48 protein-coding genes and 1 pseudogene (2 of these 49 cut by a window edge) are annotated in these 57,202 nt (G+C 71.3%); 24 read left to right on the top strand and 25 right to left on the bottom strand.

The genetic code is table 11. From position 1 onward, the window contains the following. From ACIQI8_RS05930 to ACIQI8_RS05915, 4 genes are all read left to right on the top strand, one after another. Nucleotides 1–850 carry the 3' portion of a carbohydrate ABC transporter permease gene (locus ACIQI8_RS05930; protein ID WP_402345333.1) on the top strand. Its footprint begins 143 nt before the window's first position, so only the last 850 of its 993 coding nucleotides appear in the window; its start codon lies off the left edge, out of view; its stop codon occupies nt 848–850. A gap of 13 nt (nt 851–863) precedes the next feature. Then, nucleotides 864–1,703 carry a carbohydrate ABC transporter permease gene (locus tag ACIQI8_RS05925; RefSeq protein WP_402346713.1) on the top strand — a complete coding sequence of 280 codons (840 nt, stop codon included), beginning with the start codon at nt 864–866 and terminating at the stop codon, nt 1,701–1,703. 29 nt (nt 1,704–1,732) lie between these two features. Next, the gene (locus tag ACIQI8_RS05920) at nt 1,733–3,091 is read left to right on the top strand and encodes a GH1 family beta-glucosidase (protein WP_402345331.1); all 1,359 of its coding nucleotides are present in this window, start codon (nt 1,733–1,735) and stop codon (nt 3,089–3,091) included. 188 nt (nt 3,092–3,279) lie between these two features. Further along, nucleotides 3,280–5,148 (top strand): discoidin domain-containing protein, encoded by a 1,869-nt coding sequence (locus ACIQI8_RS05915; RefSeq protein WP_402345329.1) that lies wholly within the window; start codon nt 3,280–3,282, stop codon nt 5,146–5,148. A gap of 26 nt (nt 5,149–5,174) precedes the next feature. Here the strand turns inward: ACIQI8_RS05915 and ACIQI8_RS05910 are convergent, their stop codons facing one another. Both ACIQI8_RS05910 and ACIQI8_RS05905 read right to left on the bottom strand, forming a co-directional pair. Further along, a complete protein-coding gene (locus ACIQI8_RS05910; protein ID WP_402345327.1) occupies nt 5,175–5,567 on the bottom strand; it encodes an SCO5389 family protein in 393 nt (130 codons plus the stop codon). An 86-nt stretch (nt 5,568–5,653) separates the two neighbouring features. After that, nucleotides 5,654–6,601, bottom strand: a complete 948-nt coding sequence (locus ACIQI8_RS05905) for an ATP-binding protein (RefSeq protein WP_402345325.1) — start codon at nt 6,599–6,601, stop codon at nt 5,654–5,656. Nucleotides 6,602–6,727: 126 nt separating this feature from the next. Here ACIQI8_RS05905 and ACIQI8_RS05900 point away from each other — a divergent pair, with 126 nt between their 5' ends. Genes ACIQI8_RS05900 through ACIQI8_RS05880 form a run of 5 tightly spaced genes read left to right on the top strand, consistent with a single transcriptional unit; the run spans nt 6,728 to nt 12,247 of the window. Continuing rightward, entirely contained in the window at nt 6,728–7,264 is a 537-nt protein-coding gene (locus ACIQI8_RS05900) for a GNAT family N-acetyltransferase (protein ID WP_402345323.1), read from the top strand. A 7-nt stretch (nt 7,265–7,271) separates the two neighbouring features. Beyond that, a complete protein-coding gene (locus ACIQI8_RS05895) occupies nt 7,272–8,762 on the top strand; it encodes an ABC transporter substrate-binding protein (RefSeq protein ID WP_402345321.1) in 1,491 nt (496 codons plus the stop codon). A gap of 3 nt (nt 8,763–8,765) precedes the next feature. Next, nucleotides 8,766–10,538 carry an ABC transporter permease subunit gene (locus ACIQI8_RS05890; protein WP_402345319.1) on the top strand — a complete coding sequence of 591 codons (1,773 nt, stop codon included), beginning with the start codon at nt 8,766–8,768 and terminating at the stop codon, nt 10,536–10,538. Continuing rightward, a complete protein-coding gene (locus ACIQI8_RS05885; RefSeq protein ID WP_402345317.1) occupies nt 10,535–11,773 on the top strand; it encodes an MFS transporter in 1,239 nt (412 codons plus the stop codon). Before ACIQI8_RS05890 ends, ACIQI8_RS05885 begins: the two co-directional genes overlap by 4 nt. A gap of 36 nt (nt 11,774–11,809) precedes the next feature. After that, nucleotides 11,810–12,247: a GNAT family N-acetyltransferase gene (locus ACIQI8_RS05880; protein ID WP_402345315.1), complete on the top strand. Its 438-nt coding sequence runs from the start codon at nt 11,810–11,812 to the stop codon at nt 12,245–12,247. Nucleotides 12,248–12,395: 148 nt separating this feature from the next. Here the strand turns inward: ACIQI8_RS05880 and ACIQI8_RS05875 are convergent, their stop codons facing one another. Beyond that, on the bottom strand, nt 12,396–13,190 hold the full coding sequence (locus ACIQI8_RS05875) for a CDP-alcohol phosphatidyltransferase family protein (protein ID WP_402346711.1): 795 nt from the start codon (nt 13,188–13,190) through the stop codon (nt 12,396–12,398). Nucleotides 13,191–13,297: 107 nt separating this feature from the next. Here ACIQI8_RS05875 and ACIQI8_RS05870 point away from each other — a divergent pair, with 107 nt between their 5' ends. From ACIQI8_RS05870 to ACIQI8_RS05850, 5 genes and pseudogenes are all read left to right on the top strand, one after another. Further along, nucleotides 13,298–14,269, top strand: a complete 972-nt coding sequence (locus ACIQI8_RS05870; protein WP_402345313.1) for a zinc-binding alcohol dehydrogenase — start codon at nt 13,298–13,300, stop codon at nt 14,267–14,269. Between the two features lie 117 nt (nt 14,270–14,386). Continuing rightward, nucleotides 14,387–14,785, top strand: a complete 399-nt coding sequence (locus ACIQI8_RS05865) for a 6-carboxytetrahydropterin synthase (RefSeq protein WP_124001871.1) — start codon at nt 14,387–14,389, stop codon at nt 14,783–14,785. Continuing rightward, the gene (locus tag ACIQI8_RS05860) at nt 14,782–15,966 is read left to right on the top strand and encodes a glycosyltransferase family 4 protein (RefSeq protein WP_402345312.1); all 1,185 of its coding nucleotides are present in this window, start codon (nt 14,782–14,784) and stop codon (nt 15,964–15,966) included. The genes ACIQI8_RS05865 and ACIQI8_RS05860 overlap by 4 nt, the downstream gene beginning before the upstream one ends. A gap of 104 nt (nt 15,967–16,070) precedes the next feature. Then, entirely contained in the window at nt 16,071–17,060 is a 990-nt protein-coding gene (locus ACIQI8_RS05855; protein ID WP_402345311.1) for a trans-aconitate methyltransferase, read from the top strand. Further along, nucleotides 17,057–18,169, top strand: a pseudogene (locus tag ACIQI8_RS05850) (YbhN family protein); the annotation flags it as partial. The gene ACIQI8_RS05855 and the pseudogene ACIQI8_RS05850, both read left to right, overlap by 4 nt. Nucleotides 18,170–18,312: 143 nt before the next feature. On the opposite strand, the gene ACIQI8_RS05845 reads toward ACIQI8_RS05850, so the two are convergent. Then, entirely contained in the window at nt 18,313–19,077 is a 765-nt protein-coding gene (locus ACIQI8_RS05845) for a creatininase family protein (RefSeq protein WP_402345310.1), read from the bottom strand. 39 nt (nt 19,078–19,116) lie between these two features. Here ACIQI8_RS05845 and ribA point away from each other — a divergent pair, with 39 nt between their 5' ends. The 4 genes from ribA to ACIQI8_RS05825 all read left to right on the top strand — a co-directional run bounded on the left by ribA (nt 19,117) and on the right by ACIQI8_RS05825 (nt 23,213). After that, a complete protein-coding gene (ribA, locus tag ACIQI8_RS05840) occupies nt 19,117–19,776 on the top strand; it encodes a GTP cyclohydrolase II (RefSeq protein ID WP_402345309.1) in 660 nt (219 codons plus the stop codon). Nucleotides 19,777–19,844: 68 nt separating this feature from the next. Beyond that, the gene (locus ACIQI8_RS05835; RefSeq protein WP_402345308.1) at nt 19,845–20,990 is read left to right on the top strand and encodes an NAD(P)/FAD-dependent oxidoreductase; all 1,146 of its coding nucleotides are present in this window, start codon (nt 19,845–19,847) and stop codon (nt 20,988–20,990) included. Continuing rightward, nucleotides 20,987–22,048 (top strand): saccharopine dehydrogenase, encoded by a 1,062-nt coding sequence (locus ACIQI8_RS05830; protein ID WP_402345306.1) that lies wholly within the window; start codon nt 20,987–20,989, stop codon nt 22,046–22,048. The genes ACIQI8_RS05835 and ACIQI8_RS05830 overlap by 4 nt, the downstream gene beginning before the upstream one ends. Further along, nucleotides 22,041–23,213, top strand: coding sequence for a saccharopine dehydrogenase family protein (locus ACIQI8_RS05825; RefSeq protein ID WP_402345304.1), 1,173 nt, complete (start codon nt 22,041–22,043; stop codon nt 23,211–23,213). Before ACIQI8_RS05830 ends, ACIQI8_RS05825 begins: the two co-directional genes overlap by 8 nt. A 76-nt stretch (nt 23,214–23,289) precedes the next feature. On the opposite strand, the gene ACIQI8_RS05820 is transcribed toward ACIQI8_RS05825, so the two are convergent. From ACIQI8_RS05820 to ACIQI8_RS05810, 3 genes are all read right to left on the bottom strand, one after another. After that, a complete protein-coding gene (locus ACIQI8_RS05820; protein WP_402345303.1) occupies nt 23,290–24,522 on the bottom strand; it encodes a serine hydrolase domain-containing protein in 1,233 nt (410 codons plus the stop codon). A gap of 65 nt (nt 24,523–24,587) precedes the next feature. Beyond that, a complete protein-coding gene (locus ACIQI8_RS05815; RefSeq protein ID WP_402345301.1) occupies nt 24,588–26,000 on the bottom strand; it encodes an MFS transporter in 1,413 nt (470 codons plus the stop codon). Beyond that, a complete protein-coding gene (locus tag ACIQI8_RS05810; RefSeq protein ID WP_402345299.1) occupies nt 25,997–26,611 on the bottom strand; it encodes a TetR/AcrR family transcriptional regulator in 615 nt (204 codons plus the stop codon). The genes ACIQI8_RS05815 and ACIQI8_RS05810 overlap by 4 nt, the downstream gene beginning before the upstream one ends. A gap of 100 nt (nt 26,612–26,711) precedes the next feature. Here ACIQI8_RS05810 and ACIQI8_RS05805 point away from each other — a divergent pair, with 100 nt between their 5' ends. Next, nucleotides 26,712–27,164 carry a PPOX class F420-dependent oxidoreductase gene (locus ACIQI8_RS05805; protein ID WP_402345297.1) on the top strand — a complete coding sequence of 151 codons (453 nt, stop codon included), beginning with the start codon at nt 26,712–26,714 and terminating at the stop codon, nt 27,162–27,164. An 11-nt stretch (nt 27,165–27,175) separates the two neighbouring features. Here the strand turns inward: ACIQI8_RS05805 and ACIQI8_RS05800 are convergent, their stop codons facing one another. Beyond that, nucleotides 27,176–28,159 carry an NAD(P)-dependent oxidoreductase gene (locus ACIQI8_RS05800; RefSeq protein ID WP_402345295.1) on the bottom strand — a complete coding sequence of 328 codons (984 nt, stop codon included), beginning with the start codon at nt 28,157–28,159 and terminating at the stop codon, nt 27,176–27,178. Between the two features lie 100 nt (nt 28,160–28,259). Between ACIQI8_RS05800 and ACIQI8_RS05795 the strand changes: the two genes are divergently transcribed. Continuing rightward, a complete protein-coding gene (locus tag ACIQI8_RS05795; RefSeq protein WP_402345293.1) occupies nt 28,260–28,868 on the top strand; it encodes a TetR/AcrR family transcriptional regulator in 609 nt (202 codons plus the stop codon). A 116-nt stretch (nt 28,869–28,984) separates the two neighbouring features. On the opposite strand, the gene ACIQI8_RS05790 is transcribed toward ACIQI8_RS05795, so the two are convergent. Both ACIQI8_RS05790 and ACIQI8_RS05785 read right to left on the bottom strand, forming a co-directional pair. Beyond that, nucleotides 28,985–30,325: an MFS transporter gene (locus tag ACIQI8_RS05790; RefSeq protein ID WP_402345292.1), complete on the bottom strand. Its 1,341-nt coding sequence runs from the start codon at nt 30,323–30,325 to the stop codon at nt 28,985–28,987. A gap of 170 nt (nt 30,326–30,495) precedes the next feature. Then, nucleotides 30,496–31,161, bottom strand: a complete 666-nt coding sequence (locus ACIQI8_RS05785) for a TetR family transcriptional regulator (protein WP_402345290.1) — start codon at nt 31,159–31,161, stop codon at nt 30,496–30,498. A gap of 165 nt (nt 31,162–31,326) precedes the next feature. Between ACIQI8_RS05785 and ACIQI8_RS05780 the strand changes: the two genes are divergently transcribed. Beyond that, the gene (locus ACIQI8_RS05780; protein WP_402345288.1) at nt 31,327–32,199 is read left to right on the top strand and encodes a shikimate dehydrogenase; all 873 of its coding nucleotides are present in this window, start codon (nt 31,327–31,329) and stop codon (nt 32,197–32,199) included. 67 nt (nt 32,200–32,266) lie between these two features. Next, complete coding sequence (locus tag ACIQI8_RS05775; protein WP_402345286.1) at nt 32,267–34,063, top strand: bifunctional sugar phosphate isomerase/epimerase/4-hydroxyphenylpyruvate dioxygenase family protein; 1,797 nt, start codon at nt 32,267–32,269, stop codon at nt 34,061–34,063. On the opposite strand, the gene ACIQI8_RS05770 is transcribed toward ACIQI8_RS05775, so the two are convergent. From ACIQI8_RS05770 to tkt, 8 genes are all read right to left on the bottom strand, one after another. Next, the gene (locus ACIQI8_RS05770; protein WP_402345284.1) at nt 34,050–35,513 is read right to left on the bottom strand and encodes a membrane-associated oxidoreductase; all 1,464 of its coding nucleotides are present in this window, start codon (nt 35,511–35,513) and stop codon (nt 34,050–34,052) included. The two genes, ACIQI8_RS05775 and ACIQI8_RS05770, sit on opposite strands and share 14 nt — an antisense overlap. A 122-nt stretch (nt 35,514–35,635) precedes the next feature. After that, complete coding sequence (locus tag ACIQI8_RS05765; RefSeq protein ID WP_402345282.1) at nt 35,636–36,223, bottom strand: histidine phosphatase family protein; 588 nt, start codon at nt 36,221–36,223, stop codon at nt 35,636–35,638. 7 nt (nt 36,224–36,230) lie between these two features. Then, nucleotides 36,231–37,106 (bottom strand): phosphogluconate dehydrogenase (NAD(+)-dependent, decarboxylating), encoded by an 876-nt coding sequence (gene gnd / locus ACIQI8_RS05760; protein ID WP_402345280.1) that lies wholly within the window; start codon nt 37,104–37,106, stop codon nt 36,231–36,233. 1 nt (nt 37,107) lies between these two features. After that, on the bottom strand, nt 37,108–38,754 hold the full coding sequence (gene pgi / locus ACIQI8_RS05755) for a glucose-6-phosphate isomerase (RefSeq protein WP_402345278.1): 1,647 nt from the start codon (nt 38,752–38,754) through the stop codon (nt 37,108–37,110). Next, nucleotides 38,747–39,682 carry a glucose-6-phosphate dehydrogenase assembly protein OpcA gene (gene opcA, locus ACIQI8_RS05750; RefSeq protein ID WP_402345276.1) on the bottom strand — a complete coding sequence of 312 codons (936 nt, stop codon included), beginning with the start codon at nt 39,680–39,682 and terminating at the stop codon, nt 38,747–38,749. The genes pgi and opcA overlap by 8 nt, the downstream gene beginning before the upstream one ends. Next, a complete protein-coding gene (zwf, locus tag ACIQI8_RS05745) occupies nt 39,679–41,220 on the bottom strand; it encodes a glucose-6-phosphate dehydrogenase (protein WP_402345274.1) in 1,542 nt (513 codons plus the stop codon). The genes opcA and zwf overlap by 4 nt, the downstream gene beginning before the upstream one ends. After that, on the bottom strand, nt 41,217–42,362 hold the full coding sequence (gene tal, locus ACIQI8_RS05740) for a transaldolase (protein WP_402345272.1): 1,146 nt from the start codon (nt 42,360–42,362) through the stop codon (nt 41,217–41,219). The genes zwf and tal overlap by 4 nt, the downstream gene beginning before the upstream one ends. A 19-nt stretch (nt 42,363–42,381) precedes the next feature. Then, a complete protein-coding gene (gene tkt, locus ACIQI8_RS05735; protein ID WP_402346709.1) occupies nt 42,382–44,475 on the bottom strand; it encodes a transketolase in 2,094 nt (697 codons plus the stop codon). 155 nt (nt 44,476–44,630) lie between these two features. Between tkt and ACIQI8_RS05730 the strand changes: the two genes are divergently transcribed. Further along, complete coding sequence (locus tag ACIQI8_RS05730) at nt 44,631–45,536, top strand: helix-turn-helix domain-containing protein (protein WP_402345270.1); 906 nt, start codon at nt 44,631–44,633, stop codon at nt 45,534–45,536. An 81-nt stretch (nt 45,537–45,617) separates the two neighbouring features. On the opposite strand, the gene ACIQI8_RS05725 is transcribed toward ACIQI8_RS05730, so the two are convergent. The 3 genes from ACIQI8_RS05725 to ACIQI8_RS05715 all read right to left on the bottom strand — a co-directional run bounded on the left by ACIQI8_RS05725 (nt 45,618) and on the right by ACIQI8_RS05715 (nt 48,984). Then, nucleotides 45,618–47,003 (bottom strand): glycoside hydrolase family 16 protein, encoded by a 1,386-nt coding sequence (locus ACIQI8_RS05725; RefSeq protein ID WP_402345268.1) that lies wholly within the window; start codon nt 47,001–47,003, stop codon nt 45,618–45,620. A 217-nt stretch (nt 47,004–47,220) separates the two neighbouring features. After that, nucleotides 47,221–47,595, bottom strand: a complete 375-nt coding sequence (locus ACIQI8_RS05720) for a twin-arginine translocation signal domain-containing protein (RefSeq protein WP_402345266.1) — start codon at nt 47,593–47,595, stop codon at nt 47,221–47,223. Nucleotides 47,596–47,739: 144 nt separating this feature from the next. Then, on the bottom strand, nt 47,740–48,984 hold the full coding sequence (locus tag ACIQI8_RS05715) for an Ig-like domain-containing protein (RefSeq protein WP_402345264.1): 1,245 nt from the start codon (nt 48,982–48,984) through the stop codon (nt 47,740–47,742). 316 nt (nt 48,985–49,300) lie between these two features. Between ACIQI8_RS05715 and ACIQI8_RS05710 the strand changes: the two genes are divergently transcribed. Next, nucleotides 49,301–52,375, top strand: coding sequence for an FAD/NAD(P)-binding protein (locus tag ACIQI8_RS05710; RefSeq protein ID WP_402345262.1), 3,075 nt, complete (start codon nt 49,301–49,303; stop codon nt 52,373–52,375). A 137-nt stretch (nt 52,376–52,512) separates the two neighbouring features. Here ACIQI8_RS05710 and ACIQI8_RS05705 read toward each other — a convergent pair whose 3' ends face one another. The 4 genes from ACIQI8_RS05705 to ACIQI8_RS05690 form a co-directional block, all read right to left on the bottom strand. After that, entirely contained in the window at nt 52,513–54,612 is a 2,100-nt protein-coding gene (locus ACIQI8_RS05705; RefSeq protein WP_402346707.1) for an MMPL family transporter, read from the bottom strand. A 131-nt stretch (nt 54,613–54,743) separates the two neighbouring features. Next, nucleotides 54,744–55,445: a response regulator gene (locus ACIQI8_RS05700; protein ID WP_402345260.1), complete on the bottom strand. Its 702-nt coding sequence runs from the start codon at nt 55,443–55,445 to the stop codon at nt 54,744–54,746. Continuing rightward, on the bottom strand, nt 55,442–56,668 hold the full coding sequence (locus ACIQI8_RS05695; RefSeq protein WP_402345258.1) for a sensor histidine kinase: 1,227 nt from the start codon (nt 56,666–56,668) through the stop codon (nt 55,442–55,444). Before ACIQI8_RS05695 ends, ACIQI8_RS05700 begins: the two co-directional genes overlap by 4 nt. A 141-nt stretch (nt 56,669–56,809) precedes the next feature. Continuing rightward, nucleotides 56,810–57,202, bottom strand: the 3' portion of a protein-coding gene (locus ACIQI8_RS05690; protein ID WP_402345257.1) for an IclR family transcriptional regulator. It continues 369 nt past the right edge of the window; only the last 393 of its 762 coding nucleotides appear in the window; its start codon lies off the right edge, out of view; it ends in the stop codon at nt 56,810–56,812.

Below are 57,202 nucleotides of genomic sequence, written 5' to 3'. Positions count from 1 at the left end.
CCTGGTCCACCTCATCCCGATGGTCATCGGCATCGTGATGAGCTTCAAGGAGCTCACCCAGTTCTACATCCGGGACTGGGGGACCGCGCCCTGGTCCGGCTTCGACAACTACAAGGTGTCGGTCGACTTCGACGCCCCCGTCGGCCAGGACCTGCTGCACTCCTTCTTCGTCACCGTCGTCTTCACCATCCTGTCGGTCAGCCTGTGCTGGCTGATCGGCACGGCGGCGGCGGTCTACATGCAGGACAACTTCCGCGGCCGTGGCTTCCTGCGCGCCCTGTTCCTGGTCCCGTACGCCCTGCCGGTCTACGCGGCCGTCATCACCTGGGTGTTCATGTTCCAGCACGACAACGGCCTGGTGAACCACGTCCTGCACGACCAGCTGCACATCACCGACAAGCCGTCGTTCTGGCTGATCGGCGACAACAGCTTCTACGCGCTGCTGATCGTGCACGTGTGGAAGGGCTGGCCGTTCGCCTTCCTCATCGTGATGGCCGGCCTGCAGAACATCCCCAAGGAGCTGTACGAGGCCGCCGCGCTGGACGGCGCCGGGATGGTGCAGCAACTGCGCCGTATCACCCTGCCGTCCCTGCGCCCGGTCAACCAGGTCCTCGTCCTGGTGCTGTTCCTGTGGACGTTCAACGACTTCAACACGCCCTACGTCCTGTTCGGCAAGGCCGCTCCCGAGGCCGCGGACCTCATCTCGGTCCACATCTACCAGGCCTCGTTCGTCACCTGGAACTTCGGCACCGGCTCCGCCATGTCCGTACTCCTGCTGCTGTTCCTGCTGGTCGTGACGGGCGTCTACCTCGCGCTCACCTCGCGCGGACGGAGGACCGCCGATGTCTAGCCCCAGCTCGCCGATGGCGCCGCCGCGCTCCTTCATCTGGTCCCGGCGGATCTTCCTGACGCTGCTCACCGGCTTCGTGCTGATCCCGGTGTACGTGATGGTCTCCAGCTCGCTGAAGCCGCTGGCCGACGTCACGGGCAAGTTCCGCTGGCTGCCCAGCGGGCTGACCATCCGCCCGTACATCGACATCTGGTCGACCGTGCCGCTCGCCCGGTACTTCGTGAACTCGCTGGTCGTGGCGGGCGCGGCGACCGTCCTGTCGGTGGTGATCGCGGTCTTCTCGGCGTACGCCGTCAGCCGCTACAGCTTCCGCGGCAAGCGGGTGTTCACGGTCACCGTGCTGTCCACGCAGATGTTCCCGGGCATCCTCTTCCTGCTCCCGCTGTTCCTCATCTACGTCAACATCGGCAACGCCACCGGCATCGCCCTGTTCGGCTCGCGCGGCGGGCTGATCCTGACGTATCTGACCTTCTCCCTGCCGTTCTCGATCTGGATGCTGATCGGGTACTTCGACTCGGTGCCGCGCGACCTGGACGAGGCCGCCCTGGTGGACGGCTGCGGGCCGCTCGGCGCGCTGTTCCGGGTCGTGGTGCCGGCCGCGATCCCCGGCATCGTCGCGGTCGCCGTCTACGCGTTCATGACCGCGTGGGGCGAGGTGCTGTTCGCGTCGGTGATGACCAACGACACCACCCGGACCCTCGCCGTCGGCCTCCAGGGCTACTCCACGCTCAACGACGTGTACTGGAACCAGATCATGGCCGCCTCGCTGGTCGTCAGCGTGCCCGTGGTCGCCGGATTCCTGCTCCTCCAGCGCTACTTGGTCGCCGGGCTGACGGCGGGCGCCGTCAAGTGAGCGACTCCCCCCACTCCGAAGGGACATCTGTGACCATCGACTTCGCCGCACTCCCGCACGACTTCCTGTGGGGCACGGCCACCGCGGCGTACCAGATCGAGGGAGCCGTCGCCGAGGACGGACGCGCGCCGTCGATCTGGGACACGTTCTCGCACACGCCCGGCAAGATCGCGAACAACGACAACGGCGACGTCGCCTGCGACCACTACCACCGCTGGCGCGAGGACATCGGCCTGATGCGCCAACTGGGCACCAACGCCTACCGGTTGTCGATCGCGTGGCCGCGCGTGGTGCCCGGCGGCGACGGCCCGGTCAACGCCAAGGGCCTCGCTTTCTACGACGAGTTGGTCGACGCCCTGCTGGAAGCGGGCATCGCCCCCTCCGTCACCCTCTACCACTGGGACCTCCCGCAGGCGTTGCAGGACCGGGGCGGCTGGCCCGAGCGGGCGACCGCCGAGCACTTCGCCTCGTACGCCTCCGTCGTGGCCGAACGCCTCGGCGACCGCGTCTCCCACTGGGCGACCCTGAACGAGCCCTCCTGCTCGTCCTGGATCGGCCACCTGGAAGGCAAGATGGCGCCGGGCTGGACGGACCTGACGGCCGCCGTCCGTACCTCCTACCACCTGCTGCTGGGCCACGGCCTCGCGGTCCAGGCGATCCGCGCCGCCGCCCCGGACGCCCAGATCGGCATCGTCAACAACCTGTCCACCGTGTACGCGGCCACCGACCGCGAGGAGGACATCCAGGCCGCCCGGCGGCACGACGGCCACGTCAACCGCTGGTGGCTGGACCCGATCCACGGCCGCGGCTTCCCGGCCGACATGCAGGAGGTCTACGGCGTCGAACTCCCCGAGCAGCCGGGCGACTTGGAGACCATCGCCGCGCCGCTGGACTGGCTCGGCCTGAACTACTACTTCCCGGCCACCGTCGCCGACGACCCGCGTGGGCAGGCGCCCCGCGTCCGCTCGGTCCGCCGCCTCGGCGTGCCGCGCACGGGGATGGACTGGGAGGTCGACGCGAGCGGCATCGAGACCCTGCTGCTCCGGCTCACCGAGGAGTACGGCGCCCGCAAGCTGTACGTCACCGAGAACGGCTCCGCCTACCCGGACGTCGTGCGGCCCGACGGCACCGTCGACGACCCGGAGCGCCAGGACTACCTGGAGAAGCACCTGGCGGCCTGCGCCTCGGCCGCCCGCAAGGGCGCCCCGCTGGCGGGATACTTCGCCTGGTCGCTGCTGGACAACTTCGAGTGGGCCTACGGCTACGAGAAGCGGTTCGGTCTGATCCACGTCGACTACCAGACGCAGGTCCGCACGATCAAGGGCACCGGACACCGGTACGCCGACATTGTGCGGACGCATCGCAGTCAGGCGCAGCGGGCGGCCTGACGGTCTCGGCTGCGGGCACGGTGGATGTGGGTGCGGGAGCCCACGTTCACCGTGCCGGGTCGGCGGACCTCTTCGGGTGGCCGGAAAGCTCGATCCTCACGGATGTACAGACCCCTAAATCTGTCATGAGCACGTCATCAAGATCCCCGCCTCAACCCCGTCTCATCCCCAGCTCAAAGGAGAGCCGCATGAGATCCCGCACCCTGTGGGCCGCTCTGGCCGCCGTGTCCCTGCTGTCCGCGACCCCGGCCTTCGCCGCCCCCGCCCCGGAGGCCGCCGCGGCCGCCGCCACCTGGGACACCGACCGCGCCGGCACCGCGTACACCGCGAACCCGGCCGCCGTCACCGCCTCCGGCAGCGAGAACGCCGGCACCGCCCCCGGCCTGGCCTTCGACGGCAACGGCGCCACCCGCTGGTCCAGCAACTTCGCCGACGACGCCTGGATCCGCGTCGACCTCGGCGCCACGATCCGCGTCGACCGCGTGACCCTGGACTGGGAGGCCGCCTACGGCAAGCGCTATGTCCTGGAGGTGTCGAAGAACGGCACCGACTGGACCCCCTTCTACACGGAGACGGCCGGCACCGGCGGCTCGATCACCGCGAACACGTATCCGCAGGAGGCGACGGGCCGCTACGTCCGCATGCGCGGCCTCGAACGCGCCACGCCTTATGGCTACTCGCTCTACTCCTTCAGGGTCTACGGCGGCGAACCGGCCCCCGCGTCCACGACCCGCAGCAACCTCGCCCTGAACCACCCGGCGTACTCGAACTACTACCAACACTCCGGCAACTCACCGGCGTTCCTCACCGACGGCGGCTGGCCCGCCAACCTCAAGGACGACGCGACCCGTTGGTCCAGCGACTGGAACGCCGACCGCTGGGTCTCGGTCGACCTGGGCGCCACCTCGACGATCTCCTCCGTCGACTTCTACTGGGAGGCGGCCTACGCCGTCGACTACCAGCTCCAGGTCTCCGACGACAACCGCACCTGGCGCACGGTCTACCAGCCCTCGGCCGCGGACGTGGCCGCCCGCCGGGCCGACATCAAGTCACCGGCGGAGGCCACGGGCCGCCACGACACGGTCACCCTCTCCACCCCGGCCACCGGCCGCTACGTCCGCATGCTCGGCAAGGAGCGCCGCAGCTTCTACAACCAGGCCCCCGCCACCGCCCAATTCGGCTACTCCCTCTACGAGTTCCAGGTCTGGGGCACGGGGGGCAGCGCGGCGGCCGCCTACCCGGCGCTGCCCGGCGAGCAGTCGGGGACGTACCAGACGACGTTCTTCGACGACTTCACCGGCACGAGCCTGGACCGCTCCAAGTGGCGGGTGGTCAGGACCGGTTACGAGATGGGTCCGGTCAACGGCGAGTCCCAGGCGTACGTCGACTCGACGAACAACATCGTCACGCAGAACGGCAGCCTGCTGCTGAAGTCGAAGTACTGCAACGACTGCACCCAGACACCGGCCGGGACCTACGACTTCACCTCCGGGCGCATCGACACCAACACCAAGTTCGACTTCACCTACGGCCGGGTCAGCGCGCGTATGAAGCTTCCGGTCGGGGACGGCTTCTGGCCCGCCTTCTGGCTGCTGGGCAGCAACGTCGACGACACCTCGGTCTCCTGGCCGGCCTCCGGCGAGACCGACATCATGGAGAACATCGGCTACCCGGACTGGACGAGCACCGCCCTGCACGGCCCCGGTTACTCGGCCGACGGCAACATCGGCGCCCGCCAGACCTTCCCGAACGGCGGCAGGGTCGACCAGTGGCACACGTACGCGGTGGAGTGGACCCCGACCGGGATGCGCTTCTACGTCGACGATCGCCTGGTCCAGGAGACGACCCGCAACAAGCTGGAGTCGACGCGCGGGCAGTGGGTCTACGACCACAACCAGTACGTCATTCTCAACCTGGCGCTGGGCGGGGCATACCCGGCCGGCTGGAACCAGGTGACGACTCCCTACTGGGGCCTGCCGCAGTCCAGCGTGGACAAGGTCGCGGCCGGGGGAGTGCAGGCGGAGGTGGACTGGGTGCGGGTGGAGCAGAAGCGGTAGCCCACCGGTCCGCCTGGCATGTGGGGTCAGCAGTCCCTGAACTCCGGTGACTGGTTCAGGATCTGCGAGCGCACCGACGTGAACTTCGCGTACGACTGTCCGTCCAGTGACTCGGGTCGGAACGCCGCCACCCGGTGGCAGTTCTGGAAGGCCAGGGCCACCCCGAAGTGGCGTTCCAGGCTGCCGCGGATGGCGTCGCTGGCGAGGGCCCGCAGCAGTTGGCCGCGCTCCCGTTCGGACGGGGGCGCGGTCCTGTTGTCGGCGAACTCGGCGGTGCCGCCCCGCAGTTCGGCCGTGAGGCCGGCGATCAGGTCGTAGGCGTAGGGGAGGGACGTGCGGACCGTGTCCACGAAGTCCGCCTCGCGGATGTCACCGCTCTCGGCTTCGGCGAGGAGCTTCGGGGAGACGTCGAGAGACATGAAAAGGGGTGTCCTGTCGGGTAGTTGGTGAGTGGGGTGAGTGGGGTGAGTGGGGTGAGTGGGTTAGGTGGTGGGCTGGGTGGTGGTTACGCCGGCGCCGTCAGGCCCGGAACGAAGTCCGGGTCCACCTGGTCGGCCAGGTCCAGGCCCGTCGCCCGGTCCGCCCACGCCCGGGCGTTGCGCAGGTGGAAGTCGACGGCGTGGCGGTGCAGGGTCGGCCAGTCCCTGGGGCGGGCGTCGACGGTCTCGCGCAGGATGTTCAGGGCGTGGCGGTTGTGCGGCTCCAACTCACCCCGTGCGCGGCCCTGTTCGGCGGCGCGCACCCAGGGGGACTGGACCAGGTGGGTCAGGAGGTCGTCGCCCACCTCCTCCTTGAGGAACAGCAGGTCGTCCTCGCCCGTCACCTTGTTGCCGACGACCGCGATCCGGATGCCGAACTCCCGGGCGTGGTCGCGGTACTGGCGGTAGACGGAGACGCCCTTGCGGGTGGGTTCGGCCACCAGGAAGGTCAGGTCGAAGCGGGTGAACAGGCCCGACGCGAAGGCGTCCGCGCCCGCCGTCATGTCGACGACGACGTACTCGCCGGGGCCGTCGACCAGATGGTTCAAGTACAGCTCGACCGCGCCGAGTTTGGAGTGGTAGCAGGCCACTCCGAGGTCGCTCTCCTCGAACTCGCCCGTCGCCATCAGCGGAACCTCACCCGCCCGGACCACATGCCGGGCGTGCACCTCGTCGTCGCCGAGCAGGCGCAGCAGGCGTGAGCCGCGCCCGGGCGGGGTGGTCTTGATCATGGCCTCGCGGGAGGCGATGCGGGGATTGGTTCCGCGCAGGAACTCCTTCAGTTCGCCCAGACGGGCGCCCAGGGGCGGCGCGGTGACCGGTTCGGTGTCAGGGGCCAGCGCCGCCGCCAGGTGCTGGTTGATGTCGCCGTCGATGGCGAGCACGGGCGCGCCGCAGCGGGCCAGATGGCGGGCGAAGAGGGCCGACAGGGTCGTCTTGCCGCTGCCGCCCTTTCCGACGAAGGCGACCCGCATTACCGGACCGCTCGCCGAGCAGTGTTTTTGAAAATGAATGTCATGTGGGTAGGTTCTAGGGGGTGGCCGCGAGGCTGTCAAATCGAGACGATCAAGCTCCAGAGGGTTAATGCATATGATGTGCAAGTGCGTGACTACTGCATCAGGGCGGCGCGCCCGGACGACCTCGACGGTGCGCGAGCCGTGATGCTCGACACCGTCTACCGCGACTTCGGCACCGGCTACGTGCCCCGCTGGCACGGCGACATCATCGACCCGGCCACCGCCTACCTCGCCCCCGCCCGCCACACCCTCCTGGTCGCACTCGACCCGGCCGACGGGACCGTCGTCGCCACCGGCGCCCTCGACTCCCGCGGACCGGCCCACCCGCCGAACCCGCGCGATCTCGCCGAGCGCTACCCCTCCGGCGAGACCGCCCAACTGCGCCGGATCTACGTTTGTCCGGCCCACCGCCGACGCGGTCTCGCCCGGCGTCTGGTCGGTGAACTGCTCGCTTTCGCCGCCGCCGACGGCGGCTACCGCGCCGTGTATCTGCACACGGATCCGGCGGTGCCGGGCGCCGAACCCTTCTGGCGGTCGCTCGGCAAGGTCGTGCTGGACGAGCGCGAGGAACCGGGCGGCGGCCAGGGGATCATCCACTTCGAGATACCGATGGGGCGGTAGACGCACCGTGCACCGTTTTCGACTTCTGCTCGCTCTCCTCCTCGCCCCGGCCCTGACCGGCTGCTTCGCCTCGGGCGGCGCCGAGGACGCGGCCGGTGACGCGAAGGAAGGCTCGCGGCTGCGGGTCGCCCTCGCCTTCCCGCCGGCCGAGAACCTCTCCCCGTACGGCGCCGACGCCACCATCCTCAGCCGCCTCGGCATCACCGAGAGCCTGACCGCCCTGGACGCCAACGGCGCCGCGGCCCCCGCGCTCGCCGCCTCCTGGCGCCGCGAGGACGACCGCAATTGGCTGTTCACCCTGCGCGAGGCCACCTTCCAGGACGGCACGGACGTCACCCCGGCCGCCGTCGCCGCCTCCCTCACCCACGCCACCGAGGCGAAGCCCGCACCCGCGGCCCTCTCCGGCGTCACCCTCAAGGCAGAGGCCGACGGCGACACCGGCGTACGCATCACCACGGACGAACCGGACCCCGTCCTGCCCCTGCGCATGTCCAGCCCGAGCCTCGCCGTCCTGTCGACGAAGGCCTACGGCAAGACCGGCGCCGTCGATCCGGCAGGCACCGCCACCGGACCCTTCGAACTCACCGACGTCACCGGCGCCACGGCCGCGAGCCTCGACCGCTTCGACGACTACTGGGGCGGGCGGGCCCAAGCCGCGGGCGTGGACGTGAAGTTCATCGCCGACGGCACCGCCCGTGCCGCCGCCCTGCGTACCGGACAGGCCGACCTCGCCGAGTCGATCCCCGTCGCCCAGGCCGCCACCCTCGAAGAGGCGACCCGCGAGGAGACGGCCACGACCCGCACCACCAGCCTGCTCCTCAACTCCGACTCGGGCCCCTTCAAGGACCCGAAGGTGCGGGCCGCCGCGCGCGAGGCCGTCGACACCGGCGCGCTCGCCGACGGGGTCTACGAAGGACACGCCGACGCCGGAGCGGGCATCTACGGCCCCGCCGTCACCTGGGCCGAGGGCAAGCGGAAGCGGCCGGCGGGACGGGCCGAAGCCACCTCGCCCAAGGGCGCGAGGATCACCCTCGCCACGTATGACAACCGGCCCGAACTCCCCGAAGTGGCCCAGGTGTTGAAGCAACAGCTGGAGAAGGCCGGGTTCCGTGTCGAGCTGGAGGTGCGCGAGTACTCGCGGCTGGAGAGCGACGCGCTGGACGGGAAGTTCGACGCCTTCGTGCTCGCCCGCAACACCCTGGTCGACACCGGTGACCCCGTCGCCGTCCTGGCCGGCGACTTCACCTGCGACGGCGGGTACAACCTGGCGCGGCTGTGCGACAAGAACGTCGACCGGGCCGTCGCCGAGGCCGAGGGCGTCACCGACACCGCCAAGCGGCAGGACGCGGTGATGGCGGCCGAGGCCGAGATCCTCGGCACCGACGCCGTCGTCCCCCTCGTCCACCAGCGGATCATCACCGGCGTCGGCACCGCGGTGCGCGGCGCGCTGCTCGACCCGTACGAGCGCACCCTCGTCGGCACCGGCACCCGGCGCTGACGGATGCGGCACCGAGCGATCGCGCCCCTGTGGCGCGCCGGACTCGCGGCCGCCCTGGTGTGCGGCATCGGTCTGCTGCCCTGGCTCGCGCGCACCGACCCGGCGCTCACCGTGCTCAAGGCGCGCTCGGCCGACCGCGACCCCACCCCCGAGGTGCTGGCCGACATCCGGGCCCAACTCGGCCTCGCCGACGGCCCGTTGGCACTCCTCGGGCGGTGGGCCCACGGGCTGTTGCGGGGGGACGCGGGCCGGTCCTGGATCTCCGGGGCCGAGGTCGGGCCCGCCGTCCTCCAGGCACTCGGCGCGTCACTGCTGCTGATGGCGGTCGCCCTCGCCGTCGCGGTCGTCACGGCCGGACTGATCTGCGCGCCCACCCTCAACCGGCAGGGTCGCAGGGGGCGTTCGGCCGGTGGCGGTTCCGCCGTCGTCGCCGCGCTGCCGGAATTCCTCATCGCGTCGGTCCTCGCGACCGTCGTCGGCGTGCAGTTGGGCTGGCTGCCCGCGCTCGGCTGGTACGGACCCCAGTGGACGGTGCTGCCCGCGCTCGCCCTCGGCCTGCCCGCCGGGGCCGTGCTCGGACGGCTCCTCGACGACCTGCTGCCCAGCGCCTTCGCCGAACCCTGGGCGCTGGCCGCCGCCGCGCGCGGACTCCCGAACCGGCGCATCGCGAGGCAGGCCCTGCGTCGCTGTCTGCCCGGACTGCTGCCCAACGTCGGCCTGTTCGTGGTCGGCATCACCGGCGGCTCCGTCGCAGTGGAGCAGATCTTCGACATCCCCGGCCTCGGCCGCACCACCCTCCAGGCCGCCCTCGCCCAGGACCTGCCGGTCCTCCAGGCCGGCACCCTGCTCCTCCTCCTGCTCGCCGCCGCCTCCACGGGCGCGGCCCGGATCGCCGCCCGCCTCCTGATCGGCCCCGCCCTGCACGACGGCACCCTCCCCTCCCTGCACCGCCCGACCCCACCCGCCCGCACCGTCCAGCCCTTCCTCTACGCCGGGGTCCTGCTCGGCGTCGTCGCGCTCGGCCTGCCCCGCGACCCGCTCGCCCTCGACACGAGTCAACGCCTCCAATCACCGTCCTGGACCCACCCGTTCGGTACGGACGCGCTCGGCCGGGACGTGCTCGCCCGGGTCGCCCACGGCGCCCTCGACACCCTGCTGCTCGCTCTCGCGATCGGCGCCGCCGCCCTGCTCGCCGGCGTACTGCTCGGGCTCGTGCCCCGGCTGTCCGGGCCGCTCGTCGACACCGTCAACGCCGTGCCGCCGGTCCTCGGCGCACTCCTCGTCACGGCCGTCGCGGGCAGCGGTGCCGGCACGCCCGCGCTGGCCGTCGGGGTCGTCGCCTGGGCGCCGCTCGCCACGCACACCTCGGCGCTGCTACGGCAGGAACGGGCCGCGCTGCACATCACCGCCACACGCGGCCTCGGCGCGGACCGCCGGTATCTGCTGCGGCACGAACTCCTGCCCGCCGTCCTGCCGTCCGTCACCCGGCACGCCCTGCTGCGTCTGCCGGGCATCGCCCTCGCGCTCGCCTCGCTCGCCTTCCTCGGCCTCGGCGCCCAGCCGCCCGCTCCGGAATGGGGCCTCCTCCTCGCCGAGAACCAGCCCTACGCCGAACGCGCCCCCTGGGCCGTCCTCGCACCGGCCGCCGCACTCGCCCTGCTCGGCGCGCTGGCGGTGAGCGCGGGTGGGGGAGTGCGGTGGCCGCGCCGCCGTACAGCGGTCGTTGCCGTCGTCGAACAGTCCACAGGAGCAAGGGAGTTGGTGGGCGCGGAGTGACCGTGCCGTCGGTCGGGCTGCGGAAGACGGAGAACGGCGTTCGGCTCACGCCCCTGCTGAGACTCCTGATCCTCACCCAACTCGCCTTCAACATCGGCTTCTTCGCCGTGCTGCCCTTCCTGTCCGAGCATCTGGGGCAGGCGATGGGGATGGCGGGCTGGCTGGTCGGGTTCGTGCTCGGGCTGCGGACCTTCAGCCAGCAGGGGCTGTTCGTGGTGGGCGGGGCGCTGGCGGACCGGTACGGGATACGGCCCGTGGTGCTCGTGGGATGTGCGCTGCGGATCGCCGGGTTCGGGTGGCTCGGGTACGCGGGGGAGACCTGGTCGGTCGTGGGCGCGGTGCTGCTGATCGGGTTCGCCGCGGCCCTGTTCTCGCCGGCCGTGGAGTCCGAAGTCGCCCGGCAGGCGGTGCTGTTGGAGCAGCCGGGCGGTGGTTCACGTACCCGTGTCCTGGCGTTGTTCACGGTGGCCGGACAGGCGGGGGCCTTCGTCGGGCCGTTGCTGGGCGCGCTGTTGCTCGCGGTGGACTTCCGGGCCGTATGCCTCGGCGGCGCCGGGATCTTCGTGCTCGTCCTCGCCGGCCACGCGTGGCTGTTGCCGCAGCACATCCCCGGCCGCGCGCGGACCCGATTGCAGGGCGGCCTGCCGCTGCTCCTGCGCAACCGCCGCTTCCTGGCGCTGTGTTGTGCCTACGGCGCCTACCTCCTCGCCTACAACCAGCTCTACCTCGCCCTGCCCGCCGAGGTGGAGCGCGCGGTGGGCTCGCAGGCACCGCTGGCCTGGCTGTTCGCGCTGTCGTCCCTGCTCGTGGTGACGGCCCAACTCCCCGTCACGGGCTGGGCGTCGGCGCGCCTCAGCCTGCGCCGGTCCATGACGGCGGGCCTGGCTCTCATCGCGACCGGCTTCGCCCTCGTGGCCGCGGCCCGCCCCGCCGCCGCGACCGGCACGACGGCGCTGCTCCCCGCCGCGGGCTTCGTCGTCCTGCTCACCCTCGGCCAGATGCTCATCGCACCGGCCGCCCGGGCCTGGCTCCCCGACCTCGCGCAGGACGGCCGACTCGGCCTCTACACCGGGGCGTTGTCCTCCGTGTCCGGCCTCATCGTCCTGATGGGCAGCTCGGCGACGGGCCTGCTCCTCGACGCAGGCCTGCCAGCGGCGGTGCCGTGGGTGGTGCTGGCGGTGGTGCCGGTCGCGGCGATCGCGGTGTTGCCGCGGAGACAGGGGAGCGGCGCGTGAGTCCGGGGTGCGGATCGCGTCGATAGGGTCCACCTCATGAACATCGAGGTGGAGATCGCCCGCAAGGCGGACCAGGAACTCGTCGACGCCTTCGGCCGGTTGCTGCCGCAGCTGTCGCGGTCGGCGAAGGTCCTCGACGCCGGCGCGGTCGGCCGCATCCTGGCCTGCGACGCCAACACCGTGCTCGTCGCCCGGGCCGACGGGGAGATCGTCGGCACGCTGACCCTCGTCATGTTCCCGGTGCCGTCGGGGCTGCGGGCCCGTATCGAGGACGTCGTCGTGGACGGAGCGGCGCGAGGGCACGGAGTCGCGGGGCTGCTGACGCGGAAGGCTCTGGAGGTCGCCCGGGAGGCCGGGGCCCGTACCGTCGATCTCACCTCACGACCCGACCGCGAGGCCGCGAACAGGCTCTACGAGCGGCTCGGGTTCCAGGTCAGGGAGTCCACGGTGTACCGGTTGCCGCTCGACGGGTGAGGGCGGATCGGGCTCTCGCTGTGGCTGTCCGGAGCCGACGTACCACGGAGGTCGGCCGTGCTCGGGGCGCTCACTGAGCCTGAGCGTCTCGGGTGGAGGACGGCCTCGGTCGGATCTCGTGTCTCCGGCCGACGACCTCCGTCGCCGCTCAGGAGCTGACCGTCTCCCGCTCCCGCTCCGGCTCGCGCTCCGCCGCCATCTCCAGCATCTCCTCGACCTCGCCGTCCTGGACCCGCGAGGTGCGGTGGAGCCAGATGACGTCACGGCCGAAGGACCAGGTCAGCAGAGCCAGGGCGAGGGCGGCCACGGCGAAGGTGGGGGTGTGGGGGAGGTAGCCCGAGGCCGCGACCAGGAGGAAGACGCCCTGGAGGGCGGCGACCGTCTTGCGGGCCGTGCTCGGGGGCAGCGGCGCGTTCAGCCAGGGCCAGACGCGGGCCGCGGCGACGAAGGCGTAGCGCATGGCGCCGATCAGCACGACCCAGGGGCCCAGGCTCATGGAGACGTAGATGCTGAGCACCAGGATCAGGAACGCGTCGACCTCCATGTCGAAGCGTGCGCCCAGCGGGGTCGACGTGCCCGTGGCGCGGGCGACCTTGCCGTCCACACCGTCGAGGATCAGCGCGACGGCCGTGAGACCGACGAAGAGCGTGACCGGCGGGGAGCTTTCGAAGGAGTCCGCGACCAGGGCGGTCACACCGCCCACCAGGGTCGCCCGGCCGAGGGTCACCCGGTTGGCCGGGCCGAAGGACCGCGGCCGGCTTCGATGCAGTGCCCGCGAGAGCACCGCCCAAGTGGCGACGGCGAACACGAGGCCCGTGAGCCAGCCCGCCGGCCCCATGCCGATCGCCGTACCGAGCAACACCAGCAACAGGATCTGCAGACCCGCTCCCACAGCGGTCTCCTGCTGGACCAGCCTTGCGTCGTACGTGTTGTTCAGGGCCACCGCATACCCTCCGGCCAAGTGACAAGTGGATCAACGCCGCGTACTGTGCGCGGCCTGTGCACACCTCGGTACGTGCACCACTTCCCGATCGTTCAGGAGGAGGCCGGATGAACCGCATCGGCCGTGCGTTCTGGCTCGCCCGTCCGGGCCAAGGAGAGCTGCGGGACGTGGACCTGCCCGTACCCGCGGTAGGTGAGGTCCTGGTGCGTTCGCTCTACTCCGGGGTCAGCCGCGGCACGGAGACCCTGGTCTTCCGCGGGGGCGTCCCCGAGAGCCAGCACGCGGTGATGCGGGCCCCCTTTCAGGAGGGCGACTTCCCCGCCCCCGTGAAGTACGGCTACCTGAACGTGGGCGTGGTGGAGGAGGGGCCCGAGGAACTCGTGGGGCGCACGGTGTTCTGCCTCTATCCCCATCAGACGCGGTACGTCGTCCCCGCCACCGCCGTCACCGTCGTACCGGAGACCGTGCCCGCCGAACGCGCCATTCTCGCCGGCACCGTCGAGACCGCCGTCAACGCCCTCTGGGACGCGAGCCCCATGATCGGCGACCGGATCGCCGTGGTCGGCGGCGGCATGGTCGGCTGCTCGGTGGCCGCCCTGCTCGCCAGGTTCCCGGGCGTACGGGTGCAGCTGGTGGACGCCGACCCGGCACGCGCCGCGACCGCGAAAGCACTCGGCGTCGACTTCGCGCTGCCCGCCGACGCGCTCGGCGACCGCGACCTCGTCGTGCACGCCAGCGCCACGGAACAGGGCCTGGCCCGCTCACTGGAACTGCTGGCCGCAGAGGGCACTGTCGTGGAACTGAGCTGGTACGGCGACCGGAAGGTCAGCCTCCCGCTCGGCGAGGCCTTCCACTCCCGCCGCCTGACCATCCGCGCCAGCCAGGTCGGCACCGTCTCCCCGGCCCGAGCGAGCCGCAGCTACGCCGACCGGCTCGCCCTCGCCCTCGACCTGCTCGCCGACCCGGCGCTCGACGCCCTCATCACAGGGGAAAGCGCGTTCGAAGAGCTGCCCGAGGTGCTGCCGAAGCTGGCAGAGGGAGTCATTCCGGCCCTCTGTCACCGGATCCGGTACCCCTGACCTGAGAAAAGAGTGAGAGTGGGCTGAACGGGGGGAACCGAAGAGCCGTAGTAGACGGTATCCCCGGGCAGCCAACCGGCCGGGGGACCAGACGTGCCGCACCTGGAGGGTCGTCCGTTGTTCAGTGTCACCGTCCGCGATCACATCATGATCGCCCACAGCTTCCGCGGTGAGGTCTTCGGACCCGCGCAGCGCCTGCACGGAGCGACGTTCCTGGTGGACGCCACGTTCCGGCGCGAGCAGCTGGACGACGACAACATCGTCGTCGACATCGGTCTTGCCACGCAGGAGCTTGGCGCCGTCGTCAGCGAGCTGAACTACAGAAACCTCGACAACGAGCCCGAGTTCGCCGGGATCAACACCTCGACGGAGTTCCTGGCCAAGGTCATCGCCGACCGGCTCGCCGAGCGGATCGAGAAGGGCGCGCTGGGCGAGGGCGCCCGGGGCATCGCCGCGATCGCCGTCGCGCTGCACGAGTCGCACATCGCGTGGGCGAGTTACGAGCGTGCCCTGTGACCGACACGACCGTGGACCGTGCGCGGCTCGGCTATGTGCCGCTGCAGCACTCCGCCCCGAGGAAGAACGTAGAGATCCTGCCGATGTCCTTGCGCTCCGTGCATTTCGTGATGCCGGGCGGGGTCGACGACCCCGCCGTGCCGAGCGGCGGCAACGCCTATGACCGGCGCGTGAGTCTGGACCTGGCCGGCTTCGGCTGGCAGGTCCACAAGCACGCCGTGGACGGCGGCTGGCCCCGGCCCGACGCCGGTGCCCGGTCCGAACTCGCCCGTACGCTGCGGGAGTTGCCCGACGACTCGATCGTCCTGCTGGACGGCCTGGTCGCCTGCGGCGTCCCCGAGGTCGTGATCCCCGAGACGGAGCGGCTGCAGCTCGCCGTCCTCGTGCACCTCCCGCTCGGCGACGAGCGCGGGCTCGACCCGGCGGTGGCCGCCGAACTGGACGCTCAGGAACGGGATGTCCTGCGGGCCGTCCCCGCGGTGATCGCCACCAGCGACTGGGCGGTGCGCCGCCTGGTCTCCCACCACGGCCTCGCCCCCGAGCGCGTCCACGTCGCCGCCCCGGGCGCCGACATCGCGCCCCTCGCCTCCGGCACCGACGGCGTCTCGCGACTGCTGTGCGTCGCCTCGGTCACCCCGCGCAAGGGACAGCACCGGCTCGTCGAGGCCCTGGCCGCGGCGGCCGACCTGCCCTGGAGCTGCGTCTGCGTCGGCGCGCTCACGCAGGACCCCGAGTACGTCGCCCGACTGCGCGCCCTGATCGCCGAGCACGGCCTCCAGGACCGCATCCACCTCGCGGGACCGCGGGCCGGCGCCGAACTCGACGCGACCTACGCCGCCGCCGACCTCATGGTCCTCACCTCCTACGCGGAGACCTACGGCATGGCGGTCACCGAGGCGCTCGCGCGCGGCATCCCGGTGCTCGCGACCGACGTCGGCGGACTGCCCGAGGCGGTCGGCCGCGCCCCCGACGGCGGGGTGCCCGGCATCCTCGTCCCGCCGGAGGACCCCGCCGCGCTCGCCGCCGAACTGCGCGGCTGGTTCGGCGAGGCCGATGTACGACGCCGGCTGAAGGCCGCTGCCCGGGGCCGGCGGGCCGCCCTGGACGGCTGGGCGACCACCGCCCGCTCTCTCGCCGGAGTACTGGGCCGGCTTCCCAGCGAACCCAGGAGGGCCGCATGAACAGGACGGCACAGGCGAGCGGGAGGATTCCGGCCCAGCCCGGACCCCGTCAGGCTCGTATCGCAGGGTCGGCGGGGCAGGAGCGGGGTGTCGGAATGCAGGACATGAGTGCTGTGGTGACCGAGGGGGCGGAGGCCGTGCCCACGAACGTGAGCGACGCGGTGACCGGACCCCAGGAGCCGGGTGCCGTGATCCCCGGCGCCGGGCCCAGCAACCGCCCCGGCGAGCGCGCCACCGTACGGCTGCGGGAGACCGGGCCCGAGGAGCCGCCCCGCTACGCCCCCGAGTGGCTGGAGCTGCGCGAGCCGGCGGACGCCGACGCGCGCGCCCACGACCTGCTCGACCCGCTGCGGATCCGGCTCGCCAACCTGCCGGGCAAGGCAGGCCTGGTCATCCACGACCTCGGCTGCGGCACCGGCTCCATGGGCCGCTGGCTCGCGCCCCGGCTCGACGGCGCCCAGCACTGGATCCTGCACGACCGCGACCCCTACCTGCTGCACTTCGCGGCCGTCGCCTCCCCGAGGTCGGCCGCCGACGGCAGCCGGGTCACCGTCGAGACCCGCCGCGGCGACGTCGCCCGGCTCACCCCGGACGCCCTCCGCGGCGCCTCCCTGGTGACGGCCTCCGCACTCCTCGACGTCCTCACCCGCGAGGAGATCGAGACCCTCGCGGACGCCTGCACCGGTGCCGGCTGCCCGGCCTTGCTCACGCTCTCCGTCGCCGGACGCGTCGAGCTCACCCCGTCCCACCCGATGGACGCGGAGATCGCCGAGGCGTTCAACGCCCACCAGCGCCGCGACGGACTGCTCGGCCCGGACTCGGTGACGGTCGCCTGCGAGGCGTTCTCCGAACGAGGCGCGACGGTCCGCCTGCACCCGAGCGCCTGGCGCCTTGGACCCGCGGAGTCCCAGCTGACGGCCCAGTGGCTGCGCGGCTGGGTCGGTGCGGCCGTCGAACAGCGCCCCGACCTCGCCGCTCGCGCAGAACGGTATCTGCAGGACCGACTGGCCGCCTGCGAGGCCGGTGAGCTGCACGTCGTGGTCCACCACAGCGACCTCCTGGCGCTGTCCCGCCCGACCGGGAGCGCGGCATGAGCGTGGAGACGGTACGGGCCCACGTGGTCCGGCGCGAGCCGGTCACCGAGCGCACGCGACGCACCGGCAAGGGCGCGCCGGGCGGCGAGATCGCCTGCGTGCGGAGCAACGCGCAGGTCGAGCGTGTCGGGGCCGTGGCCCTGGCCGACCGGCCCCGGCTCCTGCCCGGCCCGCCCGCCGGCGCCGCCGTCTCCAAGGACCGTATCGGCGTCATCGTCACCGCTGCCCGGACCGACGCGACAGCGCGGCCGGCCTGGTGGCGGCGGGCGGTTGCGCGGGTCAACTCCCGTGCGGTGCGGACCCACTTCGGGACCGTCGCGGGTGTCGCGATCCTCGCCGCCCTGCTGTGGAAGCTGGGCACCGGGGTGTTCCTGGACGGGCTGCGGCGGATCGACGGGCCGACGCTGCTCCTGGCCCTCGCGATCGGCGTGGCCACGACCGTGCTCAGCGCGTGGCGTTGGGCGCTGGTGGCGCGCGGGCTGCGGATCACGCTCCCGCTCGGCCCCGCCGTCGCCGACTACTACCGCTCGCTGTTCCTGAACGCGGCCCTGCCCGGCGGTGTCCTCGGCGATGTCCACCGCGCGGTACGCCACGGGCAGAACGCCGGCGACATGGGCCGCGGTGTCCGCTCCGTTGTCCTCGAACGGGCCGCGGGACAGGTCGCGTTGACGGTGATCGGCGGAGTGGTCCTGCTGACCATGCCGTCCCCGGTGCTCGCCGAGACCCGGCACTTCGTGCCGCTGCTCGCCCTGGCCGTGGTCGGCGCGCTCGCCGTCGTCCTCGCCCTGCGGATGAACCGCGCGTCCTCCGCCACTCCCTCCCGTCGCGGCCGGGCCGTGCGCGCCACCCTCGCCGAGGCCCGCGAGGCGCTGCTGTCCCGCCGCAACGCGCCGGGCGTCGTCGTCTCCTCCGTGCTCGTCCTGGCCGGCCACGTCGCGATGTTCGTGCTCGCCGCCGAGGTCGCCGGATCCGACGCCTCCGTCGCCGCCCTGCTGCCGATCTCCGTGCTCGCGCTGGTCGTCATGGGGCTCCCGCTGAACGTCGGCGGCTTCGGCCCCCGGGAAGGCGCCACCGCCTGGGCGTTCGGTGCCGCGGGCCTCGGCGCGAGCACCGGGCTCGCCGTCTCCGTCATCTACGGCGTGCTCAGCTTCGTAGCCGCTCTGCCCGGCCTCGCCGTGCTCGTCGCGCGGTGGTACACCGGCCTGCGCGCGGGTTCCGGGACACCCCCCACGGTCCCGGACCCCGCCGCCGACTACCCGCGTCCGTCCGCCGAGGTGAGCAGCGAGAAATACGCGCCGAAGGAATCCGTGAGGCTCGCGAGGAGTTCCTTCCCCTCTTCCGCGGAACCCAGCGAGGGGCGTCCGATGACGCCCGAGTCGGTATAGCCGGACATACCGAGGGTGAGCAGATGACGTCGGTCGTCCGCGACGAAATCGGAGGTCTCGTAACCGGGTCGAAGGAATTCGGGGTGAGTGTGCAGAAGGATGGAGGTCTCGATTTCTCCCGCATGCATGTCGGTGAGCGGCGAGGTGGCCACGCCCGCCCGCCGCAGCGCCTCGTCCCAGTCCTCCACGGCCGGGAACAGCGCCATCCGCTCGCCGCGGGCGGAGGATTCCTGAACGACGTTGCCCAGCACGTAGTTCCCGCCGTGCCCGTTGACCACCACCAGGGCCTCGACACCGGAGCGGCGGAGCGAGGCCGCGATGTCGCTCACCACCGCGTGCAGGGTAGGCGAGGAGATGCTGACGGTCCCCGGCCAGGCCGCGTGCTCGTGCGAGCAGGCGACCGTCACCGGAGGAAGGAGGTGCACCGGGTACGCCGCGGCGATCTCCCGGGCCACGGCACAGGCGACCAACGTGTCGGTCGCCAGCGGAAGGTAGGGGCCGTGCTGCTCGAAGCTGCCCACGGGAAGGACGGCCACCTGCGTTGAGACACCCGCCGCCCTGGTCCGTACGTCATCCGTAGTGTCCGTCGGCACCAGACCGTATGCCGCCGCATGCGCGCCCGAACCACTCATTTCTTCACGGCCTTTCGTCTCTGTTTAGGAATCAGAATCATGACAGATAAAGTCGGCGTACTCGGCAAGAAGTCACCGCAGCGCACGGGCGTGGAACGTATCGTGAATGCGCCGCTGCCCACCGTGTACGGGCAATTTCGCGCGATCGGTTACATGGATCACGACCGCGGTGACGAGCAAGTGGCCCTTGTGCACGGCGAGATAGGCGCCGAACGCGTTCTCGTCCGACTGCACTCCGAGTGCCTCACGGGTGACGCGTTCGGCTCCCAGCACTGCGAGTGCGGCGACCAACTCGCCTCCGCGCTGCGCGCCGTGGTCGCCGAAGGCAGCGGCATCGTCGTCTACCTGAGGGGCCACGAGGGCCGCGGTATCGGCCTGCTCGGCAAGTTGCGCGCGATGGCCCTGCAGGCCGAGGGACTGGACACGGTCGAGGCGAACCTCGCGCTCGGACTGCCGGTGGACGCCCGCGACTACGGCGTCGCCGCCGACATCCTGCACGACCTGGGCGTGAACTCCGTCCGCCTGCTCTCCAACAACCCGCGCAAGCGCGAGTCGTTGCTCGCGCACGGCATCGACGTGGCCGAGACGGTCCCGCTGCTGATCCCGCCGTGCGAGAGCAACATCACTTACCTGCGCACCAAGCGGGAGCGGCTCGACCACATCCTGCCCCACCTGGACGCCATGGCCCACCTGTCCTGAATACCGGCACGGGGGCCCGGACAGGAAGAAGGGGTGACCGACCCCGACGACCCTCTGGAGGCTCCCCCGTGAAGACACAGGCCAGTGCCGTCGTGATCGGCGGCGGAGTGATGGGCGCGAGCATCGCCTACCACCTCGCCGCCGCCGGTGTGCGGGACGTCGTCCTCGTCGAACGCGACGAACTCGCCTCCGGGTCCACCTCGAAGGCCGCCGGTGGAGTGCGGGCGCAGTTCTCGGACGAGCTCAACATCCAGCTGGGCGCGCGGAGTCTGGAGGCGTTCGGGCGGTTCGAGGCGGAGACCGGGCAGGACATCGATCTGCACCGGGTCGGTTATCTCTTCCTGCTGTCGACTCCCGAGGAGGTCGCCTCCTTCGAGGCGGGCGTCCGGCTGCAGAACTCCCTCGGGGTGCCGAGCCGCATGATCACCCCGGCGGAGGCCCAGCGGCTCTCCCCGCTGATCACCACCGACGGCCTGCTCGCCGCCGCCTTCTCGCCGGACGACGGCCACTGCACCCCCGAGGCCGTCGTCCAGGGCTACGCCTCGGCCGCCCGCGCCCACGGCGCCCGCATCCTGCGGCACACCGCGGTCACCGGCGTCGAACTGCACGGCGACCGCATCACCGCCGTCTCGACCACCCTCGGCCGGATCGCCACCGACACCGTGATCTGCGCGGCCGGACCCTGGTCCCGGGCCGTGGGCGCGATGGTCGGCGTCGACCTGCCCGTACAGCCGCTACGCCGCCAGATCGCCGTCACGGAACCGGTCCCCGACCTGCCGCCGGACCTCCCCATGACCATCGACTTCACCAGCAGCCTCTACTTCCACTCCGAGGGCCCGGGGCTGCTGCTCGGCATGTCCGACCCGGACGAACGGCCCGGCTTCGCCACCGACACCCACGACCGCTGGATCCCCGCCCTGTACACGGCCATGGAGCGCCGGGCACCCGCCCTGCTCGACCTGCGCCGCACCGGCGGCTGGGCGGGCCTGTACGAGGTCACCCCGGACCACAACGCCCTGATCGGCGAGGCGACTTCGATCTCCCGCTTCCTTTACGCGACCGGGTTCTCCGGCCACGGCTTCCTCCAGGGACCCGCCGTCGGCGAGGTCGTCCGCGACCTGTACCTGGGCCGCGTACCCTTCGTGGACGTCCGTCCCCTGAGCGCCGGCCGGTTCGCGGCCGACGCCCCGCGCCCGGAGGCCAACCTCGTATGACCGAACTCCACCTGTGGCTGCGCCACGAGGACCGCGGCACCGAACGACGCACGCCGATCGTGCCGGCCGACGCCCGGCGGCTGCTCGACGCCGGAGCGACGCTGACCGTGGAGGAGTCACCGCAGCGGATCTTCCCGATCGAGGAGTACGAGGCGGCCGGCTGCCGGATCGCGCCCACGGGATCGTGGGTCACGGCGCCGGAAGACGCCGTCGTCACCGGTCTCAAGGAACTCCCGGACGAACCGGCCGAGTTGCGCCACCGGCACATCTTCTTCGGCCACGCCTACAAGCGACAGCCGGGCGCCGAGGCCCTGTTGCGGCGCTTCGCCGCCGGCGGAGGCAGCCTCTTCGACCTGGAGTACCTCGTCGACGAGGACGGCCGACGGCTCGCCGCCTTCGGATTCTGGGCCGGCTACCTGGGCGCCGCCCTGGCCACGCTCCAGCACCGGGGCCGGCTCAAGGCGCCCCTGACGCCCACGTCCAAGGCCGAGTTGGACGAGACCCTGCGACCCGCCACCGGGGACGCGGAGTTCACCGCGCTGGTGGTCGGCGCCCTGGGCCGCAGCGGCCGGGGCGCGCGCGTCGCCTTCTCCACGGCCGGCGTCGAGCCCACCTGCTGGGACCTCGCCGAGACCCGCGACCTTGACCGCTCCGCCCTGCTCGCCCACGACGTGATGGTGAACGCGGTCCTCGCCACCACCCCCGTACCTCCCTTCCTGCGCGAGAGCGACCTGGACAACCCCGGCCGCCGCCTGCGTACCCTGTGCGACGTCACCGTGGATGTCGGCTCGTCCCTGAACGTCCTGCCGGTCTACGACCGCACCACCGAGTGGACGGACCCGGTCCGCAGGCTGCGCGAGGAACCGCCGCTGGACCTCATCGCCATCGACAACCTGCCGTCCCTGCTGCCGCTGGAGTCCAGCACCGACTTCTCGGCGTCCCTGCTGCCGCAGCTCCTGGAGTTCGGCGCGGACGGACCGTGGGGGCGCGCGTTGGACCGGTTCCATCAGGCGGGCCGTGAACTGGGCATCGAGGAAGGGGAGTTCCGTCATGTCTGATCCGGACAACCGGGACGGCCGGGTACCTGCGAGCGGCACCGTCCACTGGGTCGGCGCCGGGCTCTCCACGGGCAGCGGCCTCGCCCGCCTCTGCGACACGGCCGAGCGGGTGATCCTGTGGCACCGCACCGAGGAGCGGGCCGCCGCGGCCCTCGACCGGCTGGGCCTCACCGGACGCGCCGCGCCCCGCGCCTACACACTCCCCACGCTCACCGCCGAACTGGCCCCCGGCGACACCGTCGTCTCGATGCTGCCCGCACCGGAGCACGCGGGCATCCTCGTCGCCTGCGTCGGCGCTCAGGCTCACTTCGCCTGCTCCAGCTACGTCTCCGACGCCGTCCTCGAACAGGTCCCCGAGGCGGCGAAGGCCGGCCTGGTCGTCCTCACCGAGGCCGGGCTCGACCCGGGCATCGACCACCTCTTCGCGCACAGCCTCATCACCCGGGCCCAGGAGGCGATCGGCGGGAGTACGACAGCTTCGTACGCCTTCACCTCGTACTGCGGTGGGATCCCGGCCGTGCCGAACGACTTCAGGTACCGCTTCAGCTGGGCGCCCGCCGGAGTCCTCAACGCGCTGCGCTCGCCCGCCCGTTACATCGAGGGCGGGGTCGAGACCGTCGCCGAGCGGCCCTGGGAGGTCACCCGGCGACACCTGCTCGACGGGGAGGAGTTCGAGGTCTATCCCAACCGGGACAGCGTGCCCTTCGTCGAGCAGTACGGGCTGCCGACCAGCTGGGAGGCGCGGTCCATCGTGCGCGGGACGCTGCGCCTGGAGGGGTGGCTGACCGCCTGGGCCGAGGTCTTCGAGGAGCTCAAGGGCGGGGACGACGAGCGGATCGCGGCTCTGGCACGGGAGTTGGCGGCCCGCTACCCGACCACGGACGAGGACCGCGACCGGGTCGTCCTCGCCGTCTCGCTCGATGTGCGGGGCGCGGAGGGGCGTACCTGGTCGGGCAGTTATGTGCTCGATCTGGTGGGGGACGCGCGGGAGAGCGCCATGGCCCGCTGCGTCTCCCGTCCCCTCGCCCTCGGGGTGCGGCACATCCTGGACGGCACCCTGCCGGCCGGTCTGAACCGCGCCGCCGAGACGGCGGCCCGGTCGGACCAGTGGCTGGGTGAACTGGCCGGTGAGGGAGTGGACTTCACCCTCCGCGTCGACGAGTAGCCGACGCGACCGGCGGCCGATGCGACCGGCAGCCGGCGAGACCGGCAGCCGATGAGCGGTAGGCGCGGGCCCCGGCTCAGTCCGCGGTCGCGGCCTCGTGCACGAACTTCTTCAGGTCGAGGATCATCGTGTGCGAGGTCTTCGGCCGCACCTGCGTGTAGAACTGCACGGTGAGATCGCGGACCGGGTCGACCCAGAACGTCGTGGTCGCCGCCCCGCTCCAGCCGTAGGTGCCGAGCCCGAGCGGTGCCAGGGTGCGGTCCGGGTCGATCACCACCGAGACGCCGAAGCCGAAGCCGATGCCGTCGTTGCCGGGTTCGTCGTGGGCCGGGTGGCTGCCGAAGGCGCGCAGGTCGGCGCCGCCGGGGAGGTGGTTGCTGGTCATCAGGTCCACCGTCTCGGGGGCGAGCAGGCGCACCCCGTCGAGTTCGCCGCGGCGGCGCAGCAACTCCATGAAGCGGTGCACGTCGTGCGCCGAGGCGACCATGCCACCGCTGCCGGACAGGAAGCGGGGCCGACCGCGCAGCGGCAGCCCGGCGATCGGCTCGATCCCGCCGCCGTCGGCCTCGCCGTACAACTCCGAGAGCCTGAGCGCCTGTTGGTCGGTGACGCAGAAACCGGCGTCGGTCATGCCGAGGGGGTTGAAGATCCGTTCGGCGAAGAAGGCGTCCAGCGGCTGCCCGGACACCACCTCGATGATCCGGCCCATGACGTTGCTGGCGACCGAGTAGTTCCACTGCGTGCCCGGCTCGAACTGCAACGGCAGGCTCGCGTACACGTCCATGGTCCGCGGCAGGTCGGCGCCGGCCGGTACCGACGACTCCAGACCCGCCTCGCGGTAGAGGGCGTCGACCGGATGCGAGTGGTAGAAGGCGAAGGTCAGGCCCGCGGTGTGGGTCAACAGGTGCCGGACCAGCATGGGTTGGGTCGGCGGACGGGTCTTGATGCCGTCCGCGGACCCGCTCTCGTACACCTCCACGTCGGCGAAGACGGGGAGGTGAAGGGCGACCGGGTCGTCGAGCGACAGCTTGCCCTCCTCCACCAGCATCAGCGCGGCGACCGCGGTGACCGGCTTGGTCATGGAGTAGATCCGCCACAACGTGTCGGCCTCGACCGGCAGTCCGGCCGCGATGTCGCGCCGGCCGTGGGTGGTGAGGTGGGCGATGCGTCCGCCACGGGCCACGGACACCAGGTAACCCGGCAGCCGGCCCTCGTCGACGTAGTGGGCGAGGTACTGGTCGAGGCGGTCGAGCGCCTTCGCGTCCAGTCCGACCTCACTCGGGTCGACCTCTTGTCGCAGCTGTGCCATCGCTCTCCTCCGAATACGTTCGTCGAGGCGCGATCCCGCATACCCCGCGGGAGCGCCCTCAGACCTCATGGTCGCGCAGGAACGGGGGGCCGGTCCCCTGGTTGTCCGGGATTGATCGCAGAGACGAAACCTTTCGGCAGTGCGAGGCCGGCCACCGCACCCGCCCCGGCGACGCCCGTGAGTACCAGCAGGGCGGGCCCGAGACCCCCGCCGAGCCCCGTCAGCGTGGTCGCGACGGCCACCCCCAGCGTTGGCCCGATGTTCATCGCGGTCTGCTTGAGGCCGCCCGCCACACCGGCCGACTCCACGGGGGCCTGCCGGACGACGACATGCGTGATCGCCACCATCACCGTCCCGAACCCGGCGCCGAGGAGTGCGAACGCCGTGCAGAGCGCGAGGGTGCCGGACGCCCGCGACAGCAGCAGGATCCCCGCGCCGAGCACGATCGTCGCCGCCACGGTCGTACGCCGGGTGCCCACCCGGCGCAGCAGCAGCGCGCAGCCGGGCGCCGCGAGGATCATCGCCGCGGCGAGCGGCAGGCTGAGCAGGGCCGTGCGGAACGCGGTGAATCCGAGGGTGTCCTGCAACAGGAAGGCGGCCACGAACACCGTGCCGTTCAGCGCGGCGGAGGCGGCCACCAGGACGCCGAGGGCGGGGCGGATGCCGGGCGCGTGGATGACGTCCGTCGGGATCAAGGGGCTTGTCGTGCGGCGCTCGTGCCGGAGGAAGAGGGCACCGGCGGCTACGGCTACGGCCACGGCCACCGGGAGTCCGGCCGTGCCCATGGGGGCCGGGCCACCGTCCGACAGGGCGACGAGGGCCTGCACCAGGGCGGCGAGAGTGAGAGCAAGGAGGAGAGCGCCAGGGAGGTTGAGGGGCGGAGTGGGCTGAGAGGGGCGGGAGTTGGGCGAGTGCGGAGTGGGAGCGTGGAGACGCGCGGTGAGCGCGAGCGTGCCGAAGGCGAGCGTCGGTACGACGTTGAGGTAGAAGGCGGCCCGCCAGCCGGGGCCTGCCACCAGCGCCCCGCCCAGGACCGGGCCGGCCGCCGCCGCGAGCCCGATCGTGCTCGTCCGGATCGCGATCGGCATCCGCAACCGGTCGGGCGGGTACGCGGTCCGCAGGATGCCGAGCGTCGCCGGTTGCAGCAGCGCCCCGAACACGCCCTGGACGGCGCGCAGTCCGATCACCCAGCCGACGCCGGGCGCGAGTCCGATGCCGGCGGACGTCACTCCGAATCCCAGCATGCCGATGGCGAAGGTGCGGTGATGCCCGTACCGGTCGCCGAGCCGTCCCGAGAACACCAACAGGCCCGCCACCGCGATGAGATACGCCGTGCTGGTCCACTGGACCTCGGCGAAGGAGGCGTGCAGATCGCGCTGGAGGGTCGGCCGGGCCACGCCGAGCACCGTGCCGTCCAGGGCCACGACGGCGGCCCCGGCCACGCTGCTCGCCAGCGTCAGCGTGCGGCGCGGCTTCACTCGCCGCTCCCGAGGTGGGCGTCGAGCACCGCGTGCAGCAAGGGCGCGAAGTCCGCTGAGCCGGTGGCGAGTTGGAGGCTGCCCCAGTTCCACAGCTGGGCGATGCCGTGCAGGTTCGCCCACAGGGCGCCCGCGACCAGGCGGGCGTCCACATCGGGGCGTGCGGCGCCGACCAGCTCCACCAACCGGCCGAAGAGCGGCAGGCTGGTGTCCCGCAACCCCAAGTGGCCGCTCTCCAGCAGATCATGACGGAACATCAGCTCGTACATGCCACGGCTGTCCCGCGCGAACTCCAGATACACCCCTGCCAGTACCGCCAACTGCTCACGAGGAAAAGCCGATCCGTCGCCGCCCCTGGGTCCGTTGTCATCGCCCACCGCTGCCGACGCCCGCTCGGCCAGTTCGGTGAAGCCGCGGCGCGCGATGGCGGAGAGCAGTTCCAGATGGGTCGGGAAGTAGCGGCGGGGCGCCCCGTGCGAGACACCTGCCCGGCGTGCGATCTCGCGCAGGGTCAGCGCCTGCGCGCCCTCGTGGGCGACCAACTCCACGCCTACATCGACCAGCCGGGCCCGCAACCCGGTCTCCGCTTCGTCCACATCCCTCAACGGCATAGACACTGTCTACCAGGTCTCCGTAGACAGTGTCTACCGGATGATGCCGCGAGGTCGCGGCCCGGGAATGTGAGGACCCGTGGCGCGAGTTGATCGGGATATGACTCAGGACACATCTGCTCAGGACGCGCTGCTCGGACTGCTCTCCGACGGCCGCGGCGGGGTGCTGGTCACCCTCAAGCGCGACGGCCGGCCCCAGCTGTCGAACGTCAGCCACCACTACTACCCGGACGAACGGATCGTCCGGATCTCGGTCACCGACGACCGCGCCAAGACCAACAACGCGCGCCGGGACCCGCGGGTGTCGTACCACGTCTCCAGCCCCGACCGCCGGGCCTACACCGTCGTCGAGGGCACCGCGGACCTCACCCCGGTCGCCCAGGACCCGCACGACGACACCGTCGAGGAGCTGATCCGCCTCTACCGCGACGTCCTCGGCGAACACCCGGACTGGGACGACTACCGGGCCGCGATGGTCCGCGACCGGCGGCTGGTGCTGCGGGTGCATGTGGAGCGGGCGTACGGCATCCCGGCCGGCGCCAACCGGGGCTGACGAGCCGACGGTCAGTACGGCAGGGGCGACTGCCGCCGCGCCCCTTCCTGCGTGCGGGCCTCGATCGCGCGCAGGACCGCCACCATGTCCTCACCGCCGTACCCGAGCGACACCGTCTCCCCGAAGAGGGCGTGGCAGACGTCGAGCAAGGGTGAGGCGAACCCCGTCTCGCGTGCGGCCTCGGCGATGAGCTGGTTGTTCTTCAGCACGTCCGAGGCCGCCGCCTGTACGGCGAAGTCGCGCTCCAGCAGCTTGGGCGCCTTCATCCGGGAGACGGCACTGGCCATCGGGCCCGCGTCCAGGACGTCCAGGAACAACCGGCGGTCCAGACCCTGGCGTTCGGCGAAGTGGAAGGCCTCGGTGAGACCGGTGACCTGGGTGATCAGGAACAGGTTCACGGCGAGCTTCATCAGCAGGGCGCTGGGGGCGGGGCCGCAGACGAAGGTGCCGTGGCACATGGGGGCGAGCAGCGGCCGTACGACCTCCACGGCGGCCTCCTCCCCGGCCAGCATCGCGATCAACCGGCCGTTCTCCGCCGGGACTCGGGAGCCGGAGACGGGCGCCTCGACATAACTCCCCTCCGCCGCACGGATGTCGGTCTCCAGCGCCTGCGAGTACTCCGGCGAGGTCGTGCCCATGTGGACGACCACGCGCCCGGCGACGCGCGCCGCGAACTCCGGGTTGCCGCGGCCGAGTACGGCGTCGATCGCGAGCTCGTCGGCCAGCATCAGGATCACGACGTCCGCCCGCGCGAACACCTCGGCGGGGTCGGCCGCCACGGCGGCTCCGGCCGCGATCAGCGGTTCGGCGCGGGCGGCCGTGCGGTTCCAGACGGTGAGGGGCGTCCCGGCGCGGGCCAGGCGCAGGGCCATGGGCCGGCCCATGACGCCGAGACCGAGGAAGCCGACGCGGACCGGACGGTCGACACCGCTGGTATCGCCGTCTCCGTCGCCCTCGTAGGCGTTGTCGCCATGGCCGACCTGGTCGCTGTGCACGATCCACCACCTGTCCCGGAGCCACCACCTATGACGATCGTCATGGTAGCCCGCGTTATGACATTGGTCATAGGGTGATCGTGGAACGAGGAGGCCGGTCATGGCGGTGTCGGGGTCACAGCGGGGTCCGCGCGAGCGGATGGTCTTCAGCGCCGCCCAGCTCATCCGGCGGCAGGGCGTCGGCGCGACCGGCATGCGGGACGTCGCCGTCCACGCCGGGGCGCCGCGCGGTTCGCTCCAGCACTACTTCCCGGGCGGCAAGGAGCAGCTGGTCAATGAGGCGGTGGCCTGGGCGGGCCGGTACGCGGGCCGGCGGGTGGCCCGCTTCATGGCGGGGATGCCCGAGCCGACGCCCGGCGGATTGTTCGCGGCGATGGTGCGCCAGTGGACCGACGAGTACGAGACGGACGGTCTCCTCGCCGGCTGCCCGGTCGCCGCGGCGACGGTCGACTGCGCCCATGAAACCGAGTCCACCCGCGAGGCCGCGGCCGGCGCCTTCGCCACCTGGACCGTTCCGGTGGCCGCCGCCCTGACGGACATGGGCGTACCGGCGGACCGGGCCGAGCCCCTCGCCACTCTCATGATCAGCACCTTGGAGGGCGCCCTCCTGATCGCCCGCGCCGAGCACGACACCCGGGCGCTGACGACCGTGGCCAGGGAACTCGCGCCGATGCTGGACGCGGCGGCGACGGGAGCACCGCGTTCATGAGCTCCACTGCGAGCGACGTCAAGGGCGGACGGGGGAGTGCGCGGCATGGTGGGTCCCACGCCGAGCGCACGGCCGCACCAGCCGGCAGGGCTCAGGCCGTCACCACCCGGCGGGGCTCAGGCCGTCACCGTCTCCTGCCGTGACGCCTGCGCGGGTGCCCGCTCGCCGAGCAGTTCGGTCGGCACCTCGCAGGTCTCGCGGGCGGAGATGGCGGCGAGCACCGGTAGGACGCACAGGGCCGCGGTGAACAGAGCCACCGAGGACCAGTCCGTGCCGTCCGGGCCCGCGATCTGCGCGGCGAACGTGACCGCGAAGCCGGCCACCGCGAACCCGATCTGCGTGCCGATCGCCATGCCGGACAGCCGGACGCGAGTCGAGAACATCTCACCGTAGAAGGAGGGCCACACGCCGTTCGCGGCGCTGTAGACGACACCGAAGGTGACGATCCCGAGGAGCATGATCAGGGGATAGGACCCGGTGGAGATCGCCCAGAGGTAGAGGAACATCATGATCGCGCTGCCGACGGCGCCGATCAGGAAGACCGGGCGGCGGCCGACACGGTCCGAGAGGGTGGCCCACAACGGGATCGCGGCGAGCGCGACGAGGTTGGCGAGGGCGCCGACCCAGAGCATCGAGGTGCGGGACATGCCGACCGCGTCGCTGGTCGCGTACGCCAGCGCCCACACCGTGAAGATCGTGGAGACCGAGGCGATCAGCGCGCCCCCGATCACCCGCAGCACATCCGCCCAGTGCTCGCGCAGCAGCACCATCAGCGGCAGTTTCACCACACCCGCGGTGGCCGCCTGCTGGACGAAGGCGGGGGTCTCCTCCAGCCGGCGGCGGATGACGTAGCCGACGACGGCGACCACGATGCTCAGCCAGAACGGCACCCGCCAGCCCCAGGACAGCAGTTGGTCCTCGGGCAGCGACGCGATCGGGATGAAGACCAGTGTGGCCAGCAGCTGTCCGCCCTGCGTGCCGCCGAGCGTGAAGCTGGTGAAGAAGCCGCGCCGGTGCGGCGGCGCGTGTTCGAGGGTCATGGAGTTGGCGCTGGCCTGCTCGCCCGCCGCCGAGATGCCTTGCAGGACACGGCAGGCGACCAGCAGGACGGGGGCGAGGGTGCCGACCTGGTGGCGGCTGGGCAGACAGCCGATCAGGAAGGTGGACACACCCATCAGGATCAGCGTGAAGACCATGATCTTCTTGCGGCCCACACGGTCACCGAAGTGACCGAGGAAGAGCGCGCCGACCGGCCTGGCCGCGTACGCCACACCGAACGTGGCCAGTGACAGCAGGGTCGCGGTGGCGGGGTCGGACTCGTCGAAGAAGACCTTGGGGAAGATCAGGGCTGCGGCGCTGCCGTAGATGAAGAAGTCGTAGTACTCCAGGGCGCTGCCGATCCAGGCGGCGGCGGCCGCCTTTTTCGGTTGCCCGACGGCTTCGGCGGGGACGGACACGGCGTGCTCCTTCGGGGCTCCGACATACGGGGAGTGAGCGGTGAGCGGTGGGGAGAGAGCCGAGGGATCGGGGTGGCCGTCGGCTAATTAACCCACTGGATAGTTAGTCTCGGTGGGTAGGGATGTTGCGCTCGCGTTTCCCGGGTGTCAAGAGGTCGCGCGGAGGCGTCTCAGTCGGCGGTGCGCTCCGCCGTCAGGTAGGCGATCACCATGTCGCCGAGCATGGCGCGGTAGTGCGCGCGCTGAGCCGGGTCGGTGAGGTCGCGGCCGAACAGGGCGCCGAAGGTGTGCCGGTTGGCGACCCGGAAGAAGCAGAACGAACTGATCATCGCGTGCAGGTCGACCGCGTCGACGTCCGCCGTGAAGAGGCCTGACTCCTGCCCGGTGGCCAGGATGCGGCGGATCACGTCGAGCGCGGGGGAGCCGATCTTGCCCAACTTCTCGGAGGCGGCGATGTGTTCGGCCCCGTGGATGTTCTCGATGCTGACCAGGCGGATGAAGTCCGGGTGCTGTTCGTGGTGGTCGAAGGTGACCTCCGCGAGCTTGCGGATGGCCGCGACCGGGTCGAGGTGCTCTACGTCCAGCCCCTGCTCGGCCTCGCGGATCACGCCGTACGCCCGCTCCAGGACAGCGGTGAAGAGCTGCTCCTTGCCGCCGAAGTAGTAGTAGATCATCCGCTTGGTGGTGCGGGTGCGGGCGGCGATCTCGTCGACGCGGGCGCCGTCGTAGCCGGCCCGTGCGAACTCCTGCGTCGCCACGTCGAGGATCTCGGCCTGGGTGCGGACCGCGTCGCGGATCCGCCCGTTGGGTCGTGCCGGTTCGTCGACGCTGGTCATCGGGTTCCTTGGGTTCCTTCGGGAGTGCGGCCGCTGCGGGAGATTGTAGGCGGGGGATCACGGAAGGCGGGGGTGGAGGCGGGCCCAGGCCTTCCCCGCGAGGCCGTCCGGCTGATATAGCTAACGTACTGGTTCGTACATTAGTGATCGGCTCAGGAGGTCCGCGTGGCCAAGGACTCGTTTCTCGTCGGACTGATCGGCGCCGGCATCGGGCCGTCGCTCAGCCCGGCGCTGCACGAGCGGGAGGCGGACCGGCAGGGCCTGCGCTACCTGTACCGACGCATCGACATCGACGAGCTCGGCCTGCGACCCGAGGCCGTCGGCGAACTGGTGCGGGCCGCGCGGGACTTGGGCTTCGACGGGCTCAATGTCACCCACCCGTGCAAGCAGTTGGTCATCGAGCACCTGGACGCGCTTGCTCCGCAGGCTTCGGCGCTCGGGGCGGTGAACTCCGTGGTGTTCGAGGATGGTCGGGCCGTCGGGCACAACACCGACGTGACCGGGTTCGCGGCGGCGTTCGCTCGCGGGTTGCCGGACGTTCCGGTGGAACGGGTGGTGCAGCTCGGCGCCGGGGGCGCGGGGGCGGCTGTCGCGCACGCCATGCTCAACCTCGGAGCGGAGCGGGTCACTGTCGTGGACGCGTTGGCCGATCGGGCCGTGGATCTTGCCGCCGCGTTGAACCTGCACTTCGGGGTGGGGCGGGCCGCCGCGGCTTCTCCGGAGCGGTTGGGTGAGTTGTTGGCCGGGGCGGATGGGATTGTGCATGCGACGCCGACGGGTATGGCCGCGCATCCCGGGTTGCCGTTCCCCGCGGGGTTGCTCCGCGGGGAGTTGTGGGTCGCCGAAGTTGTTTATCGGCCGTTGGAGACGGAGTTGGTGCGAGCCGCCCGGGGGGTTGGCTGCGCCGTGCTGGACGGGGGCGGGATGGCGGTGTTCCAGGCGGCGGACGCGTTTCGGTTGTTCACGGGGCGTGAGCCGGACGTCGGGCGGATGCTTGCGGATTTCTCGGTGGAGAGCTCGGCGGGGCAGGTCGTGTGACGGGTGCGGGTGATTCGTGGCTTGTCACGCGGTTCCCCGCGCCCCTGAAAAACAAAGGAGTCAGACCGTGCGTGCGTCTATTGCGACTGTTTCTCTCAGCGGCTCCCTGACCGAGAAGCTCGCCGCTGCCTCGCGGGCCGGGTTCGACGGGGTCGAGATATTCGAGAACGACCTGCTCGCCAGTCCGCTCACACCCGAGGAGATCCGTAGCCGCTGTGCCGATCTCGGTCTCACCATCGACCTCTATCAGCCGATGAGGGATATCGAAGCCGTCCCCGCCGAGGAGTTCGCGCGGAATCTGCGGCGCGCCCGGCACAAGTTCGAGGTGATGCGGCGGCTCGGTGCCGACACCGTTCTTGTCTGCTCCAGTGCGTCGCCGCTCGCGGTGGACGACGATGCCCTCGCCGCCGAGCAGTTGGCTCAACTCGCTGATCTCGCACAGAACTTCGGGATCCGTGTCGCCTACGAAGCGCTTGCCTGGGGACGGCACGTCAGTACGTACGACCATGCCTGGCAGGTCGTCCAGGCCGCCGACCACCCCGCCCTCGGCACCTGTCTCGACAGTTTTCACATCCTCTCGCGCGGCTCCGATCCCAAGGGCATCGAGGACATCCCCGGGCAGAAGATCTTCTTTCTCCAGCTCGCCGACGCCCCGCTGCTCGCCATGGACGTGTTGCAGTGGAGTCGGCACTACCGCTGCTTCCCCGGGCAGGGTGGCTTCGATGTGGCCGGGCTTGTGGGCCACGTACTGCGCGCCGGATACACCGGGCCGCTCTCCCTTGAGGTCTTCAACGACGTCTTTCGTCAGGCCGAGGCAGGACCGACCGCCGTGGACGCGCACCGCTCGTTGCTCGTCCTCCAAGAGGCCGTCGGGGTGGCGGAGTTGCCCGCCCCTGTCGTCCCCACGGGCATAGCCTTCGCCGAGTTGGTCACCGCCGACGCCGAGCCGGTCTCGGCAGTTCTCGCTGCCCTCGGGTTCGCGCGCACCGCGCGGCACCGGAACAAGCCGGTCGATCTGTGGCAGCAGGGGGACGCCCGGGTTCTGGTCAACACCGGTCCCGCCGCCCGCCGTGACGGCACCGCACTCGCCGCCATCGGCCTGGAGACGCCGGATCCGGCCGGCGCCGCCCGCCGCGCCGAGGCGCTGTTGGCGCCGGTGCTGCCGAGGCGACGGGCACCGCAGGACGCGCCCCTCGACGCCGTCGCCGCTCCCGACGGGACGGAGTTGTTCTTCTGCGCGACGGGCCGGCCCGAACCGGTCGACTGGCGGGCCGACTTCGAGGACGTCCAGCACAGCCCGACGGCATCGGACGTCCGCCGTATCGACCATCTCGCCCTCACCCAGCCCTGGCACCACTTCGACGAGGCCGCGCTCTTCCATCAGGGCGTCCTCGGCCTGGACGCCCAGGAGAGCGTGGACGTGGCCGATCCCTACGGTCTGCTGCGCAGCCGCGCCGTCACCGGCGCCGACGGTGGCGTCAGGATCGCCCTGTCCGTCGGGGCGGCGCCCACCGACGACACGGTCCATGCTCAGCACATCGCCCTGGACACGCAGGATGTGGTGGCCGCGGCTCGCCGGTTCCGCGCGGCGGGCGGGCCGCTGCTGGAGATGCCGGCGAACTACTACGACGACCTCGCCGCCCGGTTCGAGTTCGCCGACGGCGAGTTGGCGACGTACAGAGAGCTCGGGATCCTCTACGACCGTGACGCGTACGGGGAGTTCAGGCACTGCTACACCCATACCGTCGGCCGGGTCTTCTTCGAGCTCGTCCAGCGGGACGGGGGCTATCGGGGGTACGGCGCGACGAACGCGCCGGTCCGGCTGGCCGCCCAGCACGCCGCTCGGCGCCTCACTGCCGGCTGACGCTCCTGGTCACGCCCGCGATGACCGTCGTGGCGAGGATCCAGCCGGTGATGATGAGGACGTAGGACAGCGCCTGATAGGCGCCGCGCGGTGCGAACGCGTTCTCCTGGCCGAAGGAGATCACCGGGAGGAGCAGATCGAGGGTGTAGAACACTGCGTTGAACGGCGGCGCCTCTGACGGCTTCAGCGCGGGCGGGTTGTGCAGGGCGTACGCGATCGAGCCCGTGGCGAGCAGGGAGAGCAGCCAGATCGCGGCGCGGAGCGGGCGGAAGCCGTAGCCGACGGTGACTTCCTGGAGATGGCCCCAAGTGCGCCCGTACCAGGGGAGCGTGGCGCGATGGCGGAGTTGTTTGGCGAGTTGGACCTCGCGGGCCGCCCGGTCGTCGCCGATGCGCCGGTAGGCGGCGGTCAACTGCTCGTAGGCGTACGGGACATAGCCCTCGCCGTCCCGTTCCAGCATCGGCAGGCGTTGCTCGGCGGGCAGGTGCGGGGTGAGGGTGGTGAAGCTGAGGTTGTTGATGCGGACCTCGTCCGGCAGCACCTCCGGGCCGAAGCTGAGGACCTCGATGTGCGCGCGGCGCAGGTTGAGGACGCCCTCGATGCGATCGCCGCCGTACAGCCACAGTTCGCCGATGACGCTGCTGCTGGCCCGCAGTGCGGTGCCGCCTGGATGGGACAGATGCGAACGGGACAGGTCGAGGCGGCCGGCTATGCGGGCGCCGCGCAGTTCGATCCGGCCGTACGCGCGCAGTCTGCGGGCGTTGACGTCGGCGTTCGCGTCCAGCGCCTCCGCGCTGAGGGCGACACCGCCGGGATTGTGGAACTCGGCGCTCTCCAGATTCACCTTGCCGGCGACCGTGGCGCCGTTGAGCCGTGTCTCGCCGTACACGCGCAGCCCCGCGGCCATGAAGTCGTGGCCGATGGCGGCCTGGTTGAGCTGGAGCACCGGCACCTCGGCCTCCGGAGCCCTGATCTCGGCTCCCTTCAGGAAGACCGCGCCCGATGTCTGTATCCCGCCCAGCTTCACCGGTCCGCGGGTGCGGCAACGCGTCAGCCGCAGGGGGCTGTCGATCCGCGCGTTGCCGAGGGCGAGGGCCGGGAAGACGGAATCCCTGAGGTTGAGTGCGCGCAGCCGGGAGCTGTGCAGTTCGAGAGGCTCGTCGAAGTGGCAGTGGACCAGCCGGACGGCATGATCGACCACGGCGTGGATGAGGTTCAGCACCCCTGTGACGCGGGCGCCCGAGAGGCTGAGACCCGGGACCTCGCCCTCCTCCTGCGGTGCGCTGAGCACGAGTGCCTTCAGCACCTCGGCGCGGACCGTGCGTTCCGGTCCCCACTCGCCTCCCGCCGAGACGTCCTCGTCCTCCGACTCCCGGAAGTCCACCGTCTCGCCCCGGGGAAAGGCCCGCCACACCCGCAGTTCGGCCGGTGTCAGATCGCTGATCTCCATCAGCGGTGACTCTGACCCGGCCCGCGTGAGCTGTCAACACCCCGTTACGGCCGTGCAGTTGTGCATACGGCCCCGGTGACGACGCCAACGCGTCGGCCCGGGGCCGTTGTTCGGCGCGATGCCTACGCCCTGGCGTTCCACTCCGCGATCACCGGTCGCTCGTGCTCGGTCGACAGGCGGCTGACCGTGCCCGTCGACAGCTGGAACAGCCGTCCCTCCGCGGGCGGCAGGCCCAGGCGGCGGGCGGTCAGGACACGCAGGAAGTGGGCGTGCGCGACGAGGACCACGTCGCCGTCGGCGAGGGCGGGGTCCACGCGGGACAGGACCCGGTCGGCGCGGGCGCCGACCTCGGCCGGGGACTCGCCGGGGTGGCCCTCGGGGCCCGGTGGGACGCCGTCCAGCCACAGGTCCCAGCCGGGGCGGGCGCGGTGGATGTCGACGGTGGTGACGCCCTCGTAGGCGCCGTAGTCCCACTCGTGCAGGTCGGGATCCGGTACGGACCCGGTCAGGCCCGCGAGTTCGGCGGTGCGTATCGCGCGGCCGAGCGGGCTGGTCAGGGCGAGAGCGAAGGTCCGCCGGGAGAGGAGGGGAGCGAGCGCCTTGGCCTGCTCCTCACCGTGCTGGGTGAGGGGCAGGTCGGTCCAGCTGGTGTGCTGGCCCGACACGCTCCACTCCGTCTCGCCGTGGCGGACCAGGAGAAGGTCCCCCACGGTGGGCCTACTTCGACTCGACGGCGTGACCGCCGAACTGGTTGCGCAGGGCCGCGATCATCTTCATCTGCGGCGAGTCGTCCTGGCGGGAGGCGAACCGCGCGAAGAGCGACGCGGTGATCGCGGGCAGCGGCACGGCGTTGTCGATGGCGGCCTCGACGGTCCAGCGGCCCTCGCCGGAGTCCTGCGCGAAGCCCTTGAGCTTGTCGAGGTGCTCGTCGCTGTCAAGGGCGTTGACCGCTAGGTCGAGGAGCCAGGACCGGATGACCGTGCCGTCCTGCCAGGAGCGGTACACCTCGCGGACGTTGTCCACCGAGTCGACCTTCTCCAGCAGCTCCCAGCCCTCGGCGTAGGCCTGCATCATGGCGTACTCGATGCCGTTGTGGACCATCTTGGAGAAGTGCCCGGCACCGACCTTGCCCGCGTGGACATAGCCGTACGGGCCCTCCGGCTTGAGCGCCTCGAAGATCGGCTGGAGCCGCTCGACGTGCTCCTTGTCGCCGCCGACCATCAGGGCGTAGCCGTTCTCCAGGCCCCACACACCGCCGGAGACACCGGCGTCGACGAAGCCGATGCCCTTGGTCGCCAGCTCCTCGGCGTGCTGCTCGTCGTCCGTCCAGCGGGAGTTGCCGCCGTCCACGACGACGTCACCGGACTCCAGCAGACCGCCGAGCTCGTCGACCACCGACTGGGTGGCCGCGCCGGCCGGGACCATCACCCAGATGGTGCGGGGCGCTTCCAGCTTCTCGACCAGTTCGGTGAGACCGCTGACGTCGGAGACCTCGGGGTTGCGGTCGTAGCCGACGACGGTGTGGCCCGCGCGGCGGATGCGCTCGCGCATGTTGCCGCCCATTTTGCCGAGACCAATCAAGCCGAGCTGCATGTCAGTTCACTTCCTTGAGGTCGCGGTAGGCGGCCACGAGTGCGGTGGTGGAGGGGTCGAGGCCGGGGACGTCGGCGCCTTCGGTCAGTGCGGGTTCGACGCGCTTGGCGAGGACCTTGCCGAGCTCCACGCCCCACTGGTCGAAGGAGTTGATGTTCCACACGGCGCCCTGCACGAACACCTTGTGCTCGTAGAGGGCGATCAGCTGGCCGAGCACCGACGGGGTCAGTTCGCGGGCCAGGATCGTGGTGGTGGGGTGGTTGCCCTTGAAGGTGCGGTGCGCGACCTGCGCCTCGGGCACGCCCTCCGCGCGGACCTCCTCGGCGGTCTTGCCGAAGGCGAGGGCCTGTGTCTGGGCGAAGAAGTTGGCCATCAACAGGTCGTGCTGCGCCTTGAGTTCGTCGCTCAGCTCGGCCACGGGCCGGGCGAAGCCGATGAAGTCCGCCGGGATCAGCTTCGTGCCCTGGTGGATCAACTGGTAGTACGCGTGCTGCCCGTTGGTGCCGGGCGTGCCCCACACCACCGGGCCGGTCTGCCACTCCACCGGCCGCCCGTCGCGCTGCACCGACTTGCCGTTGGACTCCATGTCCAGCTGCTGCAGATACGCGGTGAACTTGGAGAGGTAGTGGCTGTAGGGCAGCACCGCGTGCGACTGGGCGTCGTGGAAGTTGCCGTACCAGACGCCCAACAGGCCGAGCAGCAGCGGGGCGTTGGACTCGGCGGGCGCGGTGCGGAAGTGGTCGTCGACGATCCGGAAGCCGTCGAGCATCTCCAGGAAGCGGTCGGGGCCGACGGCGATCATCAGCGAGAGGCCGATCGCGGAGTCGAACGAGTAGCGCCCGCCGACCCAGTCCCAGAACCCGAACATGTTGTCCGGGTCGATGCCGAACTCGGTGACCTTGTCGGCATTCGTGGACAGCGCCACGAAGTGCTTCGCCACCGCCTTGTCGTCGCCCCCCAGCCCCGCCAGGAGCCAGGAACGGGCCGAGGTGGCGTTGGTGATCGTCTCGATCGTGGTGAAGGTCTTGGAGGCGACGATGAACAGCGTTTCCGCCGGGTCGAGGTCACGGGTCGCCTCGTGCAGGTCGGCGCCGTCTACGTTCGACACGAAGCGGACCGTCAACTCCCGTGCGGTGAACGCCCGCAGGGCCTCGTAGGCCATCGCGGGGCCGAGGTCGGAGCCGCCGATGCCGATGTTGACGACGTTCTTGATGCGCTTGCCGGTGTGGCCGGTCCACTCGCCGGAGCGGACCCGGTTCGCGAAGTCGCTCATCTTGTCGAGGACGGCGTGCACGGCCGGCACGACGTTCTCGCCGTCGACCTCGATCACCGCGTCGCGTGGGGCGCGCAGCGCGGTGTGCAGCACAGCACGGTCCTCGGTGGAGTTGATGTGCTCGCCGCGGAACATGGCGTCGCGCAGCCCGAACACGTCGGTGGCGGTGGCCAGTTCCTGGAGCAGGGCCAGCGTCTCGTCGGTGATCAGGTGCTTGGAGTAGTCGATGCGCAGGTCGCCCACGCGCACGACGTACCGCTCGGCGCGTCCGGGGTCCGTCGCGAACAGCTCGCGCAACTGCGGCTGTCCCTGGGCGCGGTGGTCCTCGAGTGCCGCCCACTCGGGGCGCCGGTCCAGCGTCGGGGAGTCAGACATGAGAGGGGGTCTCCTTGGTGGCCTCGCCGCGCAGGGCGATGGCGTACATCTCGTCGGCGTCGAGGCGCCTGAGCTCCTCGGCGATGAGTTCGGAGGTGGGGCGTACCTTCAGGGCGAGGGTGCGCGGCGGCTGGTCCGGCAGGGTCAGCGTGGCCAGCGGGCCCTCGGGCCGGTCGATGACGATCTCGCCGTTCGTGGTGCCGAGACGGACGGCCGTGACCACCGGGCCCGCACTCTCGACCCGGTCGACGGACACCTTCAGGCGGGCCTCCAGCCAGCGGGCCAGCAGCTCGGCCGCCGGGTTGTCCGCCTCGCTCTCCACGGCCGCCGAGATGATCGGCATCCGGGCCTGGTCCAGGGCCGCCGCCAGCATCGAGCGCCAGGGCGTCAGCCGGGTCCAGGCCAGGTCCGTGTCGCCGGGCGTGTAGGCGCGGGCCCGGCCGGCCAGCGCCTCCAGCGGCCGCTCGACCGCGTACAGGTCGGTGATCCGGCGCTGGGCGAGCGCGCCCAGCGGGTCCTTGGCGGGTACCTCGGGCGCGTCCGCCGGCCACCACACGACCACCGGGGCGTCCGGCAGCAGCAGCGGCAGGACGACCGAGTCGGCGTGGTCGGACACCTCGCCGTAGGTCCGCAGGATCACCGTCTCGCCGGTGCCGGCGTCGGCGCCCACCCGGACCTCGGCGTCCAGGCGGGACGTCGTACGGTCGCGGGGCGAGCGGGCGAGCCGCTTGATGACGACCAGGGTGCGCGAGGGGTGCTCGTGCGAGGCCTCCTCGGCCGCCTTGATCGCGTCGTAGGCGTTCTCCTCGTCCGTGACGATGACCATCGTCAGGACCATGCCCACGGCAGGGGTGCCGATGGCGCGGCGACCCTGCACCAACGCCTTGTTGATCTTGCTTGCCGTGGTGTCGGTCAGGTCGATCTTCATGGCCTGCGCCAGCTCCGTCCGTCTCGTGCGAGCATCTCGTCGGCTTCCTTCGGCCCCCAGCTGCCCGAGGGGTACTGAGCGGGTTTACCCTGCTTCGCCCAGTACTCCTCGATCGGGTCGAGGATCTTCCAGGACTCTTCCACTTCCTGGGGACGCGGGAACAGGTTGGCGTCACCCAGCAGCACGTCAAGGATGAGCCGCTCGTACGCCTCCGGGCTGGACTCCGTGAAGGACTCGCCGTACGCGAAGTCCATCGACACGTCCCGGATCTCCATCGAGGTACCCGGCACCTTGGAACCGAACCGGACCGTCATGCCCTCGTCCGGCTGGACGCGGATCACGATCGCGTTCGCGCCGAGTTCCTCGGTGGCCGTGGAGTCGAAGGGGGAGTGCGGAGCCACCTTGAAGACGACCGCGATCTCGGTGACCCGGCGGCCCAGGCGCTTGCCGGTGCGCAGGTAGAAGGGGATGCCCGCCCAGCGGCGGTTGTCCACCTCCAGCTTGACGGCCGCGTAGGTGTCGGTCTTCGAATGGGGGTCGGTGCCCTCCTCCTGGAGGTAGCCGGCCACCTTCTCGCCGCCCTGCCAGCCGGTCGTGTACTGCGCCAGCACGGTGTGCTCGCCCAGGTTCTCCGGCAGCCGCACCTGCTTGAGCACCTTGAGCTTCTCGGTGAGCAGCGACTCTGCGTCGAAGGCGATGGGCTCCTCCATGGCGGTGAGCGCCATCAGCTGGAGCAGGTGGTTCTGGATGACGTCACGGGCGGCGCCGATGCCGTCGTAGTAGCCGGCCCGGCCGCCGATGCCGATGTCCTCGGCCATCGTGATCTGCACGTGGTCGACGTACGAACGGTTCCAGATCGGCTCGTACATCTGGTTGGCGAAGCGCAGCGCCAGGATGTTCTGGACCGTCTCCTTGCCCAGGTAGTGGTCGATGCGGAACACCTGGTCCGGCTCGAACACGTCGTGCACGAGCGCGTTCAGCTCCCGCGCGCTCGCCAGGTCGCGGCCGAACGGCTTCTCGATGACCGCGCGCCGCCAGGACCCCTCGGGCGCGTTCGCGAGCCCGTGCTTCTTGAGCTGCTTGACGACCTTGGGGAAGAACTTCGGCGGTACGGAGAGGTAGAAGGCGAAGTTGCCCCCGGTGCCCCGGGAGGCGTCCAGCTCCTCGACGGCCGACTTGAGCTGCTTGAACGCGGTGTCGTCGTCGAAGTCGCCGGGGATGAATCGCATCCCCTCGGCGAGCTGCTGCCACACCTCCTCGCGGAAGGGGGTGCGGGAGTGCTCGCGCACGGAGTCGTGCACGATCTGCGCGAAGTCCTCGTCCTCCCAGTCCCGGCGGGCGAACCCGACCAGGGAGAAGCCCGGCGGCAGCATGCCGCGGTTGGCGAGGTCGTAGACGGCCGGCATCAGCTTCTTGCGGGACAGGTCGCCGGTGACGCCGAAGATGACAAGGCCGGACGGACCGGCGATGGTGGGCAGCCGCCGGTCGCGCGCGTCGCGCAGCGGGTTCGCCCAGTCGATGGCGGGACTCTCGGTCATTCTCCGTCGACCCCTTCGCTGTTCAGGGACTTCGTCACGGCGTCCAGCAGGTCCTGCCAGGCCGCCTCGAACTTGGCCACGCCCTCGTCCTCCAGCTGCTTGACGACCTCCTCGTACGAGATCCCGAGCCGCTCGACGGCCGCGAGATCGGCGCGTGCCTGGGCGTATCCGCCGGTGACCGTGTCACCGGTGATCACACCGTGGTCCGCCGTCGCCTTCAAGGTGCCCTCCGGCATCGTGTTGACGGTGCCCGGCGCGACCAGCTCGTCCACGTACAGGGTGTCCTTGTACGCCGGGTCCTTCACCCCGGTCGAGGCCCACAGCGGACGCTGCTTGTTGGCCCTCGCCCCGGAGAGAGCGGTCCAGCGACCGCCCCCGAATACATCTTCGTACGCCTCGTAGGCGAGGCGCGCGTTGGCCAGCGCCGCCCGGCCCTTGAGAGCGAGGGCCTCGTCGGTGCCGAGAACGGTCAGGCGCTTGTCGATCTCGGAGTCGACGCGGGAGACGAAGAAGGAGGCCACGGAGTGGATGGCGGCGAGGTCCAGGCCCTTGGAGGCGGCCTTCTCCAGGCCCGCCAGGTAGGCGTCCATGACCTCGCGGTAGCGCTCCAGGGAGAAGATCAGCGTCACGTTCACGCTGATCCCGAGGCCGATGACCTCGGTGATGGCGGGCAGACCCGCCTTGGTCGCCGGGATCTTGATCATGACGTTCGGGCGGTCGACCAGCCAGGCCAGCTGCTTGGCCTCGGCGATCGTGGCCGTCGTCTCGTGGGCCAGACGGGGGTCGACCTCGATGGAGACCCGGCCGTCCCGGCCGCCGGTGGCGTCGTACACGGGCCGCAGCACGTCGGCGGCGGCGCGCACGTCGGCGGTCGTCATCATCCGTACGGCCTCGTCGACCGTGACACCGCGGACGGCGAGATCGGCGAGCTGCTCCTGGTAACCCTCGCCCGTGCCGATCGCGGCCTGGAAGATCGAGGGGTTCGTGGTGACGCCCACGACGTGCTGCTTCTCGACGAGTTCGGCCAGGTTGCCGGACTCGATCCGCTTGCGCGAGAGGTCGTCCAGCCAGATGGAGACGCCCTCGTCGGACAGGCGCTTGAGGTTGTCCGCGGGTGCGGCTGCATCGGTCACAGTGATCATCTTCTTTCTGGCGAACGGATCAACCGCGCGCGGCGGCCAGGCCCGTAGTTGAATTGAGCACAGCTCGGGCGGTCGCGGCGACGTTCTCGGGGGTGAAACCGAACTCGGCGAAAAGGGTCTTTGCGTCGGCGGAGGCGCCGAAGTGCTCAAGAGAGACGATGCGTCCTGCGTCACCTACGAACCGGTACCACGTGAGACCGATCCCCGCCTCGACGGCGACACGGGCCTTCACGGCCGGCGGAAGGACCCGCTCGCGGTACTCCCGCGGCTGCTCCTCGAACCACTCCACGGACGGCATCGACACCACGCGTGTGCCGATCCCCTCCGCCTCCAGCCGCTCACGCGCCTCGACCGCGAGGTGGACCTCGGAGCCGGTGGCGATGAGGATCACGTCCGGGGTGTCCTTGGAGGACTCGCGCAGCACGTAACCGCCCTTGGCCGCGTCCGGATTCGGCGCGTAGGTCGGCACGCCCTGCCGGGTGAGGGCGAGGCCGTGCGGGGCCGGGTCGGTGGCGTGCCGCTTCAGGATCTCGGCCCAGGCGATCGCGGTCTCGTTGGCGTCGGCCGGGCGGACCACGTTCAGACCCGGGATGGCCCGCAGTGAGGCGAGGTGCTCGACCGGCTGGTGGGTCGGCCCGTCCTCGCCGAGGCCCACGGAGTCGTGCGTCCAGACGTAGGTCACCGGGAGCTGCATCAGCGCGGCCATGCGGACGGCGTTGCGCATGTAGTCGGAGAACACCAGGAAGGTGCCGCCGTAGATGCGGGTGTTGCCGTGCAGCGCGATGCCGTTCATCTCGGCCGCCATGGAGAACTCGCGGATGCCGAAGTGGATCGTACGGCCGTACGGGTCCGCGCCGGGCAGCGGGTTGCCCTCGGGCAGAAAGGACGACGTCTTGTCGATGGTGGTGTTGTTCGAGCCGGCCAGGTCGGCGGAGCCGCCCCACAGCTCGGGCAGCACCCCGCCGAGCGCCTGGAGCACCTTGCCGGAGGCGGCACGGGTCGCGACGGACGAGCCTTCCTCGAAGACCGGCAGCACGTCCTGCCAGCCCTCGGGCAGCTGCCCCGCGACGATCCGGTCGAACAGGGCGGCCCGCTCGGCGTCGGCGCCGCGCCACTTGTCGAGCTGCTTGTCCCAGGCCGCGTGCGCCTCGGCGCCCCGGTCCAGGGCGGCGCGGGTGTGGGCGAGGACGTCGTCGGCGACCTCGAAGGACTTCTCCGGGTCGAAGCCCAGCAGCCGCTTGGTCGCGGCCACCTCGTCCGCGCCGAGCGCGGAGCCGTGGGCGGCCTCGGTGTTCTGCGCGTTCGGGGCGGGCCAGGCGATGATCGTGCGCATCGCGATGATCGAGGGCCGCCCGGTCTCGGCCTGCGCGGCCTTCAGCGCCGCGTACAGGGCCGCTACGTCGATGTCGCCGCCGAGCGCCGGCTCGATCCGCTGGACGTGCCAGCCGTAGGCCTCGTAGCGCTTGAGCACGTCCTCGGAGAAGGCGGTCGCGGTGTCGCCCTCGATGGAGATGTGGTTGTCGTCGTAGAGGAAGACCAGGTTGCCGAGCTTCTGGTGGCCGGCCATCGAGGAGGCCTCGGCGGAGACGCCCTCCTCCAGGTCGCCGTCGGAGACGATCGCCCAGATGGTGTGGTCGAAGGGGGAGGTGCCCTCGGGGGCCTCGGGGTCGAACAGGCCGCGCTCGTAGCGGGCCGCCATCGCCATGCCGACCGCGTTGGCGACGCCCTGGCCGAGCGGTCCGGTCGTGGTCTCGACGCCGGCGGTGTGCCCGTACTCCGGGTGGCCCGGGGTCTTGGAGCCGTGGGTGCGGAAGGCCTTCAGGTCGTCGAGGCCGACCTCGTACCCGGCCAGGAAGAGCTGGGTGTAGAGCGTCAGCGAGGTGTGGCCGGGGGAGAGGACGAAGCGGTCACGTCCGGTCCACTCCGGATCCGCCGGGTCGTGACGCATCACCTTCTGAAAGATCGTGTAGGCGGCAGGGGCCAGGCTCATCGCGGTGCCCGGGTGGCCGTTGCCCACCTTCTGCACGGCGTCGGCCGCCAAAACGCGGGCCGTGTCGACGGCACGCCGGTCGAGTTCGGTCCATTCGAAGCTGTCCGGTGTCTGCGCGCTCATCGTGCTCATCTTCAAGAAGTCCTCGATCGGAGCGGAGTAGCTGGTCTGACGCGTTCAAAACTAAAAGTCTGACTTTTTAGAGGGAAGGTCCCTGTGTGTCAGCCTGTGGTGAAAGTGGGACACGGACAGCGCGATCGAGGCGGCACGAGAAGGACATGGCGGACAGAACCATCCAAGGTGGCGACGGTGAAGGCGGCGTGGACGCCATCCGAACGTTTCCCTTCCCGGTCGAGCTGAGTGTGTGCGGGGTCGGCATGCAGGTCGGCCCGATGGGCACCGACCGCACCTGGCACGCGGATGCCCCGCTTCACCGGGTCCACCGCATCGACTTCCATGTCGTGATGCTTTTCGACGAGGGCCCGGTCCGCCACATGATCGACTTCGCCGAGTACGAGGCGACTGCCGGCGACATCCTGTGGATCCGCCCCGGCCAGGTCCACCGCTTCTCACGGGACGACGAGTACCACGGCACCGTCCTGACCATGCAGCCCGGTTTCCTCCCGCGCGCCACGGTCGAGGCGACCGGCCTCTACCGCTACGACCTGCCGCCCCTGCTCCGCCCCGACGCGCCCCAACTGGCCGCCCTGCGTTCCTCCCTGGCCCAGCTCCAACGCGAGTACGAGGACACCACCACGCTTCCGCTGAGCTTGCACACCTCGGTCCTGCGCCACTCGCTGACCGCGTTCCTGCTCCGCCTCGCCCATCTCGCGGCCCGGTCGGCGGAGGCGGCCCGCGCCCAGGCCGACACGACGTTCACTCTCTTCCGGGACGCCGTCGAGCAGGGCTTCGCCACCAACCACAGCGTCAGCGCGTACGCCGACGCCCTCGGCTACTCCCGCCGCACCCTCGTCCGCGCGGTCCGCGCAGCCACCGGCGAGACCCCCAAGGGCTTCATCGACAAGCGCGTGGTCCTGGAGGCCAAGCGCCTCCTCGCCCACACGGACCTGCCCATCGGCCGCGTCGGCGTGGCGGTCGGCTTCCCCGACGCGGCGAACTTCTCCAAGTTCTTCCACCAGCACACGGATCTGACGCCGGCGGGGTTCCGGGCGGAGCTGCGGTAGCGGCCGGGCCCGCGCACGGCGATGCCCCCGCGAGGAGGGCCGGATCTCACCGGCCTCGCGGGGGCATCGCCAACGGGTGTGTCAGTGCCCGAAGTTGAACCAGTTGACGTTCACGAAGTCCGCCGGCTGGCCGCTGGTGAAGGTCAGATAGACGTCGTGCGTGCCCGTCACCCCGCTGATGTTGGCCGGGATCGTCCGCCAGGACTGCCAGCCGCCCGTGTTGGAGAGGGCGAAGCTGCCGACGGGTGTGCTGGTACGGCTGTCGAGGCGCACCTCGACCAGGCCGCTCACGCCGGAGGCCGCACCGCTGGCCACCCGCGCGACGAACTGGGTGGCCGCCGTGGAGCCGAAGTTGACGCCCTTGTACTGCGCCCAGTCGCCATTGGCGAGCGAGCCGATGTCCTGGCCGCCGCCGGTGTCGGTGGTCGTCTCGGGGACCGTGCCGGACTGGCTGTCGTAGGACTCGGCCTGGATGGCGCTGTAGGCGTCCCGGTTGCCGGTAGGTGGAGGCGTGGTACCGCTCCCATTGGCCGACAGGACCTGGACGTAGTCCACGACCATCGGCACGCCCGACCGGGTGTCGCCGTCGAGGCCGCCGCCGAACGCGTCGGGGAAACCGCCGCCCATCGCCACGTTCAGGATCAGGAAGAAGCCGTGGTTGGTGGCGTTGGCCCAGGTGGTCGCGTCGACCTGACTCGCCGTCACCGTGTGGTAGTTGACGCCGTCGACGTAGAAGCGGATCGCCTCGGGACTGACCGAGCGGTCCCACTCCATGGAGTAGGTGTGGAAGCCCGACTGGCAGGTCGTGTTCGGGCAGGCGACCGAATTGCCGATGCCCGTGGTCTCGTTGCACGGGCCGCCCGGGCTGGTTCCGCAATGCAGGGTCGCCCAGACCTTGTTGAGGCCCTGGACGTTCTCCATGATGTCCAACTCGCCCACGCCGGGCCAGTTCTGGTAGTTGCCGCGGTAGGGGGCGCCCAGGGCCCAGAACGCCGGCCAGTAGCCCTCGGCCGCCGTGCCGGTGACGTTGGGCATCTGGATGCGGGCCTCGACGCGCAACTTGCCGCCGGCCGGGGGCTGGAAGTCGGTACGGGTGGTCTCGATACGGCCCGAGGTCCACTGCCCTGCCGAGTTGCGCACGGGAGTGATGCGCAGGTTGCCGGAGCCGTCGAGCGAGACGTTGGTGGTGCTGTTCGTCATCGTCTCGACCTCGCCGGTGCCCCAGTTGGCGGGGCCGCCCGGATACGAGGTCCCGGTGTCGTACTGCCAGTTGGAGGTGTTCACGCCGGTGCCCGCGGTGCCGTTGAAGTCGTCGAGGAAGACCTGCGACCAGCCCGCGGGGGGCGTGGGTGCGGAGGCGTTCGCCGGCAGGCTGGCGGCCGTGGCGAGAGCCGCCGCCAGGCCGATCGTGGAGAGTACGGCGATGAGGGCGCGGCGGCGTCTGGGTATTCCGGAGGGTGCACTCATGGGGGTGCCTCTCGGGTACGGAGGGAGGTGGGGTGCGCGGGTGTGCAAGAACCCTTGAGAGCGCTCTCAAGAGTGGGGTCAATGTGCCCTCAGGTGCTCCGGTCGTCAAGAGTTGAAGCAGGGAAAGTCCTTACGGTCGGGGCGAGTTCACCCGATGAAGGACCGTTTGGAAGGTATGGGTGCGAGGCGGCCGCGGGCTGCGGCCGCCTCGGCCGGGTCAGTTCAGCGGAGCGGGCGCCGGGGTGCCGTAGAACGTGATGGGCGGCCAGCCCTTGGTGGCCGCGAGTTCGTTGAGCGCCTCGGCGATCTCCAGCGGGGAGATGACGTTGGCCGCCGGGGCGTCGCTCACCCCGACGCTGAACTTGATCGTGAGGTCCGGGTTCATGTCACCCTGAACCAACTGGGAGTTCCCGCTGAAGAGCGTCCCGTTGGGGAAGTCGGCCGGTGCGGTCGCCCCGGCCTGCTCCGCCTCCCCGGCCTGCTCCGCCTCCGCGGCCTGGGCCGGCTGGGCCGCCGCCGTGCCACCGAGCACGGCGCCTGCGGTGGCCGTCCCGGAGTATCCGAGCAGGGAACGTCTTGAGATTCTGGACAAAGTACCCCCTCTGTCGCGGCCGCGCGGGTGCCTCCCGGAGCCGTCGGCCGATCGTAGGCACGGCCGATCACCGGGAGGGGCTGAACGAGATCGTCCGCTCGTGGACGGCCTGAGCGAGACCGGCCTCGGTCCCAAGGGTGGGCGCTAAATCGCGCTGCCCGCCTTCCAGTCGGCCCACGACATGTTCCAGCCGTTGAGACCGTTGGAGGGTTCCACCGTCTTCTCGCCGGAGTTCTTGACGATGACGACGTCGCCGAGCATCGAGCTGTCGTAGAACTTGTAGCCGGGCACCGAGGTGTCGTTCGCGCCTTTGGTGTCGTGCAGGCCGACGCAGCCGTGGCTGGTGTTCTGATGGCCGAACACCCCGGTGGACGCCCAGTAGTTGCCGTGCACGAAGGTGCCGGAGGTGGTCAGGCGCTGGGCGTGCGGGACGTCGGAGATGTCGTACTCGTCGCCGAGGCCGACCGTCGAGGACTCCATGCGGGTCTGCTTGAACCGCTCGCTGATCACCATGATCCCGGACCAGGTGGTGTGGTCGGAGTCGCCGCCGGAGACGGCGTAGGTGGCGTGCGTCGCGCCGTCCCGCCTGACCACCATCTCCTTGGTGGACAGGTCGACCGTGCTGATCTGCTCGCGCCCGATGTGGAAGGTGACGTCCTTGGACTGGACGCCGTAGACACCGTCCGAACCCTCGACGTCCTTCAGGTGCAGGCTGAGCGTGATCGTCGTGCCGGATGCCCAGTACGTCTCGGGGCGGAAGTCGAGCCGGGTGTCGCTGAACCAGTGGCCGACCACCTCGACGGCCGGCTCGGCGGTCACCGTGATCGCCTTCTGGACGGCGGCCCGGTCCGCCACGGCGTGCGTGAAGTTGATCGACACCGGCATGCCGACGCCGGAGGTGGTGTCCGCCTCGGGCGTGAAGTAGCCGACGAAGGTCTCGCCGGGCGACTTGGTGGTGAAGGTCGCGGTCTGCTCGGCGGCGCCCTTGGCGGTCGCCGCGACCGTGTACTTCGTACCCGAGTACGGGTTCTTCGTGGACGTCCACTTCGTCTTCGCGTCGTTGAGCGAACCGGTCAGCGTGGAACCGTCGTTCCCGGTGACCTTGACCGAGGCGAGCGTGCCGTCGGTCACGGTGACCTCGACCGGGGCTGTGAAATCCGCCTTCTTGGTGCCGTCGGCCGGGGTGACCGTGATGGTGGGCCGCTTCGTGGGCGAGGCCGAGGCCACGCCCGACGCGGCGGCCTTCGTGGTGTCGCCCTCCGAGGCGCCCGCCGCACTGCACCCGGTCAGGACGGCGGCCGGTACCGCGCCGAGCGCGGTGAGCACCCCGCGCCGGGACCACCTCGCCGACTGCTGCTCGGACCGGTTCGATATGTGCGATGCGCCCACGGCAGGCCTTCCTGAGAAATCCACCTTGCGGATGCATCCTGCGCCGCCGACATGGGTTGATCCTTTGAATCCCCGAGCCGCTCCCTGAGATTCCTGTGAGGACGGGGTGAGAGAAGGCCTGAAAGCACGGTTGTGGGGGCGCCGTGGTTTGTGAACAGAGTATGAACAGCCCGACCGGGCCCTGAGTATCCGGTGAGATCCCCGCTCCGGCATGGCTTCCCCACCGTCCCGGTCGGAATAGTGCGAAAGCGAGGAACGACCGAAGGCGGAGTTCCGCTTGCCGCGGCTCCGCCGCCGATCACAGCCGGAGGTATTCGTGACCGAAGTCCGCGAGCGGCACACCGTGGCCATCGTCGGAGCGGGCGCGGCGGGCACCCTCACCGCCGTCCAGCTCTGCGAGAGCGCGACGCGCCGCCGGACACCGCTCGACCTCGTCCTCATCGACCCGGCCCCGGAAGCCGGCCGCGGCACCGCGTACGCCACCCGAGACCCACGTCACCGCCTCAACGTGCCGTCGGGCGGCATGAGTTGCTACCCGGACGACCCGGGCCACTTCACCCGCTGGCTGTGCCGCCACGGCGAACCGTCCGTCACCGCCGCCGACTTCGCCACCCGCTATCGTTACGGCGCCTACCTCGCCGACACCCTCGCGCAGGCGATCGTCCGCGCCCAGGGCACGGTCGCGGTACGCCGGCTGCGCACCCGCGCCGAGAGCTGTACCGGCACCCCCGACGGCCGGGTGGACCTCCACCTCGCCGACGGGGGACACCTCACCGCGCACAGCGCCGTCCTGGCCACAGGCCCCGCCGCCCCATCCGCCGGCTGGGCACCGCCCGCCCTGCGCGCCTCGCCTCGCTTCGTCGCCGAGCCGTGGACCCCAGGCGCCCTGGACGCTCCGCTGGCCGACCCGACGGACGGTGCGTTGGGTGGGGCGCGGAACGGTATCGCTGACGTCGCCTTGGGTGGGTCGCGGAATGGCATCGCTGACGTCGCCTTGGGTAGGTCGCGGAGGGACATCGCCGACGGTGCCTTGGGCGGGTCGCCGAACGGCACCGCCGACGGCGACTTGGATGGGCCGCGGAGCGGTATCGCTGACGTCCCCCGGAGCGGCGTTGCCGACGGCGCCTTGGGTGAGCCGCGCAACGGCATCGCTGACGTCTCCCTGGGCGGTCCTCGGAACGGCATTGCCGACGTCGCCTTGGGCGGTCCTCGGAACGGCAATGCCGACGTCGCCTTGGGCGGGTCGCGGAGGGACACGGCCGACGTCGCCTTGGATGGGTCGCGAAGTGACACCGTCGACGTCCTTCTCGTCGGTACCGGCCTCACCGCCGTGGACCTCGCTCTGACGCTCGACCGCCCGGGCCGCACGGTGCACGCCCTCTCCCGCAGTGGCCTGCTGCCCCAGCCGCACGCCCTTACCCCGGCCGGTCCGATGGCCCCGCCGGACGGCCTCGACGACACCTCGCTCGGCCGGCTGCGCCGCGCCGTCTACCGGCACATCAGCCGCTCCGTGCGCACTCACGGCGACTGGCGCCCCGCCCTCGACAGCCTGCGCCCGCACACCGCGCGCCTGTGGCACAGCCTCACCCCCGAGGACCGTGCCGAGTTCCTCGCCCGCGAGGGCTCCCTCTGGAACACCCACCGCCACCGCATGGCGCCGGCCACCGCGGAGTCCGTCTCCCGAGCCCGCACGGCCAGGCGGCTCACCGTCCACACGGGCGCGGTCACGGACGCCGTCGAACACGACGGCGCGCTCACGGTCACCCTCTCCAACGGCCGTTCCCTGCGCGTCGGTTGGGTGATCGACTGCACGGGACCCGGCCGCCGCTTCGACGACCCCCTCTGGCGCTCCCTGTTCGACTCCGGCACGGCGGTCACCGGGCCGCTCGGCATGGGCGTGGCCACGGTCGACGGACGGCTGCTCGACGCCGACGGGCGCGCCGACCGACCACTGTTCACACTGGGCGCCCCGCGCCGCGGCGAACTGTGGGAGACCACCGCGATCCCCGAGATCCGACTCCAGGCGGCGGCCCTGGCACGGCAGTTGCTCGCCCCGCTCGCCCCGAAGCACCGACAGACCCGCCGCCCCTCCCGCCGCCCGGTCGACGGACACGACCTCCCCCTCTCCACCCACGCCGAGTCGGCCGCCGCCTACCGCACAGGACTGGACCGGGTCCTCAAGGTCCGGGCGGGCGCCGAGGACGCCTTCGCCCGCGCGGTCGCCCTCGACCCCGGCTTCGCCCTCGGCCACGCGGCCCTCGCCCTGCTGGGCCACGAGTGCGGTGCCGCCGTCGACGTACCGCGGGCCCTGGCCGAGGCCCAGCGCAGTGCCCGTGAACGCGCCGACGAACGGGAGCGGTCCTTCGTGGACGTGGTGACCCGCCGGGTGCACGGCGACGACGGGGACACCGCGCTCGTACGACACCTCGACGCGCACCCCGCCGACGCGCTCGCCCTGGCGGTCGCCGTGCCCACCATCGCCTTCTCCGGCGTCACCGACCTGGACGACGACCAGGCGCTGCGCCTGGTCGAGACGACCTCCGCCGCGTACGACGGCCACTGGTTCCACACCTCGCTGCTGGCCTTCCTGCGCCAGGAGCAGGGGATGCTGCACGAGGCCGGTGAGCTCGCCCGGCGCGCGCTGGCCGCCGAGCCCGCCGCCGGACACGCCGTGCACGCGCTCGCCCACGTCCACTACGAGTCCGGCGCGCACGAGGTGGGCCGCGACTGGCTGGACGGCTGGGTCGCGGGGCAGGGGCGGGGCGCGGTGCACCGGGCGCACTTCTCCTGGCACATCGCGCTGCACGAACTCGCCCTCGACGACCCGGACGCCGTGCGTCGGCGCTGGTTCGCCCAGCTCGCGCCGGGCCGGGTGGTGACCGGGGTGCGGGCGCTTGTCGACTCGGGGTCGCTGCTGTGGCGGGCCCGGCTGAGCGACAACTGGCCGGGCGAGCTGCCCACTTCGGACGTCCTGGAGTCGGTGACGCACGAGGTCCTGGAACGCCCCGCGACCGCCTTCACCGCCCTGCACGCGGCCGTCGCCCTCGCCGCCGCGGGTGACCTGCCGGCCCTGCACCGACTGCGCGACCACGCGGCCGGCGCCGACGAGGTGCAGCGCGAGGTGATCGTCCCGCTGTGCGAGGCCTTCGCCGCGCTCGTCGAGGAACGCTTCCAGGAGGCAGCCCGGGGCCTGAACGCCCTGCTCCCGGTCCTGCGCCGGGTCGGCGGCAGCTCGGCCCAACGGGAGGTCGTGGAGGAGACGTTGCTCTACGCGCTGGTCGCGGGAGGCCGGTGCGAGGCGGCACGACGGCTGCTGGACGCCCGGCTGGACCGGAAGGAGGCACCGCGGGACCGGCGGATGCGGGAGGGGCTTGCGGGGGTGGGCATCTGAGCCCACGTCAGCTGCCCTACCCGGGCGCGCTGTTCGGGTGATCGGTGGCCGCCGTACGTCGACCCGCGGTCCGTTCTCCACCCCCGTGGGAGGACGGACCGCGGCTCCGGTGAGGCAGGCGGGCGGCCGCTGTCGGATCAGTGGTGGCTCAACTCCCGTTGCTCAGCCTCCTCTTCACGCAGCCCGAACCGGTCGTGTGCCCGGCGCAGCGGCTTCGGGGCCCACCAGGCGCGGCGGCCGAGCAAAGCCATCGTCGCCGGGACGAGCAGCATCCGGACGACCGTCGCGTCGATCAGGACGGCGAGCGTGAGGCCGAGCCCGATCTGCAGGATGGGGGAGAAGCCGCCGGTCATGAAGGCGCCGAAGACGACGGCCAGGAGCAGCGCCGCGCAGGTGACCACGCGGCCGGAGCGGCGCAGACCGGTCACCACGGCCTCCTGGTCGTCGTGCGTCCGCGCCCGGGCCTCGCGCATCCGGGACAGGATGAACAGCTCGTAGTCCATGGCGAGTCCGAACGCGATCGCGATGATCAGCGGAGGCGCGGTCAGGCTCAGCGCGCCCAGACCCTCCGCGCCCAGCGCCCCGGCGAGATGCCCGTCCTGGAAGACCCAGACCACCGCCCCGAGCGCCGCGCCCAGGCTGAGCAGTGTGGTCAGGATCGTGCGCAGCGGGATCAGCACCGAGCCGGTGAAGGCGAAGAGCAGGGCGAAGATGCCGAGGAGGACGGTCACCGCGGCCCAGGGTGCCCGGTCGGAGAGCATCGCGCGGAAGTCGACCAGCCGGGCCGCGGGTCCGGTCACCTGGACCGGTGCGTCACCGCGCACGTCCCTGACCCGCTGCACCAGGTCCGTGGCCGCCTTGCCGTCCACACTGCCGGAGGGCTGGATCTCGACGATGCTTGTGCCGCCGGGCAGTTGGTGGGTCTCGGCCGTCGGCGAGAGGGCCCGGATGCGGTCGGCGGTCGCCGTGTCGGTGCCCGGTTTCAGGACGACGGTGACGGGGGAGACGCCGGTGCCCGGCGGGAAGTGCGCGTCGACGGTGTCGTACAACTGCCGTGCCTCGGTGTTCGAGGGGAGCTGGGTGGCGTCCCCGAGCTGGATCTTCATGCCGGCGGCGGGCAGCGCGAGGACGAGCAGGACGGGTACGACGACGGCGACCACGGCGACCCGGTGGCGGGCCGAGAAGCGGGCGAGGCGGGCGAAGACGCGGCCCTCCTCGTGGTCGGGGCGGACCTTCGCCGGCGGGATCCTGCCGCCGAACCTGGTCAGCAGCGCGGGCAGCAGGGTCAGCGCGGCCAGCATGTCGATCACCACCACGGCGGCCACGGCCAGGCCCATGCTGCGCAGGAAGACGCTCGGGAAGACCAGCAGTCCGGTCAGGCTGACGGCCACCGTCACGCCGGAGAACAGCACGGTCCGCCCGGCCGCCGCGACCGTACGGTGCACGGCCTCGACGACGTCGTCCGTGTGCCGGCGTTCCTCGCGGAAGCGGACCAGCATCAACAGGGCGTAGTCCACGGCGAGTCCGAGCCCGAGCATCGTCGTCACCTGGATCGCGTACACGGAGATGTCGGTGACCTGGCTGAAGCCGAACAGCGCGAGGAACGCGCCCGCGATCCCGCTGACCGCGATCACCAAGGGCAGCGCGGCCGCGCGCAGTCCGCCGAACACGACCAGGAGCAGGGCCAGTACGACCGGCAGGGAGATCAACTCGGCGTTGCGCACGTCCTCCTGGGCCCGCTCGCCGATCTGCGTGCCCAGCAACGGGCCGCCGCTGACGTGGACTTCGGGCGCGTCGATCTCCTTGATCCGGTCGGCCGCCGCGTCCACGGCCTGCTCCTCGGCGTCGTCGTCGAGACCGCCCGTGAGGGTGACCGGGATCAGGAGCGCCTGTCCGTCCTCCGAGGTCAGGCCGCGGGTCGTGTACGGATCCGGCACGGCGGCGACCCCGGCGATCGCGCGTACGTCGGCGACGGCCCGCTCGACCTGGTCGCGCAGGCCGGGGTCGGTGACCGCGACGCCCTCGACGACGGCGGTGATCGACTCACCGGTCGGGTCGGTGCGGTCCAGGAACTGCGCGGCGTGCTCGGACTCGGTGCCGGGTACTTCGGGCACGTTGTCGGAGAGTCGCGCGAAGACGCCCGTCCCCAGGCCGAAGCCGAGCAACAGGAAGAGCACCCAGAACAGGATCACGGTGAGCGGACGACGGGTGGCCGTCCGGGCGAGTGCGGAGAGCACGGTCCCTCCCTGCGAGGTGTGCGAGGCATCGATGGACATGCCCCACAGGCTCGTGCGGGAGGGGGTGCCACCGGATCGCCGGAGGGAGCGGTTTCGGGGACTCCGTCGTACGGGTGAGAGGGGGCCGGGACTCACTCCCGCGCGGGAGGAATCCCGTCTTCCGTGACCGGCGCCCCTGCGATGACGAGTCCCGTCTCGTACGCGCAGATCACCGCCTGCACCCGGTCCCGGAGGACCAACTTGCTCAGCACATTGCTGACATGGGTCTTCACGGTGTGCTCGCTGACGAAGAAGGTCGTCGCGATCTCGGCGTTGGACAGCCCGCGGGCCAACAGCCGCAGGGTCTCCGTCTCGCGGGCCGTGAGGACGTCGAGCCGTTGCGGGGTGACCGAGGCGGCGGCCTCCTCGCGGCGCCGCCGCACGATGTCCGCGACCAGGCGCCGGGTCACCGTCGGCGCGAGGAGCGAGTCGCCGGCCGCGACCACCCGCACCGCGTGGACGAGGTCGTCCCGGCGGACGTCCTTGAGCAGAAAGCCGCTGGCGCCCGCGTACAGGGCCTCGTACACGTACTCGTCCAGGTCGAACGTGGTCAGCATGACGACCTTGCAGCTCGACTGCGCGCACACCCGCCGCGCCGCCTCCAGGCCGTCCATCACCGGCATCCGGATGTCGAGGAGCAGCACGTCCGGCGCGTGCAGCCGCACGGCGGCGACGGCCTCGGCTCCGTCCCCGGCCTCGGCGACCACCTCGATGTCCCGCTGCGCCTCCAGGATCATGGTGAACCCGCTGCGCACCAGTTCCTGGTCGTCGGCGACGACCACGCGGATGCTCACCCCAGCGCCGCCTGCCGGTCCGCGGCCACCGGCAGACGTACGACGACCCGGAAGCCCCCGTCCGGCCCGCGCCCCGCCTCGGCGGTGCCCCCGCAGGCGGCCGCCCGCTCCCGGATGCCGAGCAGCCCGTGTCCGCCGTCGCCGGAAGCCGACGGGCCCCGCCCGTCGTCCGTCACCGTCAAGGTCAACTCCCGCTCCGTCCAGTCGCGTCGGACCGTCGCGGAGGAAGCGTACGCATGCTTCACGGTGTTGGTCAGGGCTTCCTGGACCACCCGGTAGACGGCGATCCCGGTGTCCGGCGGCAGTGGGCGCGGTTCGCCCGTGGTGCGCAACTCGATGTCCAGACCCGTGGATTCACCGACCTGGCGGAGCAGGTCGGGCAGTGCGGTCACCCCCGGTTGTGGCGAAGTCCCTTGCCGCTGCTCCTCCTTGAGGACCCCGAGGATGCGCCGCAGCTGCCCCATCGCGTCCCGCCCGGCCCCCGCGATCGCCTCGAACGCGGCCTCCGCGCGCGCCGGATCACTGCGCACCACGACCGGGCCCGCCTCCGCCTGCACCACCATCAGGCTCACCGCGTGCGCCAGGATGTCGTGCATGTCCCGGGCGATCCGGGCACGTTCCTGTGCCGTCGCCCGCGCGGTGTCGGCGGCGCGCTCCCGCTCCAGACGGCGTGCCCGGTCCTCCAACTCGGCGGTGTAGGCGCGCTGGACGCGAGTGAGCACACCGAGCGCATAGGCGCAGACGATGGTCATCAGATGGAAGGCGTACTCGAAGGGACGGGCGCCCTCCTTGTGCTGCATGGTCAGCGTGACCCCGACGATCCAGCCGGCCAGCATCACGCGCCGCTGCCAGGGCCGGCCCTGGACGCCCATCGTGTAGAGGACGACCAGTCCGCCGTAGACCACGTCCGGCGGCGGGGCGTGGTAGATCGCCATCGCGGGTGATGTGACCGACACCGCGCACGCGGTGCCGAACGGTGACCTTCGCCGCCACACCAGCGGCACCGCCGTGGCGGCGCCGAGCAGCCAGCCCTGCCAGGTCAGGCGGTCGTCGCCCTCGTCGGGGAAGAGCCACTGGAGCGAGACGGCGAACAGGACGAGGGCGGCGAGCGCGGTGTCGACGGCGTACGGATTCGCGGTGCGCAGACGGGAGTTGAGCTGCGCGAACCAGGAGTGCGCGAGAGAGGACTGCAGGGGGGACTGCAAGGAGGACTGCGGGCACATGGGCGGCTCCTCGGGGCAAGGGCCGTTCCAGTATCACGAGGTCACGGTGGCCCGGTCCTCACCGGTGAGAGGGATATCGCCGGCCTGTTTCCGGCGCCGGTTTCCGCCGAGCGACCCGCACTCGGCCGCGGTTCCCGGACCTCACGCCTCCTTCCGCTCCGGCCGCCACCCCAGCGCCCGCGATATCCCCCGCGCGGCGAGCCGTACCGCGGGCACCAACACAGGTACCTGGGCCTCGACTTGGGGCACCACCACCGACACGGCGGCCACCACCGCGCCGCCCGGACCGCGCACCGGCGCCGCGACCGAGAGGGCGTCGGACGTCACCTGGCGGCTGCTCACCGCGATCCCGGTGCGCCGCACCTCGGCCAGCAACCGGCGCAGCCGCCCCGGATCGGTGACGGTGTACGGGGTGAAGGAGGCGAGCGGCCCGGCGCAGTACTCCTCCTGGAACTCCGCCTCCCCGTGGGCCAGCAGCGCGAGGCCGACCCCGGTGGCGTGCAGCGGCCAGCGCGCCCCGACCCGGATGTGCAC

Source organism: Streptomyces sp. NPDC092369, from assembly GCF_044755245.1.
GTDB lineage: Bacteria > Actinomycetota > Actinomycetes > Streptomycetales > Streptomycetaceae > Streptomyces.
Note: the sequence above shows the minus strand (reverse complement) of the source record. Positions and strands in the feature narration are given on the sequence as shown.

Excerpts from the sequence above, each read along its gene's own strand:
- ACIQI8_RS05925 (WP_402346713.1), top strand. The coding sequence starts at position 864 with ATGGCGCCGCCGCGCTCCTTCATCTGGTCCCGGCGGATCTTCCTGACG.
- ACIQI8_RS05915 (WP_402345329.1), top strand. The coding sequence starts at position 3,280 with ATGAGATCCCGCACCCTGTGGGCCGCTCTGGCCGCCGTGTCCCTGCTG.
- ACIQI8_RS05910 (WP_402345327.1), bottom strand. The coding sequence starts at position 5,567 with ATGTCTCTCGACGTCTCCCCGAAGCTCCTCGCCGAAGCCGAGAGCGGT.
- ACIQI8_RS05905 (WP_402345325.1), bottom strand. The coding sequence starts at position 6,601 with ATGCGGGTCGCCTTCGTCGGAAAGGGCGGCAGCGGCAAGACGACCCTG.
- ACIQI8_RS05890 (WP_402345319.1), top strand. The coding sequence starts at position 8,766 with ATGCGGCACCGAGCGATCGCGCCCCTGTGGCGCGCCGGACTCGCGGCC.
- ACIQI8_RS05880 (WP_402345315.1), top strand. The coding sequence starts at position 11,810 with ATGAACATCGAGGTGGAGATCGCCCGCAAGGCGGACCAGGAACTCGTC.
- ACIQI8_RS05870 (WP_402345313.1), top strand. The coding sequence starts at position 13,298 with ATGAACCGCATCGGCCGTGCGTTCTGGCTCGCCCGTCCGGGCCAAGGA.
- ACIQI8_RS05855 (WP_402345311.1), top strand. The coding sequence starts at position 16,071 with ATGAGTGCTGTGGTGACCGAGGGGGCGGAGGCCGTGCCCACGAACGTG.
- ACIQI8_RS05845 (WP_402345310.1), bottom strand. The coding sequence starts at position 19,077 with ATGAGTGGTTCGGGCGCGCATGCGGCGGCATACGGTCTGGTGCCGACG.
- ribA (WP_402345309.1), top strand. The coding sequence starts at position 19,117 with ATGACAGATAAAGTCGGCGTACTCGGCAAGAAGTCACCGCAGCGCACG.
- ACIQI8_RS05830 (WP_402345306.1), top strand. The coding sequence starts at position 20,987 with ATGACCGAACTCCACCTGTGGCTGCGCCACGAGGACCGCGGCACCGAA.
- ACIQI8_RS05825 (WP_402345304.1), top strand. The coding sequence starts at position 22,041 with ATGTCTGATCCGGACAACCGGGACGGCCGGGTACCTGCGAGCGGCACC.
- ACIQI8_RS05820 (WP_402345303.1), bottom strand. The coding sequence starts at position 24,522 with ATGGCACAGCTGCGACAAGAGGTCGACCCGAGTGAGGTCGGACTGGAC.
- ACIQI8_RS05810 (WP_402345299.1), bottom strand. The coding sequence starts at position 26,611 with ATGCCGTTGAGGGATGTGGACGAAGCGGAGACCGGGTTGCGGGCCCGG.
- ACIQI8_RS05805 (WP_402345297.1), top strand. The coding sequence starts at position 26,712 with ATGACTCAGGACACATCTGCTCAGGACGCGCTGCTCGGACTGCTCTCC.
- ACIQI8_RS05795 (WP_402345293.1), top strand. The coding sequence starts at position 28,260 with ATGGCGGTGTCGGGGTCACAGCGGGGTCCGCGCGAGCGGATGGTCTTC.
- ACIQI8_RS05785 (WP_402345290.1), bottom strand. The coding sequence starts at position 31,161 with ATGACCAGCGTCGACGAACCGGCACGACCCAACGGGCGGATCCGCGAC.
- ACIQI8_RS05770 (WP_402345284.1), bottom strand. The coding sequence starts at position 35,513 with ATGGAGATCAGCGATCTGACACCGGCCGAACTGCGGGTGTGGCGGGCC.
- gnd (WP_402345280.1), bottom strand. The coding sequence starts at position 37,106 with ATGCAGCTCGGCTTGATTGGTCTCGGCAAAATGGGCGGCAACATGCGC.
- pgi (WP_402345278.1), bottom strand. The coding sequence starts at position 38,754 with ATGTCTGACTCCCCGACGCTGGACCGGCGCCCCGAGTGGGCGGCACTC.
- opcA (WP_402345276.1), bottom strand. The coding sequence starts at position 39,682 with ATGAAGATCGACCTGACCGACACCACGGCAAGCAAGATCAACAAGGCG.
- zwf (WP_402345274.1), bottom strand. The coding sequence starts at position 41,220 with ATGACCGAGAGTCCCGCCATCGACTGGGCGAACCCGCTGCGCGACGCG.
- tal (WP_402345272.1), bottom strand. The coding sequence starts at position 42,362 with ATGATCACTGTGACCGATGCAGCCGCACCCGCGGACAACCTCAAGCGC.
- tkt (WP_402346709.1), bottom strand. The coding sequence starts at position 44,475 with ATGAGCGCGCAGACACCGGACAGCTTCGAATGGACCGAACTCGACCGG.
- ACIQI8_RS05730 (WP_402345270.1), top strand. The coding sequence starts at position 44,631 with ATGGCGGACAGAACCATCCAAGGTGGCGACGGTGAAGGCGGCGTGGAC.
- ACIQI8_RS05725 (WP_402345268.1), bottom strand. The coding sequence starts at position 47,003 with ATGAGTGCACCCTCCGGAATACCCAGACGCCGCCGCGCCCTCATCGCC.
- ACIQI8_RS05695 (WP_402345258.1), bottom strand. The coding sequence starts at position 56,668 with ATGTGCCCGCAGTCCTCCTTGCAGTCCCCCCTGCAGTCCTCTCTCGCG.